The sequence below is a fragment of the Massilia sp. CCM 8734 genome, from assembly GCF_011682155.1.
Lineage (GTDB): Bacteria > Pseudomonadota > Gammaproteobacteria > Burkholderiales > Burkholderiaceae_D > Telluria_A > Telluria_A rubra.
In genome coordinates this window covers 221,241-277,367 of sequence record NZ_WHJI01000002.1, presented here as the reverse complement: position 1 = coordinate 277,367, position 56,127 = coordinate 221,241, and the positions used below count along the sequence as shown (strand labels likewise).

Annotated in this window: 54 protein-coding genes (2 of these 54 running past the window's edge); 13 read left to right on the top strand and 41 right to left on the bottom strand. The window is 64.6% G+C overall.

Annotation, left to right across the window (positions count from 1 at the left end):
• On the top strand, positions 1-761 hold the final stretch of the coding sequence (locus tag F2P46_RS03405; protein ID WP_166885205.1) for a serine/threonine-protein kinase. Its footprint begins 1,417 nt before the window's first position; 761 of the gene's 2,178 nt are visible here — the last part of the coding sequence; its start codon lies off the left edge, out of view; it ends in the stop codon at positions 759-761.
• Positions 758-1,402 (top strand): hypothetical protein, encoded by a 645-nt coding sequence (locus F2P46_RS03400; protein ID WP_166885203.1) that lies wholly within the window; start codon positions 758-760, stop codon positions 1,400-1,402. Before F2P46_RS03405 ends, F2P46_RS03400 begins: the two co-directional genes overlap by 4 nt.
• Here F2P46_RS03400 and F2P46_RS03395 read toward each other — a convergent pair whose 3' ends face one another.
• Entirely contained in the window at positions 1,403-2,941 is a 1,539-nt protein-coding gene (locus F2P46_RS03395) for a sigma 54-interacting transcriptional regulator (protein WP_166885201.1), read from the bottom strand.
• A 337-nt stretch (positions 2,942-3,278) separates the two neighbouring features.
• Between F2P46_RS03395 and F2P46_RS03390 the strand changes: the two genes are divergently transcribed.
• The 5 genes from F2P46_RS03390 to F2P46_RS37440 all read left to right on the top strand — a co-directional run bounded on the left by F2P46_RS03390 (position 3,279) and on the right by F2P46_RS37440 (position 6,816).
• Complete coding sequence (locus tag F2P46_RS03390) at positions 3,279-4,103, top strand: hypothetical protein (RefSeq protein ID WP_166885199.1); 825 nt, start codon at positions 3,279-3,281, stop codon at positions 4,101-4,103.
• Positions 4,090-4,272, top strand: coding sequence for a hypothetical protein (locus tag F2P46_RS03385; RefSeq protein ID WP_166885198.1), 183 nt, complete (start codon positions 4,090-4,092; stop codon positions 4,270-4,272). The genes F2P46_RS03390 and F2P46_RS03385 overlap by 14 nt, the downstream gene beginning before the upstream one ends.
• A gap of 126 nt (positions 4,273-4,398) precedes the next feature.
• Positions 4,399-4,947: a GNAT family N-acetyltransferase gene (locus F2P46_RS03380; protein ID WP_166885196.1), complete on the top strand. Its 549-nt coding sequence runs from the start codon at positions 4,399-4,401 to the stop codon at positions 4,945-4,947.
• A gap of 126 nt (positions 4,948-5,073) precedes the next feature.
• A complete protein-coding gene (locus tag F2P46_RS37445; protein WP_166885195.1) occupies positions 5,074-5,943 on the top strand; it encodes a PEP-CTERM sorting domain-containing protein in 870 nt (289 codons plus the stop codon).
• Positions 5,944-5,967: 24 nt separating this feature from the next.
• The gene (locus F2P46_RS37440) at positions 5,968-6,816 is read left to right on the top strand and encodes a PEP-CTERM sorting domain-containing protein (protein ID WP_229509001.1); all 849 of its coding nucleotides are present in this window, start codon (positions 5,968-5,970) and stop codon (positions 6,814-6,816) included.
• Positions 6,817-6,868: 52 nt separating this feature from the next.
• On the opposite strand, the gene serB is transcribed toward F2P46_RS37440, so the two are convergent.
• The 5 genes from serB to F2P46_RS03345 all read right to left on the bottom strand — a co-directional run bounded on the left by serB (position 6,869) and on the right by F2P46_RS03345 (position 14,248).
• Positions 6,869-7,711, bottom strand: a complete 843-nt coding sequence (serB, locus tag F2P46_RS03365; protein ID WP_166885348.1) for a phosphoserine phosphatase SerB — start codon at positions 7,709-7,711, stop codon at positions 6,869-6,871.
• Positions 7,712-7,727: 16 nt separating this feature from the next.
• Positions 7,728-11,174 carry a transcription-repair coupling factor gene (mfd, locus tag F2P46_RS03360; RefSeq protein ID WP_166885193.1) on the bottom strand — a complete coding sequence of 1,149 codons (3,447 nt, stop codon included), beginning with the start codon at positions 11,172-11,174 and terminating at the stop codon, positions 7,728-7,730.
• Positions 11,175-11,369: 195 nt separating this feature from the next.
• Entirely contained in the window at positions 11,370-12,311 is a 942-nt protein-coding gene (locus F2P46_RS03355) for a 5'-nucleotidase (protein ID WP_166885191.1), read from the bottom strand.
• 12 nt (positions 12,312-12,323) lie between these two features.
• Positions 12,324-13,319, bottom strand: coding sequence for an HDOD domain-containing protein (locus F2P46_RS03350; protein ID WP_166885190.1), 996 nt, complete (start codon positions 13,317-13,319; stop codon positions 12,324-12,326).
• Positions 13,320-13,459: 140 nt separating this feature from the next.
• The gene (locus F2P46_RS03345; RefSeq protein WP_166885188.1) at positions 13,460-14,248 is read right to left on the bottom strand and encodes a protein phosphatase 2C domain-containing protein; all 789 of its coding nucleotides are present in this window, start codon (positions 14,246-14,248) and stop codon (positions 13,460-13,462) included.
• A 308-nt stretch (positions 14,249-14,556) separates the two neighbouring features.
• Here F2P46_RS03345 and F2P46_RS03340 point away from each other — a divergent pair, with 308 nt between their 5' ends.
• Complete coding sequence (locus F2P46_RS03340; protein ID WP_166885186.1) at positions 14,557-15,333, top strand: hypothetical protein; 777 nt, start codon at positions 14,557-14,559, stop codon at positions 15,331-15,333.
• Positions 15,334-15,514: 181 nt separating this feature from the next.
• Here the strand turns inward: F2P46_RS03340 and F2P46_RS03335 are convergent, their stop codons facing one another.
• The 12 genes from F2P46_RS03335 to F2P46_RS03280 form a co-directional block, all read right to left on the bottom strand.
• Complete coding sequence (locus F2P46_RS03335) at positions 15,515-15,808, bottom strand: hypothetical protein (protein WP_166885184.1); 294 nt, start codon at positions 15,806-15,808, stop codon at positions 15,515-15,517.
• A 418-nt stretch (positions 15,809-16,226) separates the two neighbouring features.
• Positions 16,227-16,748 carry a hypothetical protein gene (locus F2P46_RS03330; RefSeq protein WP_166885183.1) on the bottom strand — a complete coding sequence of 174 codons (522 nt, stop codon included), beginning with the start codon at positions 16,746-16,748 and terminating at the stop codon, positions 16,227-16,229.
• A gap of 39 nt (positions 16,749-16,787) precedes the next feature.
• Complete coding sequence (locus F2P46_RS03325; RefSeq protein ID WP_166885181.1) at positions 16,788-17,156, bottom strand: CHAP domain-containing protein; 369 nt, start codon at positions 17,154-17,156, stop codon at positions 16,788-16,790.
• A 461-nt stretch (positions 17,157-17,617) separates the two neighbouring features.
• Entirely contained in the window at positions 17,618-19,600 is a 1,983-nt protein-coding gene (locus tag F2P46_RS03320; protein ID WP_166885179.1) for an OPT family oligopeptide transporter, read from the bottom strand.
• 172 nt (positions 19,601-19,772) lie between these two features.
• Positions 19,773-22,229: a PBP1A family penicillin-binding protein gene (locus F2P46_RS03315; protein ID WP_208296485.1), complete on the bottom strand. Its 2,457-nt coding sequence runs from the start codon at positions 22,227-22,229 to the stop codon at positions 19,773-19,775.
• Positions 22,230-22,313: 84 nt separating this feature from the next.
• On the bottom strand, positions 22,314-22,661 hold the full coding sequence (locus F2P46_RS03310; RefSeq protein WP_166885177.1) for a DUF3325 domain-containing protein: 348 nt from the start codon (positions 22,659-22,661) through the stop codon (positions 22,314-22,316).
• Positions 22,658-24,265, bottom strand: coding sequence for a PepSY-associated TM helix domain-containing protein (locus F2P46_RS03305; protein ID WP_208296484.1), 1,608 nt, complete (start codon positions 24,263-24,265; stop codon positions 22,658-22,660). Before F2P46_RS03305 ends, F2P46_RS03310 begins: the two co-directional genes overlap by 4 nt.
• Positions 24,262-24,549 (bottom strand): hypothetical protein, encoded by a 288-nt coding sequence (locus F2P46_RS03300; protein WP_166885176.1) that lies wholly within the window; start codon positions 24,547-24,549, stop codon positions 24,262-24,264. Before F2P46_RS03300 ends, F2P46_RS03305 begins: the two co-directional genes overlap by 4 nt.
• A gap of 2 nt (positions 24,550-24,551) precedes the next feature.
• Positions 24,552-26,996 (bottom strand): TonB-dependent siderophore receptor, encoded by a 2,445-nt coding sequence (locus F2P46_RS03295; protein WP_166885174.1) that lies wholly within the window; start codon positions 26,994-26,996, stop codon positions 24,552-24,554.
• A gap of 77 nt (positions 26,997-27,073) precedes the next feature.
• Complete coding sequence (locus tag F2P46_RS03290; protein ID WP_166885172.1) at positions 27,074-28,078, bottom strand: FecR family protein; 1,005 nt, start codon at positions 28,076-28,078, stop codon at positions 27,074-27,076.
• Positions 28,075-28,611: a sigma-70 family RNA polymerase sigma factor gene (locus F2P46_RS03285; protein WP_166885170.1), complete on the bottom strand. Its 537-nt coding sequence runs from the start codon at positions 28,609-28,611 to the stop codon at positions 28,075-28,077. Before F2P46_RS03285 ends, F2P46_RS03290 begins: the two co-directional genes overlap by 4 nt.
• Before the next feature lie 70 nt (positions 28,612-28,681).
• Entirely contained in the window at positions 28,682-29,593 is a 912-nt protein-coding gene (locus F2P46_RS03280) for an NAD(P)H-binding protein (protein ID WP_368737870.1), read from the bottom strand.
• Between the two features lie 122 nt (positions 29,594-29,715).
• On the opposite strand from F2P46_RS03280, the gene F2P46_RS03275 reads away from it, so the two are divergent.
• Entirely contained in the window at positions 29,716-30,618 is a 903-nt protein-coding gene (locus tag F2P46_RS03275; protein WP_166885166.1) for a LysR substrate-binding domain-containing protein, read from the top strand.
• A gap of 48 nt (positions 30,619-30,666) precedes the next feature.
• On the opposite strand, the gene F2P46_RS03270 is transcribed toward F2P46_RS03275, so the two are convergent.
• Entirely contained in the window at positions 30,667-32,205 is a 1,539-nt protein-coding gene (locus F2P46_RS03270) for an oligopeptide:H+ symporter (protein ID WP_166885164.1), read from the bottom strand.
• A gap of 254 nt (positions 32,206-32,459) precedes the next feature.
• Here F2P46_RS03270 and ppnN point away from each other — a divergent pair, with 254 nt between their 5' ends.
• The gene (gene ppnN / locus F2P46_RS03265; protein WP_166885162.1) at positions 32,460-33,830 is read left to right on the top strand and encodes a nucleotide 5'-monophosphate nucleosidase PpnN; all 1,371 of its coding nucleotides are present in this window, start codon (positions 32,460-32,462) and stop codon (positions 33,828-33,830) included.
• Positions 33,831-33,854: 24 nt separating this feature from the next.
• Here the strand turns inward: ppnN and F2P46_RS03260 are convergent, their stop codons facing one another.
• The 4 genes from F2P46_RS03260 to sigJ form a co-directional block, all read right to left on the bottom strand.
• A complete protein-coding gene (locus tag F2P46_RS03260) occupies positions 33,855-35,945 on the bottom strand; it encodes an outer membrane beta-barrel family protein (protein ID WP_166885160.1) in 2,091 nt (696 codons plus the stop codon).
• 53 nt (positions 35,946-35,998) lie between these two features.
• On the bottom strand, positions 35,999-36,289 hold the full coding sequence (locus tag F2P46_RS03255; protein ID WP_166885158.1) for an antibiotic biosynthesis monooxygenase family protein: 291 nt from the start codon (positions 36,287-36,289) through the stop codon (positions 35,999-36,001).
• A 97-nt stretch (positions 36,290-36,386) separates the two neighbouring features.
• Complete coding sequence (locus F2P46_RS03250) at positions 36,387-37,304, bottom strand: AraC family transcriptional regulator N-terminal domain-containing protein (RefSeq protein WP_368737869.1); 918 nt, start codon at positions 37,302-37,304, stop codon at positions 36,387-36,389.
• Entirely contained in the window at positions 37,301-38,170 is an 870-nt protein-coding gene (sigJ, locus tag F2P46_RS03245; RefSeq protein ID WP_166885156.1) for an RNA polymerase sigma factor SigJ, read from the bottom strand. The genes F2P46_RS03250 and sigJ overlap by 4 nt, the downstream gene beginning before the upstream one ends.
• Positions 38,171-38,260: 90 nt before the next feature.
• On the opposite strand from sigJ, the gene F2P46_RS03240 reads away from it, so the two are divergent.
• Positions 38,261-38,695, top strand: coding sequence for a carboxymuconolactone decarboxylase family protein (locus F2P46_RS03240; protein ID WP_166885154.1), 435 nt, complete (start codon positions 38,261-38,263; stop codon positions 38,693-38,695).
• A gap of 261 nt (positions 38,696-38,956) precedes the next feature.
• Here F2P46_RS03240 and F2P46_RS03235 read toward each other — a convergent pair whose 3' ends face one another.
• Positions 38,957-39,370: a VOC family protein gene (locus F2P46_RS03235; RefSeq protein WP_166885152.1), complete on the bottom strand. Its 414-nt coding sequence runs from the start codon at positions 39,368-39,370 to the stop codon at positions 38,957-38,959.
• Positions 39,371-39,450: 80 nt separating this feature from the next.
• Here F2P46_RS03235 and F2P46_RS03230 point away from each other — a divergent pair, with 80 nt between their 5' ends.
• Together F2P46_RS03230 and F2P46_RS03225 are read left to right on the top strand one after the other, a co-directional pair.
• Positions 39,451-39,771: a recombinase family protein gene (locus F2P46_RS03230; protein ID WP_368737872.1), complete on the top strand. Its 321-nt coding sequence runs from the start codon at positions 39,451-39,453 to the stop codon at positions 39,769-39,771.
• Positions 39,768-39,887 carry a phosphoribulokinase gene (locus tag F2P46_RS03225; RefSeq protein ID WP_208296483.1) on the top strand — a complete coding sequence of 40 codons (120 nt, stop codon included), beginning with the start codon at positions 39,768-39,770 and terminating at the stop codon, positions 39,885-39,887. Before F2P46_RS03230 ends, F2P46_RS03225 begins: the two co-directional genes overlap by 4 nt.
• Before the next feature lie 133 nt (positions 39,888-40,020).
• On the opposite strand, the gene F2P46_RS03220 is transcribed toward F2P46_RS03225, so the two are convergent.
• The 17 genes from F2P46_RS03220 to F2P46_RS03140 form a co-directional block, all read right to left on the bottom strand.
• Positions 40,021-40,266 carry a hypothetical protein gene (locus tag F2P46_RS03220; RefSeq protein ID WP_166885150.1) on the bottom strand — a complete coding sequence of 82 codons (246 nt, stop codon included), beginning with the start codon at positions 40,264-40,266 and terminating at the stop codon, positions 40,021-40,023.
• Between the two features lie 11 nt (positions 40,267-40,277).
• Entirely contained in the window at positions 40,278-41,447 is a 1,170-nt protein-coding gene (locus F2P46_RS03215) for a hypothetical protein (protein ID WP_166885148.1), read from the bottom strand.
• 26 nt (positions 41,448-41,473) lie between these two features.
• On the bottom strand, positions 41,474-42,601 hold the full coding sequence (locus F2P46_RS03210; protein WP_166885146.1) for a hypothetical protein: 1,128 nt from the start codon (positions 42,599-42,601) through the stop codon (positions 41,474-41,476).
• The gene (locus tag F2P46_RS03205; protein ID WP_166885145.1) at positions 42,598-43,326 is read right to left on the bottom strand and encodes an ABC transporter ATP-binding protein; all 729 of its coding nucleotides are present in this window, start codon (positions 43,324-43,326) and stop codon (positions 42,598-42,600) included. Before F2P46_RS03205 ends, F2P46_RS03210 begins: the two co-directional genes overlap by 4 nt.
• The gene (locus F2P46_RS03200) at positions 43,323-44,405 is read right to left on the bottom strand and encodes an HlyD family efflux transporter periplasmic adaptor subunit (RefSeq protein ID WP_166885143.1); all 1,083 of its coding nucleotides are present in this window, start codon (positions 44,403-44,405) and stop codon (positions 43,323-43,325) included. Before F2P46_RS03200 ends, F2P46_RS03205 begins: the two co-directional genes overlap by 4 nt.
• Before the next feature lie 9 nt (positions 44,406-44,414).
• Positions 44,415-45,047, bottom strand: a complete 633-nt coding sequence (locus F2P46_RS03195) for a hypothetical protein (RefSeq protein WP_166885141.1) — start codon at positions 45,045-45,047, stop codon at positions 44,415-44,417.
• Positions 45,044-47,188: a hypothetical protein gene (locus F2P46_RS03190; protein ID WP_166885139.1), complete on the bottom strand. Its 2,145-nt coding sequence runs from the start codon at positions 47,186-47,188 to the stop codon at positions 45,044-45,046. The genes F2P46_RS03195 and F2P46_RS03190 overlap by 4 nt, the downstream gene beginning before the upstream one ends.
• Positions 47,176-47,796 carry a hypothetical protein gene (locus F2P46_RS03185; protein ID WP_166885137.1) on the bottom strand — a complete coding sequence of 207 codons (621 nt, stop codon included), beginning with the start codon at positions 47,794-47,796 and terminating at the stop codon, positions 47,176-47,178. Before F2P46_RS03185 ends, F2P46_RS03190 begins: the two co-directional genes overlap by 13 nt.
• A 1-nt stretch (position 47,797) precedes the next feature.
• Positions 47,798-49,123 (bottom strand): YcaO-like family protein, encoded by a 1,326-nt coding sequence (locus F2P46_RS03180; protein ID WP_166885135.1) that lies wholly within the window; start codon positions 49,121-49,123, stop codon positions 47,798-47,800.
• Positions 49,113-49,967 carry a hypothetical protein gene (locus tag F2P46_RS03175; RefSeq protein WP_166885133.1) on the bottom strand — a complete coding sequence of 285 codons (855 nt, stop codon included), beginning with the start codon at positions 49,965-49,967 and terminating at the stop codon, positions 49,113-49,115. The genes F2P46_RS03180 and F2P46_RS03175 overlap by 11 nt, the downstream gene beginning before the upstream one ends.
• Positions 49,968-49,970: 3 nt before the next feature.
• The gene (locus F2P46_RS03170) at positions 49,971-51,023 is read right to left on the bottom strand and encodes an ABC transporter permease (protein WP_166885131.1); all 1,053 of its coding nucleotides are present in this window, start codon (positions 51,021-51,023) and stop codon (positions 49,971-49,973) included.
• A 12-nt stretch (positions 51,024-51,035) separates the two neighbouring features.
• The gene (locus tag F2P46_RS03165) at positions 51,036-51,974 is read right to left on the bottom strand and encodes an ABC transporter ATP-binding protein (RefSeq protein ID WP_166885129.1); all 939 of its coding nucleotides are present in this window, start codon (positions 51,972-51,974) and stop codon (positions 51,036-51,038) included.
• Between the two features lie 145 nt (positions 51,975-52,119).
• The gene (locus F2P46_RS03160) at positions 52,120-52,356 is read right to left on the bottom strand and encodes a thiocillin family RiPP (protein ID WP_166885127.1); all 237 of its coding nucleotides are present in this window, start codon (positions 52,354-52,356) and stop codon (positions 52,120-52,122) included.
• Positions 52,357-52,621: 265 nt separating this feature from the next.
• Complete coding sequence (locus tag F2P46_RS03155; protein WP_166885125.1) at positions 52,622-52,912, bottom strand: hypothetical protein; 291 nt, start codon at positions 52,910-52,912, stop codon at positions 52,622-52,624.
• A gap of 510 nt (positions 52,913-53,422) precedes the next feature.
• On the bottom strand, positions 53,423-54,793 hold the full coding sequence (locus F2P46_RS03150) for a Dyp-type peroxidase (protein WP_166885123.1): 1,371 nt from the start codon (positions 54,791-54,793) through the stop codon (positions 53,423-53,425).
• A 7-nt stretch (positions 54,794-54,800) separates the two neighbouring features.
• Complete coding sequence (locus tag F2P46_RS03145) at positions 54,801-55,409, bottom strand: hypothetical protein (protein ID WP_166885121.1); 609 nt, start codon at positions 55,407-55,409, stop codon at positions 54,801-54,803.
• A 56-nt stretch (positions 55,410-55,465) separates the two neighbouring features.
• Positions 55,466-56,127, bottom strand: the 3' portion of a protein-coding gene (locus F2P46_RS03140; RefSeq protein ID WP_166885119.1) for a catalase family protein. 436 nt of this gene lie beyond the right edge of the window; only the last 662 of its 1,098 coding nucleotides appear in the window; the start codon falls outside the window, past its right edge; the stop codon is at positions 55,466-55,468.

The window sequence follows — 56,127 nt, the reverse complement described above, 5'->3', positions numbered from 1 at the left end:
CCTTGCTCGATGCGGTGCGCACGCATGCGCGCGATCATGTTTTTCTCGACTTGCTGGGGACGCTTTACCATCACCAGGGCAAGTACCCGGCGGCGGAGCAATCGTTCCGCCGCAGCATCGGACTCGAGCCCGATGCGATCATCGCCTATGCCAACCTGAGTTCCGCGCTGTTGCGCCAGAACCGCACGGATGAAGCGCTGCAAGTGCTGCAGCAGGGTCTACAGGTGCGCCCGAGTGGCCGGCTCTACAACAATCTGGGCAATGTCTTGTTCAACCGTGGCGATTACGTGGGCGCCGCGCAAGCCTTTGAAGAATCGGTCTCCGGGGCAAAAGGCAATCCGAACGATTATTTGCGCTGGGCCAACCTGGGCGATACCTTGCGCTGGATACCCGGACGCACCGCCGCCTCGAACAACGCCTATCGCCAGGCGGTCGGCTTGTTGAAGCCGCTGCTTGAGCGCTCGGGGTCGAAACCGGTGCTGATCTCGCGCATGGGCTTGTATTCGGCGCGCGTGGGCGACCGCGACGCCGCCATCGTGTACACGCGCCAGGCGCTCAAGGCCGATCCGTCCAGTGCCGATGTGCACTTCCGCGCAGCCATGTCACACGAAATCCTGGGTGACCGGGACACTGCACTTGCCGAGTTGATGATCGCGCAAGAGCGCGGTTATCCGGCCAACCTGATCCGGTCCGAGCCCGACCTGACCGCGTTGCGGCGCGACCCCCGCTATCTCCAATCCACCACCAAAGGCGAAAAATGAAAAAACCGACATCGATGCTATTGGAAGCAAATTTCGATATTAACCAGATCGGCGAGACGCTGGAATGGAAGTTCAGCCGCAAGGATGGCAACGGCAATCCGGTCAAGGGTCGCTATGCCGGCGCCATCTATTTCACGGTGGGCGAGCGGATGCATATCCGGATCCGCGCCGGCGGCTACGAGCGATTCGAATCGTTCCAGGTGCTCGACTGCACCTTGATCACGCGTCCGCAGATTCGTTCCATCGCGCCGGGCGTGCTGCCCGAGTACGCGCCGCCATCGCCGTTCATCGATAATGAACACGTGCGCGTCAAGGGCGCCAGCGTGCAAATCCCGGCAGAACAGTTCTTGCGGGACAAGGCCGACAGTGACGATCCGCTGTATCACAAAAAAGCGCTGAAATGGGATAAGCACCTGACCGTCGGCGCCTGTACCGGGCGCTGGGAAGTGTCCTTTGTGCTGACCGTGCTGATTACGCGCGCCTCGGGCGAGACCAGCCAGCGCGTGTTCGTGTTCGATCCGGAGAGCGAAGTCGGCGGGGGCATTGCCCCAACCGTCGAGTCGCTCGCTCCGGGCGCGGCGTCCGACCAGGTCGCGTGCATGCCAGAAAGCGAAGTCGGCGGAGGCATCGCTCCGGCCTGATCAGCTTTGGGCGGGACTGGTGTCGAGTCCCAGCACCCGCAAATGGCGGCGCAAGGCTTCGCTCGGCGTTTTCAGGCGCGAGGCGCAGCGGGCCAGGTCGCCGCCGTGGGCGCTCAGGGCGGCGTCGAGTTCCTCGCGCGGAATCAGGGCCGCCGGGCGGATCGCCGGATGCGCTTCGATCAGCTTGTACAGCGACGGACGCGACAAGCCAAGTTGCTGGGCCGCGCCGCTGATCTGCCAGCCGTGTTCTTCCAGCGCGCCGAGCAGGTCGTCGTTGCTGACCTCGGCAAGCTTGCGGCGCGGCGTGGCGTCCGCCGGCGCTTTCTGGCTGGCGCTGCGCGGCTGCGCGGCCGAGGCCGGGTAGCCCAGGCCGAGCGCGCGCGCCGGCGCCGGCGCATGCACGTATTGCGACAGCACCGGCCGCTCGCCCGCCTGCAAGGCCATCACCATTCTGCGCGCCACATTGGCCAACTGGCGGATATTGCCCGGCCAGTCGTAATTGCACATCTCGGACACCAGCGCCGGCGGAAACGCCGCCAGCTCGGCGTGGTTCAACTCGCACCCCTTGAGCATATGCAGCAGCAGCACGCCGATATCCTCGCGCCGCTCGCGCAGGGTCGGCACCCGGATCACGAAGGCCTCCATGCGGCGCAGCAAAGGCTGGTTGAAGCCGCGCGCGTCCAGATCCTGGTCGGTGGCGGCGATCAGGCGCGCTGTGGTGCGCGCATCGGTGCTCGCGCCAAGCGGGCGGTAGGAGCCCGTTTCCAGCACCCGCAGCAGCATCGGCTGCACCGAGGCCGGGGTGTCGCCCAATTCATCGAGAAACAGGGTGCCGCCATCGGCCTCGGCAAACAGGCCCTGGCGCGGCGCCTGCGCGCCCGTGTACGCGCCCTTGACCGCGCCAAACAGGTCGGCCGCGGCCAGCGACTCGCTCAGGGTCGCCATGTTGACCGCCACCAGCGGATTGGCGCTGCGCTTGCTGGCCTGGTGGATGGCGCGCGCGGCCACATCCTTGCCGGTGCCGGTTTCGCCCAGCAGCAGCACGGCCAGGTCGGTGCCCGCCACCTGGCGGATCAGCTCGCGTGTGGCGATCGCGCCACTGCTCACGCCCAATAAGCCCGGAAACAGGTTAGGGCGGGGGAAACTCGTCATCCAGTGCAGGCAGAGCAGCACATGGCCGCCCAGGCCCAGCACCACGCCGCCTTTGACTTCGTCGCGCGTAAAGCGGCGCGTGCCGCTCAGCACTGTGCCATTGACTTCGAGCGCCATGCGGCTGTCGGGTGCGGCCAGCTCGACGCTGTCATCGCTGGTACGGCGCACCACCAGCGGCGCGCGCGCGATGGCGCGGTGGCCGAGTGCGATGCCGTCCTGGCCGGGACGGAAGAACAGCGGCGTATAGCGGCATACCTCGATCGTGCCTTCCTCGGCCGGGCCGATGAACTGCTCGCCGATGCGCTCCGTTTCCGGATGCCACAGGATGGTCAGGCCCAGCAAGGCACTCGTGATGCCATTTTTTTGCGAGAAAAGCTGCGTCGTCAACGTGTTATCAACATCATTCACCGGGGTCTCCATGGTACCGCGTTTAGTATTTGCCAATTATAGAGCACGGACGACAATTGTTGACATGTAAAGAGTGGTCCGCTTACACGTTTTTTACACGTCGCGTGTCAATGACACGTCAGCGGCTTACGCGTTACCTTTCCGCCAGACATGTAAATAGAAGCGCATTTACATGCTCGTTGACATGTTTTACCTAAAACCAAGCTTTTTCTGCATGATATTTCGGCACTTATCAGCATGGCACGGTAGTTGCTAAGTATCTATCGCGGCCTTGTTGGGCAGCAAGTAGTCAATCCGCCGGAGAGAGTTGGTAAACATGGGTATTGTGATCGAAAGTTATGCATTCGTTGGCGTGGCAACCCGGGCGACCGGGCCGACGGCGCAGGTATGGCTGCCGCCGGGTTTCACGCTCACCGGCGGCGGCGCCTACGACATGGGCCGCGGCACGTCGAACACACTGACGGCCTGTTACCCGACCCGCAACCAGTGCGGCGTCTACAACGGCTGGGCCGCAGCCGGACGTGACTTCGGCCTGGCCGACCCGGTGCCGCTGGCCGTGTACGCGGTCGGCATCCGCATCATCCGCGACGGCGTGCCGGTCAAGATCGAGCAGCAAGTGTTTTCGGCCACCAGCGCGCTGATTTCGGACCCGGGCGTGAGCGTCAAGCTCGGCGCCGGCTGGATCGGCACCGGCGGCGGCGCCCAGGATAACTACGCCACCCCGATCAACGGCAATATGCTCACCGCCAGCTACCCGCTGATCGGCGCCGACGGCAATATCTGTGGCTGGAGCGCCTCCGGGCGCGAACACGACGCGCTCGACCAGGCCCGCGTGACCGCCTTTGTGATCGGCATCCGCACCGGGCCGGACGTGGCGCTCGAAGCGCGCATCATCTCGAACACCAGCCTGCTGACCGGCTACCCGAGCGCGCTGGTGGCTGTCCCGCACGGCAATGCCGTGGTGGCCGGCGGCGGCGCCCTGGTTGGCGAGAGCGGGCGCGGCACCATGCTGAGCGCATCGTGCCCCATCATCAGCAGCCAGGACGGTCGCCTGACCGGCTGGTTCGCCGCCCGCAAGGTGCAAAAATCGGCCCCGCCGAGCGGCATTACCGCCTATGGAGTCTTGCTTGAAGCTGCGTGACTGGATCCTGGTGCTGATGGCCGTGCTGGCGCTGGCGGTCGACCTGCCCGAGCGCGCAGCCATGGCCGGCAAGCAGCCCACAACCGCCCTGACAACCGGGCCCGCGCCAGCGCAGTCGGCCCCGGTACCTTATAACCTCGATCGAACGAGGGATACCGCCAGACGATAGGCGGATGGCGTTCCACCACGCCCACCGCCACACATGTCGTCTTCTTTTAACGCGCACCAAGGTGCGCGTTTTTTTTCGCCTTGCCGGGCCGCCTATAATCGGGTTTTCACCACGACGGGAGCACGCATGTTCACCATTCGCCTCGCACGCATGTCTGAAAAACCCCTGCTCGACGCCTTGATTGCGCGCTCGGGGATCGGGTTGGCCGCCGGCTTTTACACGCCGCAGGAAGCCGCTGCCATCACGCGCGACGTGTTCGGCGTGGACAGCGCCCTGGTCGCAGATGGCACCTACTTCGCCATCGAGGAAGAGAGTACGGTGGTGGCCTGCGGCGGCTGGAGCCGGCGCGCCACCGACTTCGGCGGCGATGGCGCCAAGCATGGCAACGACCGCCTGCTCGATCCGGCCAGCGAGCCGGCGCGCATCCGCGCGTTTTTCGTCGATCCCGCGATGGCGCGGCGCGGGCTGGGCAGCATGCTGCTGCGGCACTGCATCGACGCTGCCACACAGGCCGGCTTTGGTTCGCTGGAACTGGTCTCGACCATGCCGGGCGAGCCCTTGTACCTGGCGCACGGTTTCGTGGCGATCGAACCGATCGCGCTGGCGCTGGCCGACGGCGTGGTGGTCAGGCTGACCCGCATGGGGCGCAGCCTGGCGCTCCAGAGCGCCTGCTGACAGGCCGTCTCGACGCGCTTGTCAGTGTGAATTTTGTGTAAATTTAGCAACAATCCTGCGCGTATCCGGTGGCCACTGCGATATATTGTTGGTTCAAACAATTTTGTCATTCAATTAAGGCATTTCATGAACAAATTCGCCGTAAGTATGATGGTGGCGGCCGTTTTGGGGGCACCGCTGCTGGCTCAGGCACAGGTGCGCGTTGACGCCAGCCTGAGCAATTTCTCGTACACCTTGGTCGACTTGTTCCCCAACGATGGCATCGTCCCCTCCCTCACCATCGTCGCGCCCGGAGGTTTTGCCGGCGCCTCCCAGATTTCTGCCAACCTCAGGCAGTATGGCAGCACGCTCCCATCGCTCGATGACCACCGTAGCCAATTTACCACCCGCTATAACCGCGACATCAAGGCGAGTCTCGACTCGGCTGCCGGCAAGTCAAGCGCCAGCGTGACTGGTACTGATTTTGCTTCACTGCAATTTCGTACCACGGCCTCGACAACCAGCAGCGTTGCTGGAACCCGGCGGGCGCATGCGTCCGTCAGTTCCAGCGTTGTCGAGTTCGTGCTCTCGCCGGGCACCCAAGTGTCGTTTTTCGCTGACTTCAACGGCAGTGCGTCCACGGCGAAGCCGGCAAGCAGTCTGTTTCGGGAAGATGTGGATATCGAGGGTTCTTTTTCTTTAGTCGGCTATGTGCAGGACCGCGCGATTGGTGGTGACTCGAAAGTGATCAGGGTGAAAGCGGCGAACGGTTATTACGACGCAAGTCCTCCCGCCATGGCGTCGACCAAGGAGCGTTTCTCGCTCACGTTCGATAACAACTCAGCGTTGTCATCGAATCTGGACCTGAAGTTCGCCTTGAACTCGTCTGCGGACAGTGAGTACTACAGCATGCTGCCACTGCCGGTACCCGAGCCGGCCACCACGGCCATGCTGCTTGCCGGACTGGGCCTGGTCGCGGGCGCGGCCCGTCGCCGTCGCAAAATCCAGGGCAACTAAATCATTATTCAACTCAGGATTTTTATGAAGACAATCGTTACCACGCTGGTACTTGGCGCAACGCTCGCCGTGCCGCTGTCCGCCAGTGCGCAAGTGAGCGCGCAAGGCACATTGAACAATTTTTCGTGCTCGCTGGTAGACTTGCTGCCGAACGACGGCATCGCGCCAACGCTCTCGATCGTCAAGCCGCTCTATCCCGAGCACCCCGGCACACGCGCGGTCGGCGATATCAGCGAGAGCGGATTGCGCCGGACGCGCGAGATCAGCGAAGACAGGTCGCGCGTGCTGTATAGCCGCAATCTCGATGCCGGCCTGTCCGCCCCCCAAGGCAGCGTGGTCTCGACCGTCAGCGGAACAAATTTCCAGACCCTGGCCTTGAATACGGCAGCATCGACCAAAAACGGCGCCGGCTATGAGCGTCAAGTGATCGCGTCGAATTACGTGATGATCGAAGAATTCGTCCTCGCGCCCGGAACGCAGGTCAAGTTCTTTGCCGACGCCAGTGGCAGCGTGGCAAAATCACGGGCAGACACGAATTTCCTGAAGGAGAGTTCAAGACTCTCGGCCTCGATGAGCTTCCCTGAATTCAGCGCCAACGGATACCCGGATTTCGTTTCGGAGTTCAGCATGAGAGCGCACACCTGGAGCGCCGATCCGTATGCGGAGTCGGCAAGCGAGCGCCTGTCGATCATGTTCCAGAACACGCGGGCGACGTCGGTGAACCTGAAGATCTTGCTCACCTTGTGGTCCGAAGCGAACTCGCTCGATACCTCGCCGGTGGCCAGTCCGGTGCCGGAACCGGCGACCTATGGCATGCTCATTGCCGGCCTGGCGCTGGTGGCGGGTGTGGCACGCCGCAAGCGGCCTGCCTGAGTGGTGTTTGCATGCGGGCGCGTGCCCGCATGGTCTCTGAGCGCAGCAGCCCTTAGGCCAGGATGTTGAGCAAGCCGTCCAGGCCGGTGTAAGTCAGCGCCACATCGGCCTGGGCGCGCACCACCGGCTTGGCGCGAAACGCCACCGACAGGCCGGCGATGCTCATCATGGCCAGGTCATTGGCGCCGTCGCCCATGACGATCGCCTGCGCCGGGTCGATGCCGATCTCAAGGCACACGCGCTCCACCGTGCGCTTCTTTTCCCCGGCGTCGACAATCCCGCCCAGCACGCGGCCGGTCAGTTTGCCGTCGACGATCTCCAGCACGTTCGCATGCGTGTAATCGAGCCCCAGGTGCGCCTTGAGGCGTTCGGTAAAGAAGGTGAACCCGCCCGACACCAGCAAGGTTTTCAGGCCGGCCGCGCGCAGCGCCGCCAGCATCGCTTCGCCGCCCATCGAGATGGCCAGCCGCTCTTCGTACACGCGTTCGAGCGCCGATGCGTCCAGCCCCGCCAGCAGCGCCACGCGCCGGGTCAGGCTTTCGGCAAACTCCAGCTCGCCGCGCATGGCCGCCTCGGTAATGGCCGCCACCTGCGGTTTCAGGCCCTGCATGTCGGCGATTTCGTCGATGCATTCGATGGTGATCAGGGTCGAGTCCATGTCCATCGCCACCAGCTTGAAGTCGGCCAGCACGCGGCCGGGCGCGATGAAGGTGGCGTCGATGCGCGCCGCCTCGGCGGCGACATCGATGGTCTGCTTGAGCACATCGGAAAATTCGATCCCTTCGCAGCGGATGGCGTGTGCGCCCAGCTCAATCACGCGCGCCGGATTGGCCAGCGCGCCAATGCGGCGCAAGGTGTCGGGGGTTGCGTCAAGGCCTTGCAGCACCAGGTTCATGGTCGTCATGTTCGTTTTACGCTAACAGTTGTTTGATCGTTTGCTTGAGCTGCGTGACCCGCGCCGCCAGGTCGGGCATGCTGGCGGTGATTTTCAGCTTGTCCTGGCCGGCCAGCTTGATGTGCCGGTTTTTCTGGATCAGGGTGATGATGCGCATCGAGTCGATCGGCGGGTTGACCATGAACTGCAGGCTGGCCGCTTCGCCATGCGCATCGATCTTGATGATGCCGACCGTCTTGGCCGCGATGCGCAGGCGGTGCGTTTCGATCAGGGCCTTGACCGGGTCGGGCAGCTTGCCGAAGCGGTCGATCAGCTCTTCCTGCATGTCGTCGATCTTCTCTTGCGCGCTGCAGTTGGCCAGGCGCTTGTAGATCGAGAGGCGCTCGTGCACATCGCCGCAGAAGTCGGCCGGCAGCAGCGCGGGAACGTGCAGGTTGATTTCGGTGGTGGTGGCCAGCGGCGCGGCCAGGTCGGGTTCCTTGCCGGCCTTGAGCGAGCGTACCGCTTCGTTGAGCATGTCCGAATACAGCTGGAAGCCGATCTCCAGCATCTCGCCGGACTGGTTCTCGCCCAGCACTTCGCCGGCGCCGCGAATTTCCAGGTCGTGCATCGCCAAAAAGAAGCCGCTGCCCAGTTCTTCCATCTGCTGGATCGCGTCCAGGCGGCGCTGCGCCTGCTTGGTCAGGCTGCTCACGTCCGTCACCAGCAGGTAGGCGTACGCCTGGTGGTGCGAACGGCCGACGCGCCCGCGCAACTGGTGCAGCTGCGCCAGGCCAAACTTGTCGGCCCGGTGCATGATGATGGTGTTCGCGGTCGGCACGTCGATGCCGGTTTCGATAATCGTCGTGCACAGCAAAATGTTATAGCGCTGCGCCACGAAGTCGCGCATGACTTTTTCCAGGTCGCGCTCGTGCATCTGCCCGTGGGCCACGCCGATGCGCGCTTCCGGCAGCAGCTCGGTGAGCATGGCCATGCGGTTCTGGATGGTTTCGACTTCATTATGCAAAAAGTAGATCTGGCCGCCGCGTTTGAGTTCGCGCAGGCACGCTTCGCGGATGACCGAGCCGTCTTCGCCGCGGACAAAAGTCTTGATCGCCAGGCGCTTTTGCGGGGCGGTGGCGATGATCGAAAAGTCGCGCAAGCCTTCCAGCGCCATGCCGAGCGTGCGCGGGATGGGGGTGGCGGTGAGCGTGAGCACGTCGACTTCGGCGCGCAGGGCTTTGAGCGCTTCTTTTTGGCGCACGCCGAAGCGGTGTTCTTCGTCGATGATCACCAGGCCCAGGCGGGTGAACTGCACGTCCGGCGAGAGCAGCTTGTGGGTGCCGATCACGATGTCGAGCGTGCCGTCGGCCATGCCCTTGATGGCGTTGTTGATTTCTTTGCCCGTCCGGAAGCGCGACAGCTCGGCGATGCGCACCGGCCAGTCGGCAAAGCGGTCGGCGAAGGTTTGTGCGTGCTGTTCGGCCAACAAGGTGGTCGGCGCCAGGATCGCCACCTGCTTGCCGCCCATGACCGCGATGAAGGCAGCGCGCAGCGCCACTTCGGTTTTGCCGAAGCCGACGTCGCCGCACACCAGGCGGTCCATCGGTTTGCCGGCGGTCATATCCTTGATGACGTTGTTGATCGCCTCGGCCTGGTCGGGCGTTTCTTCGAAGCCGAAGCTGTCGGCGAAGTTCTGGTAGTCGTGCGCCGAGTATTCGAAAGAGTGACCCTTGCGCAGCGCGCGCCGCGCGTACAGGTTAAGCAGTTCGGCGGCGGTGTCGCGCACCTGTTCGGCCGCCTTGCGCTTGGCTTTGTCCCAGGCGCCCGAGCCGAGCGAGTGCAGCGGCGCGTCTTCGGGCGAGGCGCCCGAGTAGCGCGAGATCACGTGCAATTGCGACACCGGCACGTACAGCTTGGCGTCCTTGGCGTAGTCGAGATGCAGGAATTCGGTCTCGCCTTCGCCCAGGTCCATGCTGGTCAGGCCCATGTAGCGCCCGATGCCGTGGTTGATGTGGACCACCGGGTCGCCGATTTTCAGCTCCGACAGGTCGCGCACCATCGACTCGACCTGGGTCACGCCTTCCTGCTTCTTCTTGCCGGCGCGCCGGCCCGAACCCGCATACAGCTCGGTCTCGGTGATGAAAATCAGCTCGCCGGCGCCCGCCTCGGACAATTCGAAACCTGCCTGCAGGGGCGCCACGCCCAGCGCCAGCCGGGCGTCGGACTGCACGAAGCCGGCAAAGCCTTCGACCGGCACCAGCGCCAGGCTGTATTCGTTGAAGTACTGCTGCAGCGTTTCGCGCCGGCCGTTCGATTCGGCGCAGATCATCACGCGCTTGTCGTTCTGCAGCAGGTAGGCGCGCAGGTTGATCAGCGGGTCCTCGACGCGGCGGTTGACCGCCACGTTCGGAATCGGCGCCGACAGCTCGGACGGCTCCAGGTCGGCGTCTTTGGTCACGACCCAGCGGCCGTACGCCTTGGCCAGCGTGAAGAAGTTCTCGTCGCTGAGGAACAGTTCATCGGGCGCCAGGATCGGGCGGTCGCGGTCGGCCTTGAGGAAGCGGTAGCGCGATTCGGTGTCGAGCCAGAAGCGCTTGATGGCGCCGTCGATGTCGCCCACCAGCGCCAGGCTGGCTTTCTGGGGCAGGTAGTCGAACAGGGTTGCGGTGTGCTCGAAGAACAGCGGCAGGTAGTATTCGATGCCGGCCGAGGCGATGCCGCTGCTGACATCCTTGTACACCACCGAGCGCGATGGATCGCCCTCGAAACGTTCGCGCCAGCGGCTGCGGAAGGTGGTGCGGGCCGCTTCGTCCATCGGGAACTCGCGCCCCGGCAGCAGGCGCACTTCGCGCACCGGGTAGAGCGAACGCTGGGTGTCGGCGTCGAAGGTGCGGATGGTTTCGATTTCGTCGCCGAACAGGTCGAGCCGGTAGGGCAGGGCCGAACCCATCGGGAACAGGTCGATCAGCCCCCCGCGCACCGAGTATTCGCCGGGCGACATCACCTGCGAATTGTGGGTGTAGCCGGCCAGGGTGAGTTGCGCCTTGAGGCGCGTTTCGTCGAGCTTTTCGCCCTGCTTGAAGAAGAAGGTGTAGGCAGCCAGGAACGACGGCGGCGCCAGGCGCACCAGGGCCGTGGTGGCGGGCACGATCAACACATCGCACTGGCCGTTCTGGATTTCGTGCAGGGTGGCCAGGCGTTCGGAGACCAGGTCCTGGTGCGGCGAGAAGGCGTCGTAGGGCAGCGTTTCCCAGTCCGGCAGCAGGTGGCAGGCCAGTTTGCCGTCGGCGAACCAGGGGATTTCGTCGAGCAGGCGCTGGCCGTCGCTGGCGTTGGCCACGATCACGGTCAGCATCTGCCTGGCCGCCTTCAGTTCGAGCGCCGCCACCGCCAGCGCATACGCGTCCGAGGATCCGTACAGGGTCGGCAGGGCGAAGCGGTTACCGGTTTTTGGGAGTGATTTCTTTAAATCGAAGGGCATGCGCTGTGCTGGCTGGGTGCGGGACGGGTAATTATAGCTGGATATCGGAAATGCAATGGGAGCAGGACCAAGCGAGCAGAACTTGGGTTCCCGCCTGCGCGGGAACGACGGTTTCAAGGAGACCGTTCGAAGTTGAGCCGTCGTTCCCGGCATTGCCGGAACCGACTTCCCGCGCAGGCGGGAACCCAAGTTTTCCTACCCCATAGGGCGCCGGTTGGCAATCCCGAACGGCACATGCACCATCGGTATCGTGCCACCGGGCGAGGAGCTCAGGTGGGTCAGCTGGTCATCGAAAAAGATATGCGGCTTGAAGATCGACAGCACGCGCGACTTGTTCATCCCGCCCAAAAAGAAGGTCTCGCTGGCCGATACGCCCCAGCTTTTGAGCGTGGTCACCACACGCTCGTGCGAGGGCGCGTTGCGCGCGGTGATGATCGCAATGCGCAGCACCTTCTTGTAGTCCGGGTCGCGCTTTTGCGCGCGTTCTTCCAGCTTCTGCATCAGCGACAGCTTGCGGAACATCTCGGCCAGCGGCCCCGGACGGTGCGGCACGGCCATGTGCAAGGTCTCGTGGGCGTGGAATTCTTCGAGGTTGTTATTGCGCTTGAAGATGGTCTCCGACTCGTCGTCGGCGATCACGCCATCGAAGTCGAAGGCCACGCGCAGTTCGATATCGTCATCGTCGTCGACGATTTTCGATGGCAGTACCAGCCCGGCCGGATAGTTGGCCGCAATCGCGCTCTTGACGTCTTCTTCGTTGGCACTCAGGAACAGCGCCGCGTTAAACGCCGGCAGGTAGGTGTAGGGCGACTTGCCGGTGATGAAAGCGGCGCGCGAAATATCGAGCCCGTAGTGCGCGATCGAGCGCATCACGCGCAGGCCCGTTTCGGGCGAGTTGCGCGACAAGAGCACCACTTCGACCGGATGGTGGCGCGCGAAGACCTTGTTGATGTTGAGGAAGCGGCGAATGAAGGGAAACGCCACCCCCTTCTCGAGAATGGCGTCCAGATTGCGTTCCTGGTACCTGCGGTATTCGTCCGGCCCGCTGTCCATATACACCTGGTGCGAGGCGGTCAGGTCGAACAGGGCGCTCGACGCCACGCCGATCACCAGCTTGCGCTCAATCTCGAATGCCATTCATGGTCCTCATTATTCGTCTTCGTTACGGAGTTCTTCGAAACAGGCCAGGCTGGCCGCGTCCAGCCCTTCGACCACGAACGGATCGTCCTCTTCAAAGTGGGCCGAGTCGACCAGCATGCGCAGGCGACTGAGCATGTCGGCCAGCGCCACCACCTGCGACAGCGCTTCGCCGTCAGGGTCGCCGGCTTCGCGGATGGCGCTGGTCACGGTTTCAGGAAAACCCCATGCTTCGGCGATCCGCACCGACAGCACGCGCGCGTGCCCATGCAGCGCCGCCACAAACTCTTCGGACTGCGGCAAGGACGGTTCGGTATTGGCCTGGTCGAGCAGGCGGAAGGCCACGATCAGGCCCATATTGTGCAGCAGCCCGGCGAAATACGCTTCGACCGGATTGGCGCGCACCGAGGGCGCCAGCACGCTGGCGGCGAGCGCGCATTTTTCGCACTGGCGCCACAGCAGCGGCGTGGAAAGCTGCGAAAACGGCCCCGGATGCATGCTCATGATCACCGGCAGCAGCGAGGCCCGTCCGACCAGCATGCGCAGCCCGTTCACTCCCAGCAGCATGGTGGCCCGTTCGACGGTCGTCACCGGGTCGTTGGCGTGATAGTGCGGGTGGTGGCAGGGACGGTTCGCTTCGCGCAGCACTTCGGCGACCAGTTCCTTGTCTTGCGAGAGCTGGCGCGCCAGGTCGGCGCCGGAGACGCTGCTGTCGCGCATGGAGCGCAGCAATGGCGTGAACACGGGCGGTCTGCTTGGGGCGAGGGTGATTTCGTCGAGCGGGAGCTGGGTCATGTAGGCCAGGTCGACCGCGAGGATTTTTTCGTCGCTGGACGGGCCGCTGTTCGGCGTGACGCCGGCCAGCCAGCGGTAGAACAGCACATCGACCATGCCGGCGTGCGCACGCTCGGGCGCCCGCGCCCTGGAGGGAGCGGGAGCGGCTATGGGGGCTGGCGCAGGCTTGCTTTCTTCGCTGTCGCTGCCCAACAAATTCTTCAGCCATTTCATTGCTTGTTCTCTTTTACCTGCACAAAGGCTGTTCCCTGGATTTTACATGATTACTCAGTAGAAACTTAGGGTTGTGCTGTCCAGCGTCGTGTCTGGTACACGAGTATTTGCTGATTATTAATCTTATGGAATTGCAATGGTTAATCGCAATGAAACAGGACCACGGTGACATTGTCGCGGCTGCCGTCGCGCAAGGCGGTGGCGATCAATTCCTTGCAGCAATCGCCCAGTTGGGCCGGGAGGACGTCGGCCAGCAGCGCGGCGATGCGCTCGTCGGACGTGGCGCCGTACATGCCGTCGCTGCACAACAGGTACAGGTCGCCGGGCTGGGCGGCCTGGATGTGCAGTTCCGGGCGCACGTCGCCCGAGGGCCCTATCGCCTGCAGCAACAGGTTGCGCGGCGGCAGGTTTTCGGTGGCGCCGGCTTCGACGGCTTCCTGGTACATGGTCTGGTCGCGCGTGAGTTGGGTCAGCTGGCCGGCCCGATAGCGGTACAGGCGGCTGTCGCCAACGTGGAACACCAGCAGCGGGGCGCCCGGTTCGGGTTGCCACACGCCGGTGAGCGTGGTGCCCATGCCGCCGCCGTCGCCGCGCCGGTTGGCCAGGTTGGTCTGGTACATGCGCTGGTTGGTAAATTCGACCGCGTCGTGCAGCGTGACCATGCTGGCCAGGGTCGCTTCGCTCCAGTGGGCGTGCGGATCGGTCGCTTCGGGGTCGAACGGGCTGGCGCGGAAGTCGGGCGGCGCCACGCCGCTATCCGGGTCGGCGCTGGCGCGCAGGAAGCGGGCCAGCGAGCTCAATGCTTCGGCGCTGGCGACCTCCCCCGAGTCGTGACCGCCCATGCCGTCGGCCACGGCGACCAGGCCCAGGTCGGCCTCGATCAGGAAATTATCCTCGTTCGAAGGGCGTACGGTACCGGTGTCGGTCATGCCGAAAGCCGTACCGGCGCTGAGGCGGTGCGGTGTGGACGGTGAAAGTTGCTTCCAAAAATACAAGGCGTCTCCTGAGGGTGGACCGGCGCCGACGGTAGGCGACAATCGCATATCTGCCATGCTAGCACGCAGGGTCGGCTTTGTCCGGCTTGCAGAGGCAAAAAACCACTGCCGGCATGGCTTGCGACGGCCCAGGCGCTGCGGCGTGTTTAAGCTACCGCTAACGCAGCGATGCTAATCTGGACGGATCGCAGCCCGGCAACGGCGCCGGCCGCCCCACGTCACACTCGACTGGCATCCTGACCATGCACGCCAACAACCGCGCACGCCGCGCATTTTGTATCGTCAAGCGCTGCTGCGTCGGCCTGTTGATCCTCGTGCCGGCATACGTCGTCATCGCGGCCAATCCGGAGCCCTTGTTCAGCCATCGGGCAACGCACCGGAACTACCAGGTCTGGTCGGACCGTCCCATTCCCGCCAGTATCGCCGCCGTGCTCGACGACGCCACCCGGCGCTGGCGCACCTCGGCGCTGTACGACAGCCGCACCCGGGTCAACATCTTCTTTTGCAACGAGCCCTGGCGGCTGTGGTTCTATAGCGGCCACTTCAACACCAACATCGGCGGCACGGGCGGCGGGATCGTGGTGGAGAATATATTCATACGCGCTTCCGACATTGCGGCGAACCGCATCCACGCGCCCGGACCGGGGCCGATCGCCGATGCGGAGCAACGACCGCTGTCGTATTTCATCGCCCATGAGATCACGCACAGCGACCATGAGCGCCGCTTCGGACGCTTGGCCGTGCTGCGTTATCCGCAGTGGCTGGTGGAAGGGCATGCGGACTACGTGGCAAAAGGCGGCGCATTCGATTTCGAGGCGAATCGCAAGCAGTTCGCCGACGGCGATCCGGCGCTCGATTTCGACAGGAGCGGGCTGTATCGCGAGTTTCACCTCAAGACTGCTTACCTGATCGACAAGCGGGGGAAGACGCTGGAGCAGCTATTTGCCGACCCACCCAGCGATGAGCAACTCGAGAGCGCATTGCGCGCGTACCGCCCGTCGGTAGCCGCGCTGCGGTAACGCGCGCGCCCGGTGCGCCGCCGCTGCGATCGGGGGCGGCGATGAAGAGTCCGAGTCGCGAAGGCGCCATGGAGCGCGTGAAATAGTATCCGAGCGACAACAAGTGCGGCGTCGACTGCACTGGTGCACGTTTCGCCGGGAGGCCGGCCGGCGCCCCGGCTGGGGAAGCCTCAAGCCCGGGTCAGGCGGCCACTTTTTGGGCACTGCGCGCGGCCCAGCAATACAGGCCGCTGACGATGGCCGCGCCCAGCATCAGGGCGATCAGCATGTGCGTCGTTTCGTTCATGCCGTTCGGCACGGCCAGCGGCTCGGCGACCTTGGTGGCCACGCTCAGGCCGGCCAGGCCGACCTTGAACAGGCTCTCGCCGACGATAAAGCCGGACATCACCAGCACGCCGACGCGCTTGGCCGTCTCGCCCCAGGTGGCGCTGCTGACGGCCCGTTCGAACAGCCAGCCGGCAACGGCGCCGACCACGTTCAGGGTGGACCGGCGTGAGTCAGTCGCGCATGATTGCCATGCTAGCCGCCTGTCGGACTTGGGATCGTCGGCTGCAAAAATACCTGGGACGGTCCATATTTCGCCGCTTTCTCGGCCAATAGCTCGCTATTGGCACTGCGAAATCGTCAAAATCTGGCCGCGCCCAGCTATTTTTTCGCTTCGACTCCCCAAGTCCGACAGGCTGCTAGCCCAGGGTAACAAAGCCCGCTGCGCGCAGCAGCCAGTCGCGCGCCCGGTCGAGCTGGGCGGCGGCGTGTTTCCGCCACCGAGCGAAAACATTGACGATCCAGCCGGCGCTCCCTGTGCCGGGGGACCATGAAAAAAGCGCCTTGTCAACGTTCAACAAGGCGCTTGCCAGGAGTTCCCACCGAAGCGACTCGCACGCATCGCGCCTTTATGGCGGCGGGGAGGATGAAAAATTCTCGCATCTCATCCCATCCGTAGAAGTTTTCCTGAATACTTTTTTCTTTTCATCAACAATCCAGGCGGAATTTGCTGATAGGGTCGCAACACCGTCTTCTTTATTCAAAATAGCAAAAATCAATTCTGATTTTTCTTTACCGTGTACCGTGCATTGTCCAGTAAAATCTACAAAGCGTGTTGGATCGTCTGGAACTTGTATAACGTCGTGTATCATCAAAAGCTTTTTATCCTCAAGCAGGATAAATTTATTCCCGCAAATCATCCAGTATCCTGCGAGCAATTTTTCAGAAATGTCATCCATTCCCAAATTTTTAAGGTCTATGCTCTTATGCCTAGCCTCGATATCTACAACTTTTTCGTTTTTTACGTGCCTGCCGATCAGTTTCTTTGAAATTTCCGATCCGCATTTAATGGTGCTGAACGCATCACTTGCAAAAGAAGATTTTCCGAAAAAAAGCGAAAGTATTAAGAGAGAATAAATTCCGATTTTCATTTTAGTATCAATTTAAAATTGAATCATTGATCTTAATTTCTACGGCTTTCGGTAAAATGTCACTGGTGGTTTCTGTTGCCTATAGGCAGGTGATGGATAATACCCATGGACTGCTGGCTGCTTATAGTCAGATACCCATTGCGTACCGTTATACATCGTCATATGGCCATCAGGATGACCGGGAATTGGTTGAATAACCGCAACATCGCCGGCTCTTGGCGCGCCTTGTACTGCAACAAATCCGGCATTAGTAAGGCGGATGCCATAATCTTTTGCGGAGTTTGTATTTACAACAGTTACACCGCCAGCCGCAATGGCTTGCCTGACAAATTTCGCACAGTTGCTTGTGCTGGCTGGCATTGCATGTGAATTAAGATGTGCTACGGCGGCATTTACGTTCCAAGGCATTCTAGGTTTCCTTTATTTACGTGAAATTTCAATTGCTTGCTTTACTGATGACATGGAAAACACCAGTATCGCACCCTCCGTCCGGGTCGGAATGACAGGTTCATCTTTTAATGAACTCTATTGCTGAGCGTGTTCAGTATAGCCTCTTGCACAACTCTTTTAACGGAAAGCATTGTTGAATATACACTAAAACAAGCTATATTGGTGACATTGCCTGGCAAAATGTTCAGTGAACCTGCGGAAACGCGTCGGCCAGCGGGTCGACTTATACCTTGAGCTGAAATCCAGCCCGTCCTGGCAGCGATCGGCGCGGCGATGAAGAGACTGAGTCGGAAGGGGGGCATGGGGCGGGCGTGAAGCACTACTCGAAGGACAACCAGTGCAGCATCGCATTGACTGGTCCACGGTTCGCCAGGGCGCCGGCCGGCGCCCTGGCGGGGGAAGCGCAGCTTAAGTCGCGCTCAAGCGGCGACTTTTTGGGCGCTGCGCGCGGCCCAGCGATACAGGCCGCTGACAATGGCCGCGCCCAGCACCAGGGCGATCAGCATGTGCGTCGTTTCGCTCATGCTGTTCGGGACGGCCAGCGGTTCGGCGACCTTGGTGGCCACGATCAGGCCGGCCAGGCCGACGTTGAACAGGCTCTCGCCGACGATAAAGCCGGACATGACCAGCACGCCGATGCGCTTGGCCGTCTCGCCCCAGGTGGCGCTGCTGACGGCGCGTTCGAACAGCCAGCCGGCCACGGCGCCGACCACGACCGGCGCGGTGACCGCGCTTGGCAGGTAGATCGCCAGGCCCACGCCCAGCGGCGGCAAACTAAAACGCTCCTTGCTGGCCTTGCGGATGACGAAGTCCACGACGACCAGCGTCAGGCCGAGCAGGGCGCCGTAGCCGATCAGGTTCCATTCCAGGTTATTGCCGATGACGCCCTTGGCCAGGGTGGAAATCAGGGCCGCCTGCGGGGCCGCCAGCGGATCGTCGCCGACCACGCCCACGTTCGGGGCGCCGGCAAAGCCTTTGGCGCTATTGAGCAGGTCCAGCACCAGCGGGACCACGGTCGAACCGGCGGCCACGCCGATCAACAGGCCGACTTGCTGCTTCCACGGAGTGGCGCCGACCAGTTGGCCGGTTTTCAGGTCTTGCAGGTTGTCGTTGCCGATCACCGCGACGGCCAGCACCACGGTGGTGACGAACAGCGCGTAGGCGACCAGCGCGTGCGCCACGTCCGGGCCGATGAGATGCTTGCCGACGAAGCCGACGCTGAGCGAGGCGCCCAGGATGGTCAGGATGGCGATGCCGGACACCGGCGAATTGGACGATCCGATCAAGCCGGCCATGTAGCCGCAGACGGCGGCGGCGAACACGCCGGCCACCAGGATGTAGCCGACGCCGACCGCCACCAGCGGCAGCGCCAGGCTGGCAAGCACGCCGCCTTGCAGGAAGCTGGCCAGCAGCCAGCCGGCCGGCGCCATGGCCAGCAGGGTGACCAGGCCGACGACGAAAATCGGCAGGTCCTGCTCGGCGCGCGGAATCTCCGCACCTTCGGCCTTGGCCTTGCGCGCCATCTCCAGCGCCGATTTCAGGCCGCCCAGCACTGGCTTGCCCAGGCCGGCCAGGGTCACGATGGCGGCCGCGCCGATGGCGCCGGCGCCGATCATGCGCACTTTGGAGCTCCACATCCCGAGCGCCTGGTCGGCTGCCGCCAGGGCCGGCATCGGCTCCATCGACGTCAGTACCGGCACCAGCACGGCCCAGGCGATGATCAGGCCCGCCAGCATGGCGATGCCGACGGTGATGCCCATCAGGTGACCGGCGCCCAGCAGGGCGAGCGAACTGGCCGCCCCGATCCCGGTGGCGCCGCTGCCGGTTTTAAAATAGAACGCCACTTCGGCGGCCATCAGCTTGGCGCCGGCGGCGGCCGCGAACAGCGCGGAGGCCACGCTGCCCCAGATCACCGCCATCAGACCGAGCTTGCCTTCGGCCGCGCCGCTGCGCGAGGAAGTGCCGACCTTGAGCACTTCGGCCGCGGCCACCCCTTCCGGGTAGGGCAGGTCGGACTGCGACACCAGCGCGCGCCGCAGCGGCACCGTGTACATCACGCCCAGCACGCCGCCGATGGCGCAGGCGCCGAAGACGGGCCAGAACGGCACCTTGGCCCACCAGCCGATCATGATCAGGCCAGGCAGCACGAAGATCACCGACGCCAGCGTGCCCGCCGCCGACGCGATGGTCTGGACGATATTGTTTTCCTGGATGGTGGCGTCCTTGAAGGCGCTCAGCAGCGCCATCGAGATGACGGCGGCCGGGATCGAGGTCGCGAAGGTGAGCCCGACTTTCAGGCCCAGGTAAACCTGGGCGGCTGTAAAGACGAGGGTGATGACGATGCCGAGGAGGACTCCTCGGATCGTGATTTCTTTTGGTCCGGCCAGTGCGACAATCGCCATCCATTGCTCCAGTATGAAAGAGGGGTGCTAAAAAAGCGTCTTATCATAGCTGGCAATGCATGAACGCGGAAGGAAAATGCGAACGCGGCGTCGGTCGCGCCTCCGGCCGCTATCTCGTCATTCCCGCCGAGGGCCGCCTTGGCGCGGGAATGACGCTGCGGGCGCGTGTCGGCTAGCCTCCCGCCTGCGATTCGGCGCCATGGGTGTTCTGCGGGGGTGGCGCTGGCGGCACGGCCGCCGCGCCTGGCACGGGCGGCTGGCCCGGCTCACCCGGTTCTCCCGGCTCGCCCGGCTCCGCGCCATCTGCCGGCAGCGCCGGCAGCTCGTTCATGTCGATCGTCTTGAACTCGCTGCTGCCCGCGTATTCCGCATAGATCCAGTCGTCGTCCTCGCGCAGCACGCCTTCCGGCGTCGGGCGTTCCTTCGCGGGACGCTTGTCGAGCGCCGCGCGCATGTAGTCGACCCAGATCGGCATGGCCAGCGTGGCGCCGAATTCGCGTCCGCCGAGCGAGCGTGGATCGTCGTAGCCCATCCAGGCCACGCCCACCACGTTGCCGGCGTACCCGGCGAACCAGCCGTCGAAGGCATCGCTGGTGGTGCCGGTCTTGCCGGCCAGGTCGTTGCGGCCCAGCGCGCGGGTGGCGCCGGCGGCGGTGCCGAAGCGGGTCACGTCGCGCAGCATGCTGTCGACCATGAAGGCGTTGCGCTGGTCGATCACGCGCCGCGTTTCGTCGGCCACGGCCGGCGCCGGCGTCTCGAGCAGGATGGTGCCGTTGCCGTCCTTGATTTTGGCGATCAGGTAAGGATTGACCGAAAAGCCGCCGTTGGCGAACACCGCGTATGCGCCCGCCAGTTGCAGCGGGGTCACCGCGCCGGTACCGAGCGCCATGGTCAGGTTCTTGGGATGGCGCGTCAGGTCGAAGCCGAACTTGCCAAGGAATTCGTGGCCGTAGCCGACCTGGATGGCGCGCAGCAAGCGCACCGACGGCACGTTCTTCGAGTGCACCAGGGCGTGCCGCATGCTCACTTCTCCATCGAACTTGCCGTCATCGTTTTGCGGCGACCAGGTGGCGCCGCCGGCGCCGCTCGGCATGACCAGCGCTTCGTCGAGGATGCGGGTGCCCGGCGAAAAACCTTTTTCCAGCGCCGCCGAATACACGAACGGCTTGATCGAGGAGCCGGGCTGGCGCCAGGCCTGGGTGACGTGGTTGTACTTGTTGAGCCCATAATCGAAGCCGCCGACCAGCGCATGGTAGGCGCCGGTGGCCGAATCGATGGCCACGAAGCCGGCCGCCACCTGCGGCAGCTGGACGATCGACCAGGTCTTGGTCTCCTTGTCCTTGTCCTTGTCCTTGTCCTTCTCTTTTACCTTGTCCTGGGCGATGCGCACCACCGCGCCCGGACGCAGCTTGATGGCGGCCTTGGCGCCGGACGCCAGGGCCGGCGCCACGAAGCGCAGGCCGGCGCCGGTAATTTCGATGCGCTCGCCGTCCATGGTTTCTACCGCGACCAGCTTGCCCGATACCTCGGTCACCACGGTGGGCGTGAGGCCGTCGCTGACCGGGCGCTTGCGCAGTTCTTCGCGAATGTCGTCGGCGCGTTCCTGGGCGTCCGAGGGCAGGTCGATGAACGACTCCGGGCCACGGTAGCCGTGCCGCTGGTCGTACGCCAGCACATTGCGGCGCAGCGAGTCGTAGGCCGCCTCCTGCTCGGCCTTGAGGATGGTGGTGTAGACGCTCAGGCCGCGCGTGTAGGCCTCGTCCCTGTATTGTTCGAACACCGCCTGGCGCGCCAGTTCGGCCACGTATTCCGCGTGGATGTCGAATTCCTGGCGCTTGGCGGCGATGCGCATCGGTTCTTCCCTGGCGCTCGCGTACTGGGTCTCGTCGAGGTAGCCCAGTTCGCGCATGCGCCGCAGCACGATCATCTGGCGCTTCTTGGCGTTGCGCGGGTTGACCGCCGGGTTGTTGCCGACCGGGTCGCGCGGCACGCCGGCCAGCATCGCCATTTCGGCGATCGAGAGCTGGTCGAGGCGCTTGCCGAAGTAGGCCTGGGCGGCGCTGGAAAAGCCGTACGAGCGCCGTCCCAGGAAAATCTGGTTCATATACAGTTCGAGGATCTTGTCTTTCTTGAGCGCGGCCTCGATCTTGAAGGCGAGCGCGATTTCGTCGGCCTTGCGCCCCAGTACCTTGTCGCGCGTGAGGAAGAAGTTACGCGCCACCTGCATGGTGATGGTCGACGCCCCTTCGCGAAAGCCGCCGCGCAGGTTGGCGCGCGCGGCGCCGGCGGCGCGAATCCAGTCGACCCCGCCGTGGGTGTAGAAGCGCGTGTCTTCGATGGCCAGCACGGCGTTTTTCATCATCGCCGGCACTTGTTCGATGGGGATGAAGTCGCGGTGCTCTTCGCCGAATTCGCCGATCAGCACATTGTCGGCGGTGTAGATGCGCAGCGGGATCTTGGGGCGGTAGTCGGTGACAGCGTCGATGGCCGGCACGCGCGGCACGATCACGCCGTAAAAGTAGCCGAGCGCGCCGAGCACCAGCAGCAGGCCGGCGCCGGTCGCCAGCAGCACGGCGCGGATAATGTATTTGCGCGTCAGCCAGCGCTTGATAAAGGTCTCTGTAGTCAAAACGATGTCCGCCAATAGGGGCCATGCCGGGAGTGACGGCCCTGTTCCGGCGAATTATAGTCGATCGCTTTTAGCGCCCCGCTTTCAGGGAAGCACCGCCAGCGCGGCCAGCGCTGCGGGCGCCGCCAGCATCGCCGAGCACGCGGTGGCGCGCGGCGCGTATGGCAGCAGGAACACCAGCGGCAGCGCGCCGGCCGACAGGAAGCCGAGCCAGAGCACCGTGCCGACGGTGCCGCCCCAAGTCGCTACGCACGGCAGCAGCGCCAGCGCCAGCAGGATCGCTCCTGCGCCGCGCAGCCCAAGGCGCAGCCTGACCGACGGTTCGCGCCGCCACGCCTGCACATGGTGGCGGTCCATCGCCAGGCACAGCAAACCCATGCCGGCATACGCCAGCCCCAGCGCCAGCAGGCTCGCTGTCTGAAAACCGCTCATGGCTTCTCCCGTCGCCCGGGCGCGCGCACCCGCAGCGCGGCCCATGCCGCCAGCGCGCCGGCCAGCAGCGCGGCCAGTTCGACGCCGGCGCTTTCCCAGTCGCCGCGCACGCCGATTTGCGCCAGCAGATGGTCGCCCGTGCTGGCCCAGTTCAGCAGTGGCAGCAGCAGGCAGGCCAGCGCCAGGGTCGCCAGTTGTTCGCGCCAGGCCCGGGCCGGCGCGCGCAGCAGGGCGTGCGCCAGCGCCGCCAGCCAGAGGCCGAAGAACACCCGCAATTCCCAGCCGGCGCGCTGTTCGAGCGCCAACGGCAGCAGGCGGTTGGCCCACAGGAAGCCGACGCAGGCGATCGCCAGCCCGGCGATGGCGGCCACGTTCATGCCCTCGATCAGCCGGTACACGCGGGCCGTGGCCGCGCCGAATTCGGCGCCATGCCTGGTGCTGCGCTTGACCATGAACAGGATGGCGCCGGTCGCCATCATCGCCGTGCCGGCCAGGCCGCATACAAAGTACAGCCAGCGCACGGTCACGCCGCCGAAGCTGGCCATGTGCAGGCTGCCCATCACCAGGCGCGCCAGCGAGGCGGCGCCGCCATCGACCTGGCCGCCCTGGCGCACGGCCAGCACCTTGCCGCTGGCGGCCGAAAACGTGACCATGCCGCTGGTGTTGGCGATGCGGCGCAGGCTGTCGGCGTCGTTGTCCCAGCCGTAGACGCCGATGCGCATGCTGCTGTCGCCGGGGTTGTCGATGACGATGCAGCGCACCGGTTGCCTGAAGATGGCCTCGGCCCGCGCGGCGTAGTGTTCCAGGTCGGGCACGGCCAGCGCGCGGCCGTCGCGCGCCAGCCGCGCCGGCCCGCCCAGGTCGGCGAGGAACTGCTTGAGCTTGTCCCTGCCCGGGCCGTAATGGGCCAGCAGCGGCGCCGGCATCAGGGTGGTGCTGGAAATGGCCAGGCCGGTGTAGGCGATCATGAACAGGAACGGCAAGGTCAGCACCGCCACCGCATTGTGGGCGTCGAGCCAGCTGCGCTGGCCCTTGGCCGGCCGGAAGGTGAAAAAGTCCTTGAAGATGCGCTTGTGCGTGACCACGCCAGACACCAGCGCCACCAGCATCGCCATGGCGGCGACGCCCGTGACCCACAAGCCGGCCTTGCCGGCGTGTAGCTCGTAATGGAAATCGACGAAATGGTGGCCGCCCAGGGTGGGGCGGACCGGCTTGTCGGCCGCACCCTGGGCCAGTTGGGCGCCGCTGGCCGGGTCGAGCCGGGCCTCGGCGTAGCCGCCCTGCGGGTCGAACCAGTAGGCCACCAGCGCATTGTTGTCGTTGCGGTTGATGGGCCAGATTTCCCACATGTCGGCGCGCGGATGGGCGCGCGCCATGAAGGATGCGCCCAGCGCCAGGCGCGGCCCGCGCTCGGCCGCGGCCACCGGCGCGGGCGGCGCCCCCGCGTGTTCGGCCAGCGCGTGTTCGGGCGACATCCAGTGCGTGATCGCCTCGTCGAACACGGCCAGGGTGCCGGTCAGGAAGATGGCGTACAGCAGCCATGAAAACCACAGGCCGCACCAGGTATGCAGCCAGGCCAACGCCTGGCGCCAGCCGGCCTTCATGCGCCACCGCCGCTGCGCGCGAGCAGCAAGCCGGCGCCGCCGAGGAGGGCGGTGGCCAGCGCCAGGACCCCGCATACGCGGCCCAGCGGCAGCGGTGCGAAAGCCCAGACGATGGCCGCCGTGTAGCCGGCGAAACTGACGAAGCCGCCCATCAGCACCGCTTCGGCGCGCGCCATCGGCAAGACCGCGCCGAGGAACACGGCCAGCGCGGCGGCGAAGGCATAGCCGCCCGCCACGGCGGCGAGCAGGCGCGACCACATTTGCTGGCTTGGACTGAGTATCATGGTTACAGGGCGGGCGTGTACTTGATGGTGAACATGACGCTGCGCGGGCTGCCATAGTCATTGTTGCCATCGGCTTGGTTGAAGGCGGGAATGTAGTAGCGCTTGTCGAGCAGGTTGTTGACATTCAAGGCCAGCGCGAGCTGCGGGTTCAGCTGGTAAGCCAGGCGTCCGTTCCATACGGTGTAGCCGGGCACCTTGAAGGTGCGTTCGTAGCCGATCGAATTGCTCTGGGCGCTGAAACCCGCGCCGACGCTGAGCTTGTTCCAGGCGCCCGGCAACTGGTAGCGGCTCCATGCGCGCAGCATGTGCCTTGGTGTCCACTGGCTGAAGATCTTGCCCTTGTTATCGGCGTCTTCGAGGAATTTGGTCGGGTTCCAGGTGTAGCCGGCCGACAGTTGCAAACCGGGCAAGACTTCGCCGCTGGCCTCGGCGTCCACGCCCTGGCTGCGCACCTTGCCGCTGGCCTTGGAGCAATACCAGCCGTCGCAGGCGAAACCGGCGGCGACATCGGCCACGGCGCGGTTCTTGTGGTCGTAGCGGAACATGGCCAGCGAGGTGTTGACCCGGCCGTCCATCAGCTCGCCCTTGACGCCGAGTTCGACGTTGCCGCCGTTGATGGGTTCGAGCATCTGGCCGCTGACGCTGCGCGCGGACTGCGTTTCGAAGACGCTGGTGTAGCTGGCGTAGGCCGACCATTGCTTGTCGAGCGCGTAGACCAGGCCGGCGTAGGGCGTCACTTTGCCGGAGGCCGTCACCGTGCTTTGGTAATTGTCGCGCCGCAGGCGGTAGAGTTCCTCGTACCAGCTCACGCGCGCGCCGCCGATGAGGGTCAGCGCCGCGCCCACCCTGGCGCGCCAGCTGCCGTACACGCCTTTCTGGCGCACGTCGTAGCTGGCGTAGGTGCCGCCGTTGTTGCGCGCCTGCAGGATGTCGAAGTCGACCCAGGCGCGATCGTGGTCGATGTTGAAAATGTTGCCGCCCGGATTGAAGGTGCGCGCGTAGCGGTCATCCGACGTGTATTTGGAGTAATTGGCGCCCAGCATGACGTCGTGGCGCATGCCGGCTGCGTCGAAGGCCCCGTTCAGGTAAACGTCAGCGCCCAGCTTGGCCGAGTTGAAATCGGTGGCCCAATCGGCATAGGTCAGGCCGCTGCCGTCGGCGGCCACGGCGCCGTGCATGCGCTGGTGTACCGAGCTGTTGCTTTCGTCCATGTGGACGGCGGCGGCCTTGACCCGCCAGTTGGCGTTGAAGCGGTGGCTGAGGTCGGCGTAGACGGTGGTTTGCTCGATCCCGGCGCGGTTCCAGCCGGCGCCGACGAAGGTGGAGCGCGGCAGGCCGATGTCGGCGCCGTCCGGATAGCGCGGCAGGCCGCGCACCATCGGGCGCGAACGGTTGTCGGTGTTGCTGACGGCCAAGCCGAGCGTGGTGTCGGCGCTGATGTCGTAGTCGAGCGCGGCGTACAGGGCGCGCTTGCGTTCCCACACGTAATCGATAAAGGAATCGGCGCGCTCGAGATCGGCAACCACGCGGGCGCGCAGGGTGCCGGCCTCGTTCAGGGGGCCGCCGGCGTCGAGCTGGGCGCCGGCGTGGCTCCAGGAACCGGCTTTGGCGCTGAGCGCGACGGTGCGCTCGGCCTGGCCGCGCTTGCGCACCAGGTTGACCGCGCCGCCCGGGCTGCCGGTGCCTTGCAGCAAGCCGGCCGCGCCGCGCAGCACTTCGATGCGGTCGAAGTAGGCCAGGCCCTCGGTGCCCCAGTTGCCCAGCACATAAGTATTGCGCGGGATCGGCACGCCGTCGTATTGCCAGGAATCGATCTGGAAGCCGCGCGCGTTGATCACCATTCCTTGCCCCACGCCCTTGACGCCGACCACGCCGGTGACGCTGTTGGCCGCGTCCATCAGGTCGGTCAGGCCCTGGTCGTCCATCTGTTCGCGCGTGAGCACACTGACCGACTGCGGCATGTCCTTGAGCGCCAGTTCGCCCTTGCCCAGGGTGACCCGGTTGCTGGTGTAGGCGTTGCTGCCTTCGGTGGTCGGGCCGGGCGTGGCCCGCGCGCTGACCTTGATTTCGTCCATGGTCTGGGCCGCGCCGGCCGGGGCGGGAGGGGGCGCGGCCGGGGCCGGCACCAGCACATAGCCGGCGGCCGACTTGCCGAGCGCGTAGCCAGTGCCGCGCAGCAAGATCGCGAAACCTTGTTCGACGCCGTGGCTGCCGGCCAGGCCTTCGGTGCGCAAGCCCCGCACCTTGCCGGCGTCGAGCACGATGGCGGCGCCGGCCAACTGGGCGTAGCGGTTAAGGGCGTCGGCCAGCGGACCGGCGGCAATCGTGTACTGGCGTTCCTGGGCCTGGGCGTGCAGGGCGGGGCCGGCGCTGAGCAGGGCGCCGCAGACGAGCTGGACGGCGAGGGCGGAGGCGCGCAGGCGGCGCGAAGAGGTGCTGGTGGACATGTCGATGCTTCCTTGTAGGTGGGTTTCATTGACATGACGAATGAAAAACCCCAAGCGGAACCGCCTGGCGAAAAAAGTTACTCTGTTTTTGTATCGACCAGCACCAGCCAGGGGGTGAGCGTGCGCACCCGCAGTTGCGGAAAGCTCGCCTGCAGCAGTCGCAGGGCGCGGTCGGTGTCGTCCAGCGGCAGCACGGCGGACACGCGGATGCCATCGAGCCGGGCCGGGTCGTAGCGGATCTGTCCGCGCCGGTGCCGGTTCAGTTGCTCCAGCACTTCGCCCAGCGGCCGGTCGCTGACCACCAGCTGGCGCAGGCGCCAGGCGTCGTCGATGGCGGCGGGGTCGATCGGCTCGGGAGCGTGGACCCCGGCCGCGTCGATGGCGACACGCTGGCCGGCGCCGACGATGGCCTCGGCCTCGGCCTGCGTCCCGGCGACGCTGCGCACCGCCACGCGCGACTCGAGCATGCTCAATACGGTGACCTGCTCGCGCCGGGCGACGGTGAAGCGGGTGCCGAGCGCGCGAATGCTGCCTTGCGGCGTCTCGAGCACGAAGGGGCGGCCGGGGTCCTTGGCGACTTCAACCAGAATGTCTCCCTGCACCAGTTCGACCGTGCGGCGGCGTTCGTCGAAGTGCAGATTGACGGCGCTGGCGCCATGCAGGGTGATGCGGCTGCCGTCCGGCAAGGTGCGGCTGTGCCACTGGCCGGCGCCCGCGCGCACGTCGGCCAGCAGATATGCGGGCGGCCAGGCGTGCAGGGTCAGGCAGGCCGGCAGTGCCAGCGCGGTCAAAGCCAGCGCCACGGCGGCGCCGGCCCTGGCGCGTTTTGCGCGCGCACGCCCGGCCGGCACCGTTGCCAAGGCGGCGCGGGCTGGCCGGGTGCTGCCGCCGGCATGTCCGCGCAAGGCGTCGACCTGGCCGAGCAGGCGTTCCATGCCGGCGGCGGCGGCGGCGTGGCGCGGGTCGGCCGCCTTCCAGGCGGCGAAGCCGGCGTGCGCGCGGGCGCGCTCGGCGGCGTCGTCGCCGGTCAGGCGGACGATCCAGGCGGCCGCCCGGGCGGCGAGCGGATCGGCGCGCCTCATGCGGTCATGGCCGGGCAGTGCGCGCGGCAGGCCAGCAGCGCCTGCACCAGGTATTTGCGCACCATGCGGGTCGACACGCCGAGCCGGGCGGCGATGGCGGCGTGCGACTGCTGGTCGAGGTAATGCAGCAAAAACGCTTCGCGCGCTTTGGCGGACAGCGCTTGCAGGGCGGCGCCGATCTGGTCGAGCGCCTGCAAGGCCATCAAGGTCTCGTCGGGCGAGGGGTAACAGGGCAGGACCTTGGCCAGCAAGGCCAATTCGGCCAGGTAGCTTTGTTCCAGCGCCTGGCGGCGCGCGCGGTCGACGATCAGGCGCTTGGCGGTGGTGGCCAGCCAGGCGCGCGGCTGTTCGACCCCGAGCAGGGCGTCGCGCGAGGCGATGATGCGCAAGAAGGTGTCGTGCGCCACGTCGGCCGCATTGTGGGCGCAGCCCAGTTTGTTGCGCAGCCAGCCGAACAGCCAGCGATGGTGCGCGCCATACAGTGCATGCACCGCATGGGCGTGCTGTTGCGGAATTGACTCGGCCGCCGACATGACCATCACCTAAAAGAGAATAAGAATTATTCGCATTATAGGCGGGCGGGCCGCCGATGCGCAACCGGCGTCAGACGAAGGCCAGGTCGTGCTGCAGGATCAGGTGGTCGAGCCAGTCGTCGCTGTGGCCGAAGCGGTAGCCCAGTTGGGCGGCGCGCGCGGTGTTCATCAGGTAGGGGGCCGGGTAGTCGAAGGGACTTAGTTCGCCGGCCGCCACGTCCGGCCTGGCTGGCAGGGCGCGCACCGGCACCTCGAGCAGCATGCCGATGCGCTGGACCAGGTCGAAGGCGGACAGGCCGCCCTCGCACGCCGCATTGACCGGGCCGACAAACTCCTGGGCGCCGGCCCACAGCAAAAAGTTGCTGGTGCCCTGGGCGCTCATGAAGGAACTGGCGGCGGCCGCGTTGGCGTAGCGCAGCGGCGCGTGCTGGCGCACCAGGTCGACGTAATGGGCCAGCCGTCCGGTGAAGTCTTCGGCGCCGGCCAGCACGTGGCCGATGCGCACCGTGACCAGTGGCAGCGAGCCGTCGCGGTACAGATACGCTTCGGCCTGCAGCTTGCCGGCCACGTAGCTTTCGGTGGCCAGTGCGGGGTCATGCCACGGATAGCGGGTGTCGATCGGCTGCGCCAGCATATTGATATCGCTTTCCGCGAACGGCGCCACCTGCTGGCCGAGCAGTTCGCGGTAGACGTCGATGGTGGAGGCGACGATGTAGCGCTTGACCTTGCCGGCGAAGACCTTGACGGCGATCGCCGCGTCCACCGGGCTGTAGCACATCTGGTCGTACACGATGTCGTAGCCGGCGCTGGCGGCGAAGGCGGCGCGCATGGCGTGCTCGTTGCGGCGGTCGACCTTGATGCGGGCGATGCGCGCGCCGAACGGGTCGGGGGTGTGCCCGCGCGTGGCGATTGTTACCTGGTGTCCCGCGTTGAGCAAGCGCTGCACCAGCAGCTTGCCGAAATAGCGGGTACCGCCTATCACCAATATATTCTTGCGCATTGCATTCCCTTGTTGATCTCAGTATATTTTCTGCTTAGTATGGCGATTCAACAACCGAGAAAAATTGAACCGATGAGCAAGAAAAATTTATTCATGGGATATGCATGAAGCCGCTTCGGACGCTCTCCGGCCTGGTCGACTTCGACTGCGCGGCGCGCTGGGGCAGTTTCAAGCTGGCGGCCCAGGAGCTGCACAAGACCCCGGCGGCGATCAGCCAGCAGGTCAAGCAGCTCGAAGAAAACCTGGGCTTTGCCCTGTTCATCCGCCATGCGCGCCATGTGACCCTGACCGCCAAGGGGCAGGAACTGGCGGTGGTGGTGGGGCGCATGCTGGCGGAGCTGCGCGCCAAGGTGGGCGCGCTGCAAGGCGGCGACGAGGAGTCGGTGCTGCGCATCTCGACCACCCATTCGTTCGCCATCAAGTGGCTGGTGCCGCGCATGCACCGGTTTACCAAGCTGTATCCGGAACTCGATATCCGGCTCGATTCGAACGATGCGCCGGTCGACCTGGAAGACGACAGCAGTGACGTGGCGGTGCGCTATGGCCCGGTGAGCGATGGCGATCCGGCGCTGCTGTTCCGCGAGCGCCTGATCGCCGTCTACAGTCCCGAGCTGCTCTCGCCCGGCCAGTCCGAACTGACCCTGGCCGACCTGCCCAATTTTCCGCTCCTGTACGAAAATTCGACCGAGTCGTGGCTGCAGCTGCTCAACGAGAACAAGGCCTTGAAGGGGAAATACGATTTCTCGCGCGGCTACAGCCACTGGGGCGTGCTGGCGCAGGCGGCGGTGGCGGGGCAGGGCATTGCGCTGGTGGCGTACGGGATCGCGTTCCAGGATATCCTGAAAGGGTCGCTGCGGCAGATCAGCTGCCGCAGCGCGCCGTTCGGCAGCGGCTACCGCTTCATGGTCAACCGCAGCAAGGAGAACATGCCAAAGGTGCAGCGTTTCCGCGCCTGGCTGGTGGCCGAGATGAACGAGATGCAGCGCGCGCTGGACCAGGGCATGTAAACGACAACGGCGGCCCGAGGGCCGCCGTTGTTCATGGTGCGGGCGTGCTTACTTCACGCCGTGCATCAGTTTCTGGATCAATGGTGCGAGCAGGAACAGCAGCACGCCGCCGATCATCAGCCACATGAAACCCTGGGTGTAGCCGGACAGCGCCGACGTGATCGACATGCCCGACTCGCCGCTGACATGGCTGGCGAAAATGCCCGACAGGTTATTGCCGATACCGGTCGAGAGGAACCAGCCGCCCATGCCCAGGCCAACCAGGCGGGTGGGGGCGAGCTTGGTGACCATCGACAGGCCGATCGGGGACAGGCACAGCTCACCGATCGACTGCACCCAGTAGACCGCGAACAGGGTCCAGAACGGGATCTTGCCGTAGGTCGGATCGACCAGGTAGGTCAGTGCGTACATCAGCAGGCCGAAGGCGAGGCCGTTGAAGATGATGCCGAGGCCGAATTTGCGCGGAATCGATGGGTTCACTTCAACCTTGCCCAGGGCGACCCACATCCACGCCATCAGCGGAGCGCAGGCGATGATGGCGACCGAGTTCACGCTCTGGAACCAGGCGGTCGGGAATTCTGTCATGCCGAACGGCGCGGTGATGAAGGACAGCGCGCCCTTGCGGTCGACGATGCTCTCGGCCAGGAAGGTGAACGAGCTGCCGGCCTGTTCGAAGAACATCCAGAACAGGATATTGAAGGCGAAGATGATCATCATCGCAAAGGTCTTGTCGCGCGCAACCTTGCCGTCGCGGATACCTTCGGCGATCAGCATGCCGGCCAGGATCACGAACAGGATGGTCAGGCCGACCTGCAGCTTGTTGGCGCCGGCCTTGAGCAGGAAGAACATGACGGGAATGGCCAGCAGCGCGCCCACGACCACCATGAGCATGCGTTTCGGGCTGTTGTCCTCCGGGGGCGGCGCGCCGATGCCCTTGAGGGCGGAGCGGCCGAAGAAGAACCAGACCAGGCTGATGACCATGCCGATGCCGGAAGCGAAGAACACGACCTTGTAGGCCGGGATGTCGCCGGTGTTGAACACTTTCTGGGCCAAGACCTGGGTAAAGATCGGGGCCAGGAAAGCGCCGGCGTTGATGCCCATGTAGAAAATGGTGAAGCCGGGGTCGCGGCGCGGGTCGTCCAGCGTATAGAGCTTGCCGACCATGGTCGAGATGTTCGGTTTGAACAGGCCGTTACCGACGATGATGGTGGCCAGGCCCAGCTTGAAGATATCTTCATTCGGCAAGGTGATGGCGAACAGGCCGACGGCCATGAAGGCGGCGCCGATCAGGATCGAGCGCTGGTAGCCGATGATCTTGTCGGCCACATAGCCGCCGAAGACGGCGCCGGCGTACACCAGCGCGAGGTAGGAACCATAGGTGAGGTTGGCCGCCTGCTGGCCGCTGGCGTCGCCGCCGTAGAACTGCGTGACTATATATAGCACGAGCGCCCAGCGAATACCGTAGAACGCAAAACGTTCCCAGAATTCGGTCATGAACAACATCCAGAGCGGACTCGGATGACCGAAGATCTGCTTGAATTCCGGGATTACGACTTCCTGGTTGGGTGGGGTAGCGGCACCGCTCATGCGGTTTCTCCTGAATTATGGTTATGGTTGGATAAATCATATGGACAACCGCGGCTCGTGACCCCGGTTTTCCAATAGGGTCGCATTTTAATGTAAATCGACTATGCTCAGCGAATTTTTGCCGGATGTGCTAATTAAGGCAAGAAACCAGGCTGCGCAAGCACAGCCGCAGTTGTGTCCCCCAAGAGCGGCGAGTTGTCGTATATTGGCATGGCAGGCTTGTTTGTTACACCGAATCGAAAAGGATTTGTACTATGGAACACGACGTTGTCGATACCCTGATTTCGCCAGAAGGCCAGCTCGAAGTGCTGTCGAAAGCCGAAGTCTTCAAACTGCTCGACACCAGCCAGGGCGGCCTGTATCAAATCTTCCGCAATTGCGCGCTGGCGGTGCTGAACTGCGGCAGCACCATCGACGATGGAAAAGAGCTGTTGGAACGTTATAAATCCTTTGAAATCAGCATCGTACAGCGCGAGCGCGGCATCAAGCTGGAGATCAAGGGCGCCCCGGCGATCGCGTTCGTCGATGGCAAAATGATCAAGGGGATCCACGAGCACCTGTTCGCGGTACTGCGCGATATTATCTTCATCAGCAGTGAAGTGACCGACAATCCCAAGTTCGACATGTCGCGCACGGAAGGGATCACCGATTCGGTGTTCCACATCCTGCGCAATGCCAATGTGCTGCAACCGCAGCGCAATCCGAACCTGGTGGTGTGCTGGGGCGGGCACTCGATCAACCGGATCGAATACAACTATTCGAAGGAAGTCGGCTACCAGATGGGATTGCGCGACCTCGACATCTGCACCGGCTGCGGCCCGGGCGCGATGAAAGGGCCGATGAAGGGCGCCACCATCGGGCACGCCAAGCAGCGCCTGGCCGGCGGGCGTTACCTGGGTATTTCGGAACCGGGCATTATCGCGGCCGAGTCGCCGAACCCGATCGTCAACGACCTGGTGATCATGCCCGATATCGAAAAGCGGCTGGAAGCGTTTGTCCGCACCGGGCACGGGATCATCGTGTTCCCGGGCGGCGCCGGCACCGCCGAAGAGATCTTGTACATCCTCGGCATCCTGCTCCATCCGGATAACGCCGACATGCCGTATCCGCTCATTTTTACCGGTCCGGAAACGGCGCGCGACTACTTCATCCAGATTAACCAGTTCATCGCCGATACGCTGGGCGAGGAAGCGCAGAAGCGCTACAAGATCATCATCGACGATCCGGAAATGGTGGCCAAGGAGATGCAGCTGGGGATCCGCCAGGTGCGCGAATTCCGCAAGTCGCGTAGCGATGCCTATTATTTCAACTGGCTGCTCAAGATCGACGAGGAATTCCAGCGCCCGTTCCGGCCGACGCACGAAAACATGCGCAACCTGTCGCTGCACAAGAACCAGGAAAAGCACCTGCTGGCGGCCAACCTGCGGCGCGCGTTTTCGGGCGTGGTGGCCGGTAACGTCAAGGATGAAGGCATTCGCGCGATCGAAAAATTCGGCCACTTCGAAATCCACGGCGACGCCGCCATCATGGGGCCGATGGATGCGCTGCTGGCGTCATTCGTGGCGCAGAGCCGGATGAAGTTGCCGGGCAAGGCGTACACGCCTTGCTATCGCGTCATTACGTAAGCCGCACGGTGCGCGCCGTGAGCGTCAGTCGAGCTTTTTGACAAAGCCGACAGCAATGCGGCGCGCGACGAAATGATCGAAGCCAGCCTGGCGCAAGGTGCTGGCGTCGGTGCGGTAGCTGCGCTTGCTGCCATCGAACAGATCGCTGGCGCTGACGGTCAAGCTGAGCGTCTTGCTCAACTGGCGCTTCCAGCTCAGGTTCACGCTGCTGGTCGATCCCTGCCGGCCGAGCGGTGTGATGGCTGCCGACTGGCCGTGCGCGTCGAGCGCCACGTCGTGCGCTCCGGCGCTGTAGGCGGCCCGCAGGTTCACATAGCCGGCGATATCGTCCTGGCGCACCGCGCCATGCAGGTCGGGCGTCGACAAGGCCACCCGATAAACGCCGCCATCCACGCCGAAGCGCAACGTCGCTTCGGGCGTCCAGTCGAGCGAACCGGTGATGCCGGTCGAACGCGCCTGTCCACCATTCTGTTTCGACGTCACCAGCACATTGTCGGCAAAACTGCGCGCATCGGCCACCGTATCGCCGCTGGTGCGGTAGAAGGCATTGACGCTGGCGCTCCACTGCGCCGCCTCGGTGTTGGCGCCGATCTCCCACGAATTGAGGCGCTGCGGTGTGAGGCCGGGATTGCCGCGGCTGAGGTTTTGCGCATCGACGTAGGTGCTGAAGGGATTGAGGTCGCGCGGATCGGGCCGTTGCAGGCTGCGGCGGTAATTCAATGTCAGGTCGGTTTTGTCGCTGGCGGCGTACTTCACGTGCAGGCTGGGATTGAAGGCCTGCCAACGGCTTCGTTGCACGAGGCCCTGGGCCGGACTGACCCGCAGCGCCATGCGCTCGAGGCGTCCACCCAGCAGCGCTTCCCAGTTTCCCCGCCTGAGCTGCTCGGTGAGATAGATGGCGCTCAGCGTTGTCGCCACGGCATAGCCGTTGGTGGTAGCCGGATCGGGCGTCTCGGCGCCCGTCGAACGATCGACGGCGGCCTGATAGTTATCGAGGTCGTTGACCTCGTCCTGGAGATCGACCCCCATGCCCCACTGGCCGTGCGCGCTGGCGCGGGTCCAGTCGAGGGTGGCCTGGTTGAGGCGGCGCGCCGACCTGGTGGCGCCGCGACTGTAGCCGGTGGCGCGCGCCGGTTCGACGAAGACGTCGCTGTACGACTTGTCGATCAGCCCTGTTGTCGTGCTGCGCTGGACCATGGCCTTGAGCGCGCTGCCTTTGTCCTGGCGGCTGTAACCGAGGCTGGCGCTGTCGTCGGCCTGTTCGTTGGGGCCATAGGAGATGCGATGATAGACACGCTGGCCGGCGCCGTCGCGCGCCACGTTGAGCGTGTCGAGCAGGGGTCGCGAGGCGCGCTCGTTGTATTTTGCCGACAGGGCCAGGCTATCGGTGTCGCTGAGGGCGTAATCGAGGCCCAGCGCCGCGCTGTGGACTTTGCGCCGCACGAAGATCCCGGACGTTTGCAGTGTCGCTCCGGTATGGCCGCTGAGGGGATTATTCCAGTCGACTGCCGACTGCCGGAATTTTTGCGTGCCGTCGCGCCGGTACGCCAGGTTGCCGTGGACGCTGAGCTGTTTTCTGGTCAGGTCGCCCGACGTGCTCACATTCCACAAGCCGTGGTCGGCGGCGCTGGCCTGCATCTGCGCGTGCGCACCCGGCTTGCGGTTTCGCTTCAGGACGATATTGAGGATCGCGCCGCCGTTGGCGTTGTAGGCGGCGGAGGGATTGGTGATCACTTCGATGCTGGCGATATCGGCGCCGCTCATGGTCTGCAGCGCCACCGCCCGCTCATCGCCCGACATCATCGCCGTCGGCTTGCCGTCCACCAGCACCGTGACCCTGGCGTTGCCCTTGACCGAGATCTGGCCGTCGGCCGTCACCGCGATCTCGGGTGTCGACTGCAGCGCGTCCTGGGCGCTGCCGTTGGCCGCCCTCGGCATGCTGGACACGTCATACACGGTCTTGTCGAGCTTTTTGACGACCGGCGCCTTCTTGCCCGTGACGGTCACCGTCGCCACCTCCGGTTCTTCGGCGCGCGCTTGCGCCGGCAGCGCGACGCACCCGAACAGGATCAGGGAGAGGGTTGTCCTGGGCAGGGAGGCTTGATTGAAATGCATGACGACATTTTAACGTTTCTGCGCGATCAACGGGCCGATTGTGGATCGCATCGTCATAGTTCGCTGGCGTAGCGGCCCGACGGCGGCTCGCGCAAGCAGGCGGCAACCGCGTCCCATCCACCGGAGGCGGCCAGGGTCCCGATGTGCGCCTTGTGGGCCTGTTCGCTGTCCCATTGCTCGACCAGCGTGAACACGGCTTGGTCGTCGCTGGCGCAAAAGATGTTCACGCCACGGCAGCCGGCAACGCTGGGCAGGGTGCGCTTGACGTCATTGAGGATCGCGCGCAAGTCCGACGCCGCCTCGGGCCGGGTGGTGAAGGTGATGATAAAGGTGGTGCCTGTCATGGTTGCGTCGCTTTGCATAGTGAGTGTGGCGGCCGCAGTCCGGCCGTGTGCATACGATAGGCGCTCGCGCACCGCGCCGCCAGCGCCCCTCCTGCGTTTATATTGACTGTGGCTGCGAACTTGCGAGCTGGCGGGCGTACTGCGCCGGCGGCGCGCCGTAGCGGCGCTTGAATTCGCGCGTAAAGTGCGCGGCGCTGTCGAAGCCTGTCAGGGCGGCCACCTCGCCGGCACGCCTGCCGCCGGCCAGCAGCAGCGCGCGCGCCGCGTCGAGGCGCGTATTGCGCAAAAAATGCATCGGCGCCAGCCCGGCCACCTCGCGGAAGGTGTGGGCGAAGTGCGAGGGGCTCATCGCCACCGCGCCGGCCAGTTCGGCAATGTCCAGCGGACGGCGGAAGTGCTGCTGTATCAGCTGCATCGCCTGGTGGATGCGGGCGGCCGACCGCTTGATGGCGGCGGCGTCGCGGATGGCGCTTGCCGCCACGGACCTGAGCAGGCGCACGATGATTTCTTCGACGATGAGCGGGGCGATGGTGGCGCGGTCGATGGCGTGGTCGGTCGCCGGCAGCAGCCGCGTGAACGCGTCGAGCACGCGCTCGTCGACCGGGGCGACGTAGTTCGGGCTCGCCTGCGCGTCCGGGGCGGGAGCGGCGTCGGCCAGCGCGACGAAGGTCTTCACCAGCAGGTCCGGCGGCAAGTCCATGTGGATCGCGAGGTAGGGCCGGCCGGCGCTGGCCTCGACCACGGTGCCTTCGCAGCGTGTTTCGGCGCCCAGCACGAGGCAGCTCATGTCGTCGTAGGCGAGCGTGATCGCGCCCAGGCGGGCGCTCTTGCGGCCCTGGAGCACGATGACGACGCCCGGCGCCAGCGTCTGGGTTTTATCGTAGCGCAGCGGGGTCGAAAAGCGGTAGTAGCGCAAGCCCGGCCAGATCGAATCGGTGCGCCCTTCGTTCACGGCGCGTGCGGCGACCATGCCGCGCAGGCGTGCCAGGGGCGTTGAAACGGCGTCGGTATTCACGCTGCGCGCACCAGTTTGTCGGGATTGCGCACCACGTAGATGGCGCCGATTTTGCCATCGTCGATCTCGAACGACATGGTCGAATCGAGCTTGCCGTCGACCAGGCGCAGCAGGCCAGGCTGGCCGTTGATGGTGGCATGCTCGAACGTTGTCGTGGCGCCGTATTTGCGCGCCATGCTTTCGTAGAAGCGGGCGATCTTGTCGGCCCCGCGCACCACGTTGATGGTGGCCGAGACCTTGCCGCCGCCGTCGGCGCGGAAGGTGGCGTCCGGCGCGAACAACTGCGCCAGCTGCGCGCGCTCGCCGCTTTGGGCGGCCGTCACGAAGCGTTCCAGCAAGGCCATGTGCGTTTCGGCGCTGACTGAAAAGCGCGGCTTGTCGGCGCGCACCCGTTCGCGCGCGCGGTGCAGCAGCTGGCGGCAGGCCGCTTCGGTCTTGCCCACGGCGCTGGCGATGTCGGCGTAGTCGCAGTCGAATACCTCGTGCAGCAGGAACACCGCGCGTTCTTCGGGACCGAGGCGCTCGAGCATCAGCATGAAGGCCATCGAGATGTCGCCGGCCAGTTCCAGGCGCGACTCGGGCAGGTCGGCCGCGCGCGTGACGATCGGTTCGGCCAGCCACGGGCCGATGTAGGCTTCGCGATCAAGCATGGCGCTGCGCAAACGGTCGATGCACAGGCGCGTGACAACGGTGACCAGCCAGGCGTCGCTGCTGGCCAGGGTGGCGCGGGTGTCGCTGGCGTTCCAGCGCAGCCACGCGTCCTGCACGGCGTCGTCGGCGTCGGCGCGCGAGCCGAGCATGCGGTAGGCAATGCCGAACAGGCGCCCACGGACCTGGTGAAACTGGGTGGTGAAGATGTCGTTCATTCTTTTTTGGGCAGGCTGTCACAAACGTTGCGACAGGTTCGTCTAATGATTGTAAGGCCAGACAATCAATCTCACCAAAAAGGAATCAGCATGGAACGCATCAATTTTATGACCGCTTCGCCGAACGCCATCAAGGCCTGGGTGGCGCTCGAGGAGTATATCGCCACGTCGAGCATCGACAAGCCGCTGGCCGAACTGGTGCGCCTGCGCAGTTCGCAGATCAATGGCTGCGCGTTTTGCGTGGACATGCATGTGACGGAGGCGCGCATGGGCGGCGAGACGGACCGGCGCCTGCATGCGGTGGCCGTGTGGCGCGAGACGCCGTTCTTCACGCCGCGCGAACGGGCCGCGCTGGCGTGGACCGAGACCATGACGCGCCTGGCGCAGCAGCCGGACACCGGCGAGAGTTATGCTGCGCTGGCAGCGCAGTTCAGCGCGGAAGAGATGGTTAATCTTACGCTGTTGATTTCGACGATCAACGGATGGAACCGCCTGGCGGTGGGGTTTGCCAAGATGCCTGAATAGGTGTAGCGGCTCGCGCTTTAAACCGGACGTGCTCGCATTCGATGCCGATTTCGGCTCGAATTAACTGCAAATGACGGGACCTCCATGCTCACGCTATCTGCAAATGAGCTTGCAATCGACGGCGCTGCTTGCATTCAATGACAACGTGCTCGTGCTATTTGCAAATAAAGGTCCATGTCTGCACTTCCTGCGCCCCGAATGCGCTCGGCGTTTTCGGCAGTCTGCATACCCGGCCGTTCACGCGTAATCACCGAGCGCTACTCATCCTGGTTGGTGGCACACTGCTTCAATGTTGTTGCCTTCTAAATCAATGACAAAGGCACCATAGTAGTTAGGGTGATAGTCTGGGCGGAGGCCAGGGGCGCCATTGTCTTTTCCTCCGGCGGTGATCGCTGCAAGGTAAAAAGCATCCACTTGCGCACGATCCTCTGCTCGCCATGCCAGGTGGCAGCCGGTAGTCGCTGATGGGCCCTCGTATGGTGATGGGCCATCGATGAACCATACATCGGCTTTTTTGCCGTCAGGCTCAGAGGAGTCAGGGTAAGCAAACCCCAACATGTTCGCGCCGTAGTTGCCTTCGAAGCATACGCTGTAGCCCAATGGCGCAAGTGCCGCGCTGTAAAACGCTTTAGCACGACCAATATCGGTCACGCGGAAAGTCATGTGGTCAAGCATGGTGAGTTACTCCTGAGGTAGATTGTTGTGTGCGATTGACGCATATGAACTGTACATGCGTACAGCGTTAATGACAAGGCATTAACAATGCATATACCGCAAGCCCTGCGGTAGACATAGCTGGTCCGGCACTGTCCTGTTCGATTCCCGCCACCCGCCGCGCCGGCCGCCCCGAACTGGAGACGCTGCTCGCTTTCCTGCGGCGGGGCGAGACGCTGGTCGTGACGAGAATCGACCGCCTGGCGCGCAGCATCAAGGATTTGCAGGACATCGTGCACACGCTGAAGGAGCGCGGCGTCACCCTCAAGGCGACCGGGCAACCCATCGACACGCGCAGCGCGGCCAGCTCGACGACCTGGAGCCGACGCTGGCGCGCCACGGCTATCGGCTCAAGGACATGAGCGAGCAATTCGATGCCAAGGCGGCGGAGATTCGCGCGATGTTCAGCAATCAGCTCGAACCGAAGCGGACGGCCGAGATCCGCGAGCGCATGCTGGCGGCGGGCTTGCCGATATGAGCCGTCATTTGCAGTTAATTCGAGCCGAAATCGGCGTCAAATGCGAGCACGGCCCATTTCAAACGCGAGCCGCTACAAATACGGCGGGGTCGCTGGCGGCCGTTTATGCAGGCGCCGGGATTGCCCACCCCCATTACCACTCGGGCGGGCGATCGCGGCGCCTGCGGGCGCGGCTGACCAGCATGTAAATGATGTAGCCGCTCAAGGCCAGCAGCAGCAAAATGCTGATGGCAATGAGCGGCATCGGCAGTTTGTCGGCGCCGGGATTGTCGCGCAGCGGCACGATAATCCCGAAATAGATACCGCTGAACAAACCTCCCAGGCCAAAAATACTGCCGAGAATGATCCCCAGCAGGCTGGCGCGTGATTTGGACGACATGGCGATTCTCCTTAACGTTGGCGATCCAGGGACGCACGCTGCGCCGGCAGCCAGGCGAAGGTGCAGGCGCCGACCGCGGCGCCCATGATCAGGGTCGGCACCACGCCCGAGGGCGACGCGGGCAAACCGATGCTGATCGCGCCCGACGGCAGCAGGCTTTGCAGCTGCAAATTCTGGCAAAACAAGGCGTACAGCAGCAGCGCCAGGCCGGCCGCGACAATACCGATCGCACATCCTTCGGCGAGTTCTCCGAGGCGCACCGCGAGTGGCAGGAAGCCAAGCTGCAGCACGATCTGGCGCACCCTGTCGCGCTCGATCTCCAGGGCCAGTGCGATCGTATAGATGCCGAAGCCGGTGCAGGTTACCGTCAATACCTGAAAGGCGATCCAGAATTTGTTCAGTTGCGACTGAAGGTGGGCCACGAAGCGGCCGCCATAGTCGTTCAGTTGCAGCAGGTCGACGCGGATTGATTCGACTTGCTCGCTCAGGCGGCGTACCTCGGCCAGTTGGACGGGATCGAGCGTCATGCTGATGGAACTGACAATATCGTTGACCTCGAAGTGCTGCTGCAAGGCCGGCAATCTACTGTACATCTCCACTTCCCGGCTCACGCCCGCACGCTGCGCGACCCCGACGACGCGCCACTCGACGTGCCCCAGTTTCAGCACGGGGCCGGCCTTACGCTCTGCAATCGAAGCGTTCAGCGCCGGGCTCAGCAGCAGCTCGCGCCGGCCCGGCAGGGGCAAGCGTCCTTCCATCAAGGTCAGCCCGGCCAGGCCGCCGGCGTCATCGGCCGGCAAACCGCGCATCAGGGTGGGCACCCGATCCCCATCCCGCTCGCCCAGCACGATGTCGGCAGGCAGGACCAGCGCCGCGTGCAGCGCTTTACCGCGCAAGGCCGGCGAGGCCGAAAAGCCGGTGCGCAGCTGTTCGTAGGCGGAAAGCGGCAGGAAGCTGCGCGCTTCCGTCCCCGCTCCTGCCGCCAGCATCAGGTAGGCGTTTGCGGGCGCCGCCGGCTTGGCCTGGTCGAGCGCGTCCGACAGGTTCATTCCCGTGACAAACGTCAGGGCGCTGGCGCAGATGCTGATCATGACCAGGGCCAGGCGCAGCGGGCTGCGGCGGTAGCTGCGCAGCCAGAGCCCGAACATCATGGGAGTCTGGCGCAGGGAGGAGGTCAACATGGCGGATCCGGACATGGCGGTGGCACTCAATCGAGGGTGTCGCTGAACAGGTCATTGACGTCAAGGCGGGCGATCACGGAGCTCACCGCGGTCCAGGCCGACAGCGCGACCAGGGTGCCGGCCGCCGCCGCCGCCTGCAGCGCTGCCGTCGGCACTTCGATGCGCAGCCAGAGCAGCTTGTCGAACAGGTAGCTGCCGGTCCCGAACGCAAGCACGAAGCCGCCCGCGCCGATCAGCAGGCCGGCAGCGAGCGCCAGGCGCATTGCCTGGAAAAGCAAGGGAAGCTTGCGCTGTCCGACCACCAGCAATAGCGCCAGGCTGGTCCGGTAATGAAGGGCAAGCATGTTGCTGCACAGTGCAGGCAGCAACAGCGCTGCCGCCAGGGTCATGCAAAAGGCGATATACACCAGCTGGCGCAGATCGATCAGGTCGTTCATGAAACCAGATGCGGCCGGCAGGAAATCGGTGCTGCGGGTAGCCGGGGTGTCGTGGGCAAACAGGGTGTCGAGCGCGCGCCGCGCCTGGGCCTTGTCCACGTGCTCGCGCAGGCGCACGTGAAAACTCGCGACCACCGCGCGATAGGTGGGCAGGGCGAGGTCGGCGAAATCACGCCCGAGCATGACGCAGGTCGTGCATTTCAATTCATTGTCGGCGCCGAAGGTACCGGCGATGTAGAACTCCTGATTGCTTTCGGCGTCGCCCGAAAACAGGCGCGCAGCGACCATATTCCCGACCGCAAGCTGCTGTTTTTTCAGCAGGGCGGCGCTGACCAGTACCGCGTCGCGCCGTTGCTGCCAGCGCGCAAGGGTGGCGCTGTCCGCCCCGAGGCGGGGGAATGTGGCGGCAACCCGGTCCTTGTCGACGATCGCCCCGGTGAATACTTGCCGCTCATTTGCCAGGAACAGGGCGACCGAACTGTACTCGGTCACGCTGGCGACCCCCGGCGAAGCCTGGATGCGCGCGATATAGGTACGCGGCAGCAGGTTCGATGGGGAGAGGGCGTTGCTGACTGTGAGCAAGCGGTCGTCCGTCTTGACAAAGCGCGGATGCCAGTAGGAATTGCCAGCAAGCAAAGCGGTGCACGTGGCCAACAGCACTGCCAGGGTTGCCAGGCTGGCGGCAAGGGCGCGGTGGCGAAGGAGCAGGCCCATCATGGCGCAAGTCCCTGGAGCGCGCCGTTATGCAGATACAGGCGCCGCGTGGCCTGGCGCGCGAGCGACTCGTTATGCGTGACGAGCACCACCGCGCGCCGATGCGCCTGGGCGAAGGTGTAGAGCAACTCGAATATCTGCTGTCCCGCCTGTTCTCCGAGGCTCCCGGTGGGTTCGTCGCACAGCAGAAGCGATGGCGCCCCAACGATGGCGCGCGCAATGGCCACCCGTTGCTGCTCGCCGCCGGAAAGCGTGGCGGGCATGGCCATGCGCTTCGGCTCCAGGCCCACCAGCGCCAGCGCCGCCTGCGCCTGGCGCCGCCTGTGCTGGCGCGTCATGCGCCGCAGCTTGAGGGGCAGTTCGACATTTTCCTGGGCAGTCAGGAAGGGCACCAGGTTGAAGCGTTGAAAGACGAAGCCGATGCTGCGCGCGCGCAGTTGCGCCAGTTGGCGGCCATTGCGAAAGTCGACCATTTCACCGCCGCAGCACAGGGTGCCGGCGTCGGGCTTTTCCAGGGTGCCGAGGATCTTGAGCAGCGTGCTCTTGCCGGCGCCCGACGGGGCTGTAATCGCCAGCACCTCGCCCAGGCCGACGCTGAGCTGCACGGCGCCCAGGATGGTTTCCCTGCCGGCGGCCGACAGGAAGGACTTGCAGATGCCGTGCGCCTGCATGAACGGATGGGCGGCCTGCGTGCCCTGGGAGGGGGTGTCGATGGTGGCGTGGTTCATGGGTTCTGGTGGGTGAGGAGGGGAGGCGTTGCGCAACGGCTGTCGCCGGCGCCGACGAACTGCACGTCGGCGCTCGTTTCAAGGATGGGCAACACGCGGATCGGGTGCAGCGGGACCAGGATGGCGTTGACCGCGCCGCGCTGGCGGTCGGCGGTGCTGCCGACCCGGTCGAGCCGGAACGGCAGCGCGTGAATCTGGTCCGGCTGCGCCAGGGACGACACCAGCGCGCAACCGGTGCGCTGCAATTGCGGAAGCAAGCGCTCCTGTACCGACACATGCACTTCGAGGGTGGCGGGATTGAGCAGGGACAGCAAGCCGCTGCGGATATAGCTGCCGCCGTTGGTGGGCGAGACGACTTCGCCGACGCGCGCGTTCTGCGCCACCACCACGCCGGAAAACGGGGCGCGGATGGCGTATTCGCGCTGGGTTTCGCGAAACCCGTCCAGGTTGGCGAGGGCGTCGCCGATATTGCTGCGCGAGCGGCTCAGTTCCAGTACGGCCTGCTCGACCCGCAGGTCGGCTTCGTCCATGGCCTTGCGGGTGCCGAAGCCGCGTGCCGCCAGGCTGGCCTGGCGCTGCTGTTCGTCGCGCGCCTGGCGCACGTCGAGCGCCGCTTTCTGCGATGCGAGCCGCTCGGCGGCCAGCCGCTGTTCCGCCGAGCGGACATCGTTGTCGCCCCGCATATTGCTCAGTTCTACCAGGAGCTCACCCTTCTTGACCGTACTGCCTTCGCTGACCCGTATCGTCTTTACCCGCGCCAGGACCGTGGCGGAGATCTGCACCATTTCGTGGGCGGAGAAAAAGCCGGACATCTTCAAGCTGGCGTCAGCGGGGTCGCTCGCGGCGGGCGGAGCGGGGCGGGGGGGCGCGGGGATGGCCGGCGCGACGGGCGCCCCCGCGCGCTGCCAGTATCCCGCGGTGGCGATAACGGCGACGGCCAGCGCCGCTGCCCATGCGAGCGCGCGCCTGGAGGGATGGCCGGCCGGTGCTTCCTGCGCGCTGTGCTGCATGAGGCTGTGCAAGGCTTGCTGCTGCTCCGATCGCGCCTGGTCGTCATGGCGGTTTGGTGTTGTTTGCATGGGTGGCCTTTACACGATACCGGGACGGGAGTGCAGGAGAAGCTTGACCGCCATCAGCAGCACGACCCCGGCGTAGAGGAGCGACACGGCGCCGTACACGGCTGCCGGCCAACGCCAGCCGCACAACAGGCGAAACTGGCGGATGCCCTGTTCCATGTCGGCGCGTGTCAGCATGCAGCAGTTTGGCAATCCGACCAGCAAGCTGACGACAAACAGTCCCTGGAGCGTGGCTGCCTGCGCAGGCGGCGCCAGGGTTGTCGCGATGGCCAGGCACAGCGAACACAGCATGTCCAGCAGCGGGCCGGCGCTGAGGATCAAAAAGCGCGTATCGCTGCGTTCGAGCGAGGCCTGGGCCGGGGCGTGAAAGGCCGGCAGCGCGGCGGACCAACGAATCCGGCCGTCGCGCACGCCGCACCAGCGGGCGGCTGTGGCGTGCGCCAGCTCATGCACGGCGATCCATGCCAGCAAGCCGGCAAGCGCCACCACCGGCACCGCGCTGCGTATCAGGGCGCCAAGGGCGATACGGGGCGGCTCGGCCAGGGGCAACTGCAGGAAAAACGCCAGCGACAGCGTGATGTGCCAGGCGCATAACAAGGCCAGGACTAGCCAGGCGGCATACAAGCGCAAGCGCATGGAAGTCATTGCATGGTCTCCGGGGCGTTGCCGAACGTGAACGCGAACAGGTTGAACAGGTGAGCGCACGATGGCGGGAGATGGGCCAGCAAGTCGCTTTCGACCGCCGCACCGGCCGGACAACCGCGCAAGCGCCGGGACTCGATGGCCAGCCAGAAGCTGCCGATCCATTGGCCGATCAGGACCAGCAGCTGGTCATGGCCGGCCGGCCCGTGCGTGTGGAGCACGCGCGACAGGTCGGCCAGCATGAAAAGACGGCCCGCCGCCTGGCTGAGATTGCGCTGGGATAGCAGCTCCTGGTCCGGTCCGTCGCGCGACAGAGTACTGCCGGGGCACGGGTGCAAGCTGCCCTCGTCGGCCCACTCGTAGGTGACGCACACGCCGGCGCGTTCGATCACGAGAATTGGGTGCAGGCTCGACAGTAAGGCGGCGGCCGCACGGTCGCCTGGCCGGGGGCGGGATTGCCTCAGCAGCGCGGCAATGTCCGGCACGGCCACGTCGAGTTCGGAACAATCGCGCGCCGCGCTTCGTTGGCGCAGCAAGCGGTCGAATCGGTCCCATTCGACCGGTGCGGCGGAGACGGAAGGCAGGTCGGCGCGCCACGCGAAGTTGTAGTAATGACGGCGGTGCTCGACGATGTCGCGCAGCCAGGGCGCTTCGAACGGCTGGCAGGTCGGTGTCAGCGCATGGCCGGCCGCCGACGCGGCAGCCTGGAGAAAGGCGGCGCCGAAACCGCTGTCGAGCAGGCCGAGACTGAGCCCGAAATCGCCGTATTTTTGCCGGATTTTCTCGGTGTTTGCCAGGCACACGATGGCATACTCGGCCTGGCCGGCGCCGTCGAGGGGCGCTTCCGCAAGGGGCTCGATCCAGTCGACGACGGGCACGTAGCGCATCAGGCGGGTACGCCGCCTCGACGGGTCGCGCCACACGACCATGCACTCGGCGGCCCCCAGGTTGCCGCCGCTCGGACAGATTCTCCGCCGGTTGCCGGCGGCATCGCTCCAATAGCCGAAGGCGCGCTTGACCAGTTGCAGCAGCAAGCGCTGCGGCGGACTGGCGCTGTCCATGGAAATGACCTTGCCGGCATCGCCGTGCGGCAGCGGAAACTGCTTGGCAGCGAGGATATTCTTCGGCGCATAATGTTGTTCATAACTTTTTACCCCGATCATGCGCCGTGGAGGAACCGCAGCCCGGCTGTGCCGTTCCAGCCGCTGCAACGATGCGGGTCTGTCCACTGCGGCAATCGCGTGGGGCGCGTCGCCGAGTGCATGCAGGCGCGCCACGGGATGGGTGCTGCAGCCGAGATGCCCATTGTCGAGCTGGTAGCGAATGAAATTGTTCAGCAGCGAGAAGGGGGCGCTGCCGCTGTTGAGCAGCACAAGGGCATTGCACACGATCCCCGCCCAGAGCGGCAGGGTGGCGGCTTGACAAGCGTCGTCGACAGCGCCGGCGGCGGCGCGGTAGCACGCCGTCGTGCAGCAACCGCGGTTCGCGAGCAGCGGCCCGACATCGAGCGAGCCCGCGCGCGCGGACACCAGCAACACCGCGGCGCCGGCGGCCTGCAAGCGGGCCACTTGCTCGTCGAGCCCAATCGTGCCGTCGAGAACGGCGATGCTCATGTGGCAGGGCGGCGCGCCCGGCATGCAGTCGACCACGTTCAAGCCGCATCCTCGCAGCGCCAGGGACAGTTCGCGGCAGAAGCGGCCGGTCCCAAGCATGCCGACCGGACGCAGGAAGGCGGCGGCCGCGTCGCTGCGGCGCTGGTGGATGCGGGTCTGGTTCATCACCTTGGCGAGGAAAGCGCAGGTGTGCGAATCGAGCGCCGCCGGCGTGGGCGCGGACGGCTGTTCGAGCAAGCCGTGCTGCTGAAGCCAGCACAACAGGCGCTTGCGTTCGTACGCGCCCGCCAGATGATCGGCGCACAGTTCCTCCACGGTGCGCGTGCCGTCGAGCTGGCGCAGGAATGCCAGCACGTCCAGGGCCCCGAAACGGCGCCCGACGACCGGCGCGTCCAGGCCGCCGACCAGCATCAGGCGCGTATCGTCGATGGCGGCCACCGCCACCTCGTCCAGCAAGCGTGGCTGGCTGGGAAACGCGTCGTCGAGTTCGGCGTCTCCGGTAAGCGCGAAGCGTGGAGTCAGGCCAGCCATGTGCTCAGTTCCCCATGAAACGCGGCAAAACGCTGCGGCCCGGCGCAGGTGCTGCGGCTCGGGCTACGGCAGGTACACCCGTGCACGGGCATGATGCCGCTGCTGACAATCGCGCCACTCGCGCTGTCGATCGCCAGGCTGTCGGTGGGCGCCAGCAGGCCGCGTTCCTGAAGCAAGCACAATTGCGCCGTCAGGTCGACCAGGCTGGCCGGATAAGCGCGGAACTCCGCCGCTTCGGGCTGGGCCGCCAGTTTGGCCAGGAAAAACAGGGTTTCGGCGCCATACGGCTCTGGCGGCTGGCTCAGCAGGCGTTTGCAAAAGCACTGCGCGCAGATGCCATCGGGCGAGCAGGGCGGCGCCAGCAGCACGTGCCGCTCGAACGCGAAGCAGGTAAACAGGTTGGCGCAAGGGGCGAGGCGTTGCGCGGCTTCCTGCATCAGGTCGAGCCGCAAGGAGGAGAACAGGGCAAACACCTGGCCTTCCAGCGGCCCGGTGGAGGTGCGCCACTGCGCGGGGTCGAGCATGGTAGCCGCGCGCCCGGACTGACGGGGGGCAATGCAGCCTGCCACGCTTCGTCCGAACTCGCCGCTGTAGATAAAGGTCGACATGTCAGGCAAACGGTTGTGGAAAAGGGTTGATCGTCATGGCCGCGCCGGGCGCGATGTCGCCGCGCTCGGCCAGGAAGGTGTGGAATTGCGCCAACCGCGCGGCGCCGAGGTAGCGCGCGGTGGTGATCGTACTCATGGGCATCAGGCTGGGAACCAGGGCGCGAAAACCGCGCAGGCCAACCTGGCGCAGCTCGTCGGAGCTCAGTTCCAGCAGCAGGATCTCGTGGCCCAGCGCTTGTGCGCGTTGTTTCAGCCAGGCCAGCTGGGCGCCCGCATGACTGTGGTCCGGCAATGCTTGTCCGGCTTGCAGGTCGGAAAAACGCACTCTGTCGCTCCCGTCGAGGAAATCGAACGCATGGGCACGTTCGGGCCGGGCCATGTACACCGCGCCATCTTCGATGTCCGCGCATTGCTCGGCGCTTGCGGGAACGTTCAGCTGGCCGGTGTCGAGGATGGAACTCAAGCTTGCGACCTCGCGCAAGGCCTTGTAGCACGCGTCCGCGAAGCTGAAACTGCTGGCGCAAGTGACAAGGTTGGCCGCATGCGGGTGGCACGAACGATGCCGCCGCAGATACACGGTCGGCAAGCCGACATCGGTGGTGGCGTCGAACAGCATGTATTCATCTTCCTGTTCGAGCAAGGTGCGTACGGCGGGCGCGAAGTGCACCAGGTCGGTGCTGTCGAAGGCGATATGCGGCAGCCGCCTGCGCAGCAGCCACGTCAGTGCTATCGCATCCCTTTCCAGCACTTCCGCAGTCGCGGTCACCAGGGCGGTGGCGGGATCGTGGTGGACCGCGGTGCCGGTGGAAATCGCGGCCCAGAATCGTTCGCTCGTCCACGCGCGCGGATACAAGTGACTCATCACGACGGGCACGTATTTCTTGTCGCCGGTGTTCAAGCTCACGACCTCGACCCAGCGCATCGGCTCGTCCGGGTCGAAGGGGTGGAAGGGCTGGTCCGGCAAGGCCAGTTCGTCCGCGGAAAAGCTCGGCAGGGTGAGCCAGTCGAACGTATCCTTGCCCAGTTCGTTGGCGCTGGCGACCATATATTCGTGCTCCAGCAACATGCACGAGCTATACCGCTCCGCTGCTTCGCACACCGCCTTCAGGCGCGCCAGGTCGGGGTCGACGTCGGTGCCGCAGCCGCTGAGATACGTGTTCCAGAGGGGTGCCCCACTGTATGTGCGCGCTCCCTGGAGCAGTGCGCTCAGGTTGCCGGCATGGCAGCCGTAACTGTGGAAGATTCGGTCGGAGAAATTGGACAGGACGATGGACCGGGGCATGCTCAACACCCCGCCGAACGCCCCGCACAAGGCTTCAAAGCGCATGCTGCCGCCTCCAGTGCTGTTGCAGGGCGCGCAGTGCGTGCGGCGGGAGCGCCAGCAGGATCAGATAGTCCGACTCGGATCCGTCAAATCCCAGCTGGTTCAGCAGCAAGCGCAGTACGTCGAACCGGTTTGTTCCCTCGCCGCTGGCGGCCAAACCGTGTCTGAGTGCGCATACCAGGTGATGAAACGTGGGCAGCGTGGCAGCTGGCAAGTTGGCGCTGCGCACCAGCAGGCCATCACGCTCCAGCGCGTCGGATTGGGTCAGCATCTGCGCGACCAGGGCGCCCGACAGCGTGTTGGCAAACACCAGCGGCGAGAGCATGGCGGCCGGCGGCGGGTAGCGCATGTCCAGTGCCGCCGCCATGGCGGCCGGCAAGGCCGTCTTCAACAGCGCCGGGTCGGTCATCAGCAGGGGCGGCAGATGGTCGTTCAGCGCGACCAAGGTGGCGGAAGTGCGCGCATCGGCGTGCGTTGCCAGCCACAGCGCGGCGTGCGCGGGTTGGCACCGCACGAGCGTCTGATGGGCGCCGCTGTCGCGCACCGGACCCCGGCCGAGCAGTTCGGGGGTGCGGCAGGGTTGCTCATGGTTGAGTGTGTCGATCATCGTTTCAGCCCATCCAACCAGCACATTGCGCGCGTTGCGGGACGAATATCCGGGCAGGTGAACCAGGACCTGTGCCTCGCTGGCGGGCTGGGCAAAGCTGCGCAGGATGGCGACGACGCGGGCGTGCGGCAACGCCGCCAGGAGGGCATGCAAGCGCGCCAGCAACGGCGACAGGAGGCTGTTCTGGCGTCCTGCGCGCAGTTGCAGCGCGTAGGCGTGGGCGAGAGGAAGCGGCTGCATGGTCTATTCCTCCGCCGTATAGCGAAAACCCTTCAAGGTCCAGCACGCCATGACGGACGTAAACAGCACCAGGAATGTGACCGAGGTGGCGATGCTGAAGCTGGGGGGATAGTCGAGCATGGTCTGGCGCAGCAGGTTGACGCAATGGGTGGCCGGCAGGAAAAATGCGACGATGCGGGTAGCCGGATACTGGGTATTCGGGAAGATCAGGTCGCCCATGAAGATCATCAGTAAATTGAAGATGGTGAACAGGTGAATGCCGCTGGAATAAGAGCGCAGGTTGCTTCCGAGTGCGATCCCCAGGCTGAGCAGGCTCAGGCTGGACAAGCAGGCCACCGCGATGCTCGCGATAATCGTCGACCAGCTCAGCTTGAGCCCGAGCAGATAGTCGCCCAGCAGCACGAACAGAATCGACTGCCCCAGCGCCAGCAGCAACTTGGTCGTGGCCTCCGCCGAGAAGATGAGGTACAGCGGGACCGGAAACAGCCTGAACAGGCGCAAGGTGCCTTTGGAGCGGTCGCTGAGCAGCTTGGCGCCGGTCGTGAACAGCGCCAGGTTCATGAGCGACATGATCAGCAAGCCAGGCAGGAAAGCGAAGGACATGGCGCCATCGGCGGCCACCCTGACCGCGTACGCAGGCCGATTGCCGGGGGACGACAGTGCGACCGCCACGAGCTCTGCAATCGCCTTGTTCTGTTCCAGCGCATAGATGGCCGGGGTCGGGGCGCCAGGGTCCTGGCTCAGGACCAGCCTGGCATTACCGTCGCGCACGTTCTGCGCCGCGTTGCCGCTGATTGGGACGATCTGGAGCCCGGGCAGCCGCATCTGTTCGATGCGCTTGAGCACTTCCGGCGCGACCGACACGGTGCTTCCCATGGTGATCGGCAACGGGCCGCTGTTGGCATAGTAAGTAAAGCTCGACATCAGCAGAAAGCCGAGAGGAATGACCAGGGTCATGGCTAGCGACGTCAGGCTTCTGTGATAAAAGGCAAGCGAGAGGCGGGAAAATCTCAGGAAAATCGGCCACGGCGATGGCGCGGCGACGGCGCAATTCATTGGTCAGGTTCCTTAGTTGGCAATCACGCTCAAATACACATCTTCCAGCGAAGGTTGAGTGACCACCAGGTTGAGTCGTAGTCCGTTCGCTTGTTCGAGCAGCAAGATAGCGCCGATCAAGCCGGCCGCCTGGTGGGAGGCGCACGAAATCATGTGTTGCTGCCCGTGCAAGGTCAGTGGCGCATCAGCCGGGAGCGATGCCCTCAGTTCGTCGACAAGCCACGTGGGGGCGGTAAATTTGATCGAGATGCGGCAGGCGTGCTGTTGCAGCAGCTCCTGGGCGTTGCCGCTCATGCGTATTTTTCCGTTATCGATAAAATAGATGCGGTCGCACAGCTCCATCGCTTCTTCCATGTGATGGGTGGCAATGACGCCCGAAAAATTGCGCTGCTGCTTCCTGGACAGCAAGGCGTCCCACACCGTGCGGCGCGACCGCACATCGAGCGCGGAGGTCGGCTCGTCCAGTACGACCAGCGATTTGTCGCCATACAAGGCGGCAAAAATACTCAATCTCTGGGTCTGGCCCGCCGACAGGTCGCCTATCTGCTGCGCCATCAAGTGGGCAAGGCCAAGCTGGGTGATCAAGCCTTTCTTGTCAGGCTCAGCCGGATACATGTGTTGATACAGCTCGCATAACTGCCCCACCGTTAGTTCGGACGGAAGAGCGTAGCGCTGGAACACGATGCCGATCCTGCCGCGCTCACCGGGGGTGAGCAGGGCCGGTCTTTTGTCGAAGATGGAAACCAGGCCTGAACTCGGCTCCTGCAAGCCCTCGAGAATTTCCAGCAGGGTGGTCTTGCCTGCGCCGTTCGGGCCCAGCAAACCGATCACTTCACCGTGAGCGATATGGATAGTGACCCGGTCGAGCGCAATTTTGTCGCCATATAGCTTGCTGACGTCGGTGAAGTCGACAGCGTGGAACTCGGGCCGATGGTTCGCAAGGTGGTTCATAGGCATTTTAAAACGGGACAATCATTCTCCATCGTCGTCGCTCACGCGCGGGCCGAAGGGTCTCCCAAGCCGGGATGTCAATGAATGGGGAGGCGGCATCGATTCCGCATATGAGCCTGGAACCGATGCCAATGGAGAATTGCTGCTACCGCGGCATTTTCGGCGGTGGCGGCCCGTCGCAATTGGCGGAACCGAAGGAGCCGACAGTGCCGATGCAGCCGCCGGCAGTGCCGAACGTACCGGCAGTCCCGGCTGTGTTGAACGCGGCGGTCAGGGGTTGATCATGCGGCGCATCGGTAGGCCCATAGGCCGCGCTGGCATCTGGCGCCGCTTCCGGTGTCAAGTCATAACTATGCTTTTTTTCCAAAGTAAACAGTTCCACGTGAGCTCCATTCGAATAAGAAATTAAATACCGGAAATTGCCTCGACCGTTAAAAACGGCGCGGCAATTTACTGCGGCTAATGTTTATTTTATTCCAGTCAAAAAACTGCGAAGGCTGGAAAACTTATGTAGGAAATTATAGGAAAAGGAATCTCGGTCGATCAAGCGTTTTTTAAACAATCGTACCTGTGCTCGCTTTTTCAGCCACACCTGGCTCAGCCGGTGCATTCAAGATGAAAGACATAAAAGATGAGTCTGGATCGGATCATTTAAAACTGTTCAGGCTGTATGAAGGGCTATCAGGAACCGGCAAGCAAACATCCAGTGCGACATCACCTTGTGCGGGCCGCGCACCCTGATGTTGCGCCCCGCCGAATTCACCGTTGAGCCTTGCGTTGCTGTGCTCGGCCACGGTGCGTTCCTTGCCGCACACGGCGTCGGCCGTATCCATTACGTCATACAAGTTCGTCCCGCGCGCCGCCGTCATCGTCGCCAGCGCCATGGCCGCCCACATCCCTCCAATCATGCCGAGTCCGGCGATCAAATTCACACGCATGAGCAGTTTTGCAAGTGGCTGCGTCGATTGCAATAAACCTGATCTGCGTATATTTTTGCAATGTCGGATCGCGGTTTGTGCAAGGCGGATGGGCGCCAGTAAAAATATTCGCCTTAATTGATATCGTGTGTTTCGGGAGTCGATAAAACTTTCATCGCTCGATCGATAAAGAGATGAATGGGCCAATCGGGGGGGGATTATGTCGCCGGCGGCGATAAGGGCTGAATTGGCGGTCGGCTTGCAATTAGCGTCCGATTCCAGGCTTGATGTGTTTTTCGATGCTGGCGCGATGTTGAGTGGACGTCGGTAATGATCGTCATCAGGGAAGCGCGAGAAGAACCCCCAGGCACCCTACCGTGCGGACTGGACAGGGCGACGCAGGGGAAAGCGCGTCAGAATGCCAGGAAGAAAGTGACTTGCTACTTGATGCCCCCCATCGTGCATGACCACGGGGGAGCGGGCCGGCGACACGCTACTGCCGCCAGCCCGGGTGCGATGCAGCCGTGCCTGTCAGCCCGGGTCGCGCCCTTCGCCCGCCAGCCAGCGCAGCGCCGTCAGGCTCGGCATGAACAGGTATTCACCGCCACGCACCGTGCAGAAAGTCTGGATGCCGTGGACGCGCTGGCGCACCGGGCGTTTCTGGATGGTGAAGGTGCTGTCTTCATCCTGCTGGCCGAGGATGGGATCGCGCTCCTTGCCCAGGTCCATGAAGTTCCCGTGGTCGACCCACTCGGCCTGCATGAACTCCACCGTCTCCGGCGCCTTGGCGCTGATCCCGATGAAGAACAGGCCGCGTTCCTGGCCGTCGTCTTCCAGGAGGTCCGCGCGCCACGGCGCACCGAACGTGGTGCTGCGGCGGATGATGCGATGGATGTTCACGTCGGTCAGCACCGCCAGCTTGCTGTCGCGCGGGTTCATGCGGCGCATATGGCAACCGTGCGGCGCCTGCAGGCCGGCCTGGTCGTCCTTGTAGGTGAAGTCGTTGTTGCGCTTCGGGTCCGCGCCCAGCGCCGCATCGTCTTTTTCGGGCGCCAGCGTGAGCGGCGCACCGCTGCGCCAGCGGCCCACCAGCTTGGCCGCCAGCAGTTCCTGGCCGGCTTCGTCGTCGGCGTTATCGCGCAAAAACCGGTTGAACGCGGCGGCGTCGGCCTGGTACTTGCGGATCACCACAAAGGTGCCATTGCGGCCCAAGGCGTCGGGCTGCGGCATCGCCATCGGCACGCCCGATTCGCCCGGATAGCCGAGAATCAGCTCGCCCGCCTTGATGGCGTCGCCCTGGCCCGGCAGCAGCTCTTCGATGCCGCCGTCGATGGCCGGGTTGCTGATGTTGTCGCGGTAGCCGAAGGGATTGAGGCTGTCCGGCTGCGCGCCGAAGTCGTGCATGCCGAGCAGGGTGACGCCCTGGACATTCTCGAATTCGTTCTTGGCGGTGGCCAGCGCGTGCTTCCACGATGCTTCATCGGGCGCGAAGATCGACACCGTCACGTGCACGTCGCCGCTGCCGTAAGGCGCTTCCCAGTTGGCCGGTGCGCTGGCGCCGATGTCTTGCAGGCGGTCGGCGCGCGCCGCCATGCCGGCGCGGAAGGCGGCCGGAAAACTGGCCAGCGAATCTTCAGGGATGTCCAGCGCCACCAGGCCGGCGTGGCTCAACGCCACCGCGATCCAGGCGGTGGTGTTGGTGGGCGCATCGGCGGCGCTGCGCACGTGCGGGGCCAGGCGCGAGAGCAGCGCGCGGCCGCCGGCGGCTTGCTCGATCTTGAGCAGCACGTGGGTGCCGTAATACGGGTCGGGGCGCTTGAACAGGATGGTGGCCTGGATGTCGTCCAGTTCCAGCGTTGGCGAGGAGTGGACCAGGTTCTTGAGTGTATCGATAATCGTCATGGGAACCTCAAGCAATCTTGTCCAGGAATTCCTGGAGCGCGTCGTTCTGTTTTTGCAGGCGGCGCGTTTCGACCACCGACAGATTCGGATTGGCGACGTACCAGCCGTCGGCGGTGATCTGGTGACCGGCGATGAAGTCTTTCACGCCCGGATCGGTGATGCCGGGCCAGCCTTCGACCGATGAAAACAGCAGGTCCATCAAATCGGGAATCTTGGTCGCGAAATCTTCGATGTAGGTGTCCCAGTCGCCATCGTAGGTGGTGGCGAACAGGATCTTGGTGTCGTTTTCGAAAAAGACGAAGCGCATGTCGTGCAGGGTCGAGACCTTTTGCGCGCCGTTGAAGTTACCGTTGACCAGTTTGAAGATGCGGCGCAGGCGGTCGGCGCCGCCCGGCTTCAGGTCGGCCATGGCGGTCAGTTCGGAGATCTTGCCGGACTGGCGGCCGATGCGGCCGGCCGATCCCGCGTGGCCTTCGGTGTTGGGGTCCTGCTCGCGCAACATGTTCTCGAGCGCGAGTTTGAGCAGGTCGGGGGCGTCTCCCAGGACCTCCTGGACTTTGCGCTTGATGTCCGCGAGGTCGGTAGAGGATTTGTTTTGTGGGGTGGTGTCGCTCATGATTGCTCCTTGGGTCTTGAAAAAGGGTGATGCTGACTACGGGATTACAGGACTACTTAATCTGGTACCTGGCCGATGCTGTCGATCTCGATGCGCGGCTGCGCGTTCATCTCGTGACGGAACTTGGACGACGCTTCATACGCCTTGATACGGGCGCGCATGATGGAGCCCATCGGGCGGTGCGCCTCGATGCAGTGCCACGGGTTGAACGACAAGACGTCGTCGGCGAACACGCGGCGCGCCGGGCTGTACGCCTGCTGCTGCGGGATGGTGAGTTTGGCGACCGGCTGGTAGGGCGAGTCTTCCTGCGGCCACTCGATCGAGGCGTCTTCGACCGGCATCTTTTCGATGTCGGTGAGTAGCTGCGCGCGCAGTTCGTACTCGGCGCCCTGGCCGTTGAAGAAGTCGACGACGAGGTTGCGCAGGGCCGAGTCGTCGGCGTCGTCGCCGAGCGGCTGGCCGGTGAGGGCGCGCACATTGCTTGAGAGGGGCGCGGCGCACAGCTTGGCCACGTAGTCGCCATAGCGCACGGCGGCCATGCTGAAGAAGGTCTCGCCGAGGATATGGTTGTTCGGTGCGCCGAGCGTGTCGACCACCGGGTTGTCGATGCCGAGTGCGTGCAGCGCCTTGCTGCCGCCGCGCGCGAGGGCGGCCACGATGCGGCGCACCATGTCCGGATCGTCCGCGTGCTTTTCCAGCAGCTTCTGGGTCTTGAGGT

What these genes read in the sequence shown, in the direction of transcription:
- F2P46_RS03400 (WP_166885203.1), top strand. Translation starts at nt 758, where the DNA reads ATGAAAAAACCGACATCGATGCTATTGGAAGCAAATTTCGATATTAAC.
- F2P46_RS03390 (WP_166885199.1), top strand. Translation starts at nt 3,279, where the DNA reads ATGGGTATTGTGATCGAAAGTTATGCATTCGTTGGCGTGGCAACCCGG.
- F2P46_RS03380 (WP_166885196.1), top strand. Translation starts at nt 4,399, where the DNA reads ATGTTCACCATTCGCCTCGCACGCATGTCTGAAAAACCCCTGCTCGAC.
- F2P46_RS37445 (WP_166885195.1), top strand. Translation starts at nt 5,074, where the DNA reads ATGAACAAATTCGCCGTAAGTATGATGGTGGCGGCCGTTTTGGGGGCA.
- F2P46_RS37440 (WP_229509001.1), top strand. Translation starts at nt 5,968, where the DNA reads ATGAAGACAATCGTTACCACGCTGGTACTTGGCGCAACGCTCGCCGTG.
- serB (WP_166885348.1), bottom strand. Translation starts at nt 7,711, where the DNA reads ATGAACCTGGTGCTGCAAGGCCTTGACGCAACCCCCGACACCTTGCGC.
- mfd (WP_166885193.1), bottom strand. Translation starts at nt 11,174, where the DNA reads ATGCCCTTCGATTTAAAGAAATCACTCCCAAAAACCGGTAACCGCTTC.
- F2P46_RS03355 (WP_166885191.1), bottom strand. Translation starts at nt 12,311, where the DNA reads ATGGCATTCGAGATTGAGCGCAAGCTGGTGATCGGCGTGGCGTCGAGC.
- F2P46_RS03350 (WP_166885190.1), bottom strand. Translation starts at nt 13,319, where the DNA reads ATGAAATGGCTGAAGAATTTGTTGGGCAGCGACAGCGAAGAAAGCAAG.
- F2P46_RS03345 (WP_166885188.1), bottom strand. Translation starts at nt 14,248, where the DNA reads ATGACCGACACCGGTACCGTACGCCCTTCGAACGAGGATAATTTCCTG.
- F2P46_RS03340 (WP_166885186.1), top strand. Translation starts at nt 14,557, where the DNA reads ATGCACGCCAACAACCGCGCACGCCGCGCATTTTGTATCGTCAAGCGC.
- F2P46_RS03330 (WP_166885183.1), bottom strand. Translation starts at nt 16,748, where the DNA reads ATGAAAATCGGAATTTATTCTCTCTTAATACTTTCGCTTTTTTTCGGA.
- F2P46_RS03325 (WP_166885181.1), bottom strand. Translation starts at nt 17,156, where the DNA reads ATGCCTTGGAACGTAAATGCCGCCGTAGCACATCTTAATTCACATGCA.
- F2P46_RS03320 (WP_166885179.1), bottom strand. Translation starts at nt 19,600, where the DNA reads ATGGCGATTGTCGCACTGGCCGGACCAAAAGAAATCACGATCCGAGGA.
- F2P46_RS03310 (WP_166885177.1), bottom strand. Translation starts at nt 22,661, where the DNA reads ATGAGCGGTTTTCAGACAGCGAGCCTGCTGGCGCTGGGGCTGGCGTAT.
- F2P46_RS03305 (WP_208296484.1), bottom strand. Translation starts at nt 24,265, where the DNA reads ATGAAGGCCGGCTGGCGCCAGGCGTTGGCCTGGCTGCATACCTGGTGC.
- F2P46_RS03300 (WP_166885176.1), bottom strand. Translation starts at nt 24,549, where the DNA reads ATGATACTCAGTCCAAGCCAGCAAATGTGGTCGCGCCTGCTCGCCGCC.
- F2P46_RS03295 (WP_166885174.1), bottom strand. Translation starts at nt 26,996, where the DNA reads ATGTCCACCAGCACCTCTTCGCGCCGCCTGCGCGCCTCCGCCCTCGCC.
- F2P46_RS03290 (WP_166885172.1), bottom strand. Translation starts at nt 28,078, where the DNA reads ATGAGGCGCGCCGATCCGCTCGCCGCCCGGGCGGCCGCCTGGATCGTC.
- F2P46_RS03285 (WP_166885170.1), bottom strand. Translation starts at nt 28,611, where the DNA reads ATGTCGGCGGCCGAGTCAATTCCGCAACAGCACGCCCATGCGGTGCAT.
- F2P46_RS03275 (WP_166885166.1), top strand. Translation starts at nt 29,716, where the DNA reads ATGAAGCCGCTTCGGACGCTCTCCGGCCTGGTCGACTTCGACTGCGCG.
- F2P46_RS03270 (WP_166885164.1), bottom strand. Translation starts at nt 32,205, where the DNA reads ATGAGCGGTGCCGCTACCCCACCCAACCAGGAAGTCGTAATCCCGGAA.
- ppnN (WP_166885162.1), top strand. Translation starts at nt 32,460, where the DNA reads ATGGAACACGACGTTGTCGATACCCTGATTTCGCCAGAAGGCCAGCTC.
- F2P46_RS03260 (WP_166885160.1), bottom strand. Translation starts at nt 35,945, where the DNA reads ATGCATTTCAATCAAGCCTCCCTGCCCAGGACAACCCTCTCCCTGATC.
- F2P46_RS03255 (WP_166885158.1), bottom strand. Translation starts at nt 36,289, where the DNA reads ATGACAGGCACCACCTTTATCATCACCTTCACCACCCGGCCCGAGGCG.
- sigJ (WP_166885156.1), bottom strand. Translation starts at nt 38,170, where the DNA reads ATGAACGACATCTTCACCACCCAGTTTCACCAGGTCCGTGGGCGCCTG.
- F2P46_RS03240 (WP_166885154.1), top strand. Translation starts at nt 38,261, where the DNA reads ATGGAACGCATCAATTTTATGACCGCTTCGCCGAACGCCATCAAGGCC.
- F2P46_RS03235 (WP_166885152.1), bottom strand. Translation starts at nt 39,370, where the DNA reads ATGCTTGACCACATGACTTTCCGCGTGACCGATATTGGTCGTGCTAAA.
- F2P46_RS03225 (WP_208296483.1), top strand. Translation starts at nt 39,768, where the DNA reads ATGAGCGAGCAATTCGATGCCAAGGCGGCGGAGATTCGCGCGATGTTC.
- F2P46_RS03220 (WP_166885150.1), bottom strand. Translation starts at nt 40,266, where the DNA reads ATGTCGTCCAAATCACGCGCCAGCCTGCTGGGGATCATTCTCGGCAGT.
- F2P46_RS03215 (WP_166885148.1), bottom strand. Translation starts at nt 41,447, where the DNA reads ATGTTGACCTCCTCCCTGCGCCAGACTCCCATGATGTTCGGGCTCTGG.
- F2P46_RS03210 (WP_166885146.1), bottom strand. Translation starts at nt 42,601, where the DNA reads ATGATGGGCCTGCTCCTTCGCCACCGCGCCCTTGCCGCCAGCCTGGCA.
- F2P46_RS03205 (WP_166885145.1), bottom strand. Translation starts at nt 43,326, where the DNA reads ATGAACCACGCCACCATCGACACCCCCTCCCAGGGCACGCAGGCCGCC.
- F2P46_RS03200 (WP_166885143.1), bottom strand. Translation starts at nt 44,405, where the DNA reads ATGCAAACAACACCAAACCGCCATGACGACCAGGCGCGATCGGAGCAG.
- F2P46_RS03195 (WP_166885141.1), bottom strand. Translation starts at nt 45,047, where the DNA reads ATGACTTCCATGCGCTTGCGCTTGTATGCCGCCTGGCTAGTCCTGGCC.
- F2P46_RS03190 (WP_166885139.1), bottom strand. Translation starts at nt 47,188, where the DNA reads ATGGCTGGCCTGACTCCACGCTTCGCGCTTACCGGAGACGCCGAACTC.
- F2P46_RS03185 (WP_166885137.1), bottom strand. Translation starts at nt 47,796, where the DNA reads ATGTCGACCTTTATCTACAGCGGCGAGTTCGGACGAAGCGTGGCAGGC.
- F2P46_RS03180 (WP_166885135.1), bottom strand. Translation starts at nt 49,123, where the DNA reads ATGCGCTTTGAAGCCTTGTGCGGGGCGTTCGGCGGGGTGTTGAGCATG.
- F2P46_RS03175 (WP_166885133.1), bottom strand. Translation starts at nt 49,967, where the DNA reads ATGCAGCCGCTTCCTCTCGCCCACGCCTACGCGCTGCAACTGCGCGCA.
- F2P46_RS03170 (WP_166885131.1), bottom strand. Translation starts at nt 51,023, where the DNA reads ATGAATTGCGCCGTCGCCGCGCCATCGCCGTGGCCGATTTTCCTGAGA.
- F2P46_RS03165 (WP_166885129.1), bottom strand. Translation starts at nt 51,974, where the DNA reads ATGAACCACCTTGCGAACCATCGGCCCGAGTTCCACGCTGTCGACTTC.
- F2P46_RS03155 (WP_166885125.1), bottom strand. Translation starts at nt 52,912, where the DNA reads ATGCGTGTGAATTTGATCGCCGGACTCGGCATGATTGGAGGGATGTGG.
- F2P46_RS03150 (WP_166885123.1), bottom strand. Translation starts at nt 54,793, where the DNA reads ATGACGATTATCGATACACTCAAGAACCTGGTCCACTCCTCGCCAACG.
- F2P46_RS03145 (WP_166885121.1), bottom strand. Translation starts at nt 55,409, where the DNA reads ATGAGCGACACCACCCCACAAAACAAATCCTCTACCGACCTCGCGGAC.